This window comes from Streptomyces sp. NBC_01429 (genome assembly GCF_036231945.1).
In the GTDB taxonomy this organism is placed as follows: Bacteria; Actinomycetota; Actinomycetes; order Streptomycetales; family Streptomycetaceae; genus Streptomyces.
The window spans coordinates 343368-401038 of the sequence record NZ_CP109599.1 but is presented as its reverse complement, the minus strand read 5'-3'; the positions used below and the strand labels follow the sequence as shown (position 1 = coordinate 401038).

The window sequence follows — 57671 nt, the reverse complement described above, 5'->3', positions numbered from 1 at the left end:
CCGCTCGACCGTGGCCGCGAAGTCGATCGTGTTCAGCCCCTGCGCGGTGAGCGCCTCGGCGGCCCGCTCGGCCGTCGGCCGGTACGACTGTCCGGTGGCGCCGCTGTAGAACCGTACCCCGGGGACATCGACGGTGGGACGGTGGTGTGCCCTGCGCCACGCCCCTTCCACCTCGATCAACTCCGGTGCGTGTGCCGCCAGTTCATAGTCCAGCTCGATCGCGCGGTCGGCGCCGATCCGGGTTACGACGGCCGCGCACGCACGGGACTCGCCGCCGACGACGCAGACCCCGGGCGCGTTCACCGCCATCAGATGGACCGCGACCTCACCGGCCAGCTCCGCGCGGACCGCCTCCAGGGGCGCGTTGACCAGATAGGTGGCCCAGCGCGAGCCCTGGACGCCCAGCCGCTCCCAGTGGCGCCTCACCGCCCGCAGCTCACCGGTCAGCTCCGTCGTGAAGAGGCCGCTGTCCAGGGTGGCGTCGTACAGTCCCGTGGCGTCCGGCCAGGCACCCAGCGCGACCAGCGCGGCCGACTCGCCCGAGGAGTACCCGACAGCGGCGTCCGGCCGCAGCCCGAGCACCTCCCGGGTGAGCACGGTGTGGAAGACGGCGAGTTCGGCGGCGTCCCAGATCTGGCCGAACACTCCCCGCTCCGTCCGGGACCGCAGCCGTGCGCCGATCGCCCCGTGCCCGGCCCGGACGGCCTCCCCGAGGCACGGCAGCGCGAGCATCAGCTCGTGGCCCATGCCCGGGTACGCGGCCGAGCCGTTGGTGTAGACGAACGCCGTCCGTCCCGCGACCGGCTCGTCCCGGTACAGCACGTCCGCCGGACGGATTCCGCCCTCGGTCAGCCAGCGGCGGGCAGCGGCCCTGCGGTCCGGCAACGCGGCGTCGTCGTCGACCACGAGCGCCAGCCGGGCCGGGCCGGTGGCCGACCGTGTACCGGACTCCAGCGCCGCCAGCACCTCCCGGCGGTCGGCTCCGGAGAAGACGTGCAGGCGCGGAGCCGGGCCCCGCAGCCACGGCCGGGCGTCCCCCGCGCGCAGCCGGACGCTCACGGTGGGTCCCTCCATCGGCGTCACCGAGGCCCTCGCGGTGCGCGCGACGGCCGCGGTGTCCGCGGGCCGGCCGGGACGCGGCACCGCGCGGTGCTGGAGCGAGAGCGCGGCGACCGCGACGGCGACCAGCCCGTACGCGGCGTGGGCGCGGCCGAAGGCCGACGCCGGGTCGAACACCGCGTCGGGTCCGTCCCCGATGACCATGTCGGGCACGTCGGCGGGGTCGGCGGGGGCAGTGGGATCGGTCGGGTCGGCGGGGTCCTCGTCGAGCAGGGCGATGACGGTGTCGCCGTCCCTGCGGGCGGTGTCCAGGGACTTGAGGACCAGGACGACGGCGGCGTCCCCCGGCTCGCTCCCGAGCCCCAGCTCCCGCAGCGCGGCCCGGTGGACCGCCTCGTGGGACAGATCGGTGCCACCGACGAGCGCGGCGTCCGCCTCTCCCGCCCGGATGGCCCGGGCCGCGACGTCCAGCGCCACGAGACCGGACGCCTCCTCCGCCGACACCGCGAAGCTCGCTCCGGCCAGGTCGAGTTGGGTACTGATGCGGTTCGCCACCAGGTTCGGCATGCTGCCCACCACCGCCTCCGCGGTCATGGGCCGCACGAAGGCGTCCCGGGCGAGGGCCGTGGACGCTACCGACCCGGGCGGTCCCGCCTGCTCCAGCCAGTACGGAACCCGCCAGCGGGCACCCGCCCGCGCCACTTCCGGGTCCACCCCCATACCGATGACCACCATGGTCCGCTCGCGGGGCAGGGACACCGTCCCCGCTGCCTCCCGGGCGGCCTCCAGCACCAGGAGCTGATGGCGCACGGTCCGCTCCAGGGCGAGCGGCGGGAAACACAGGTCAGCCAGCTCCACCGCGATCTCCGCGGCGGGGCCGCGCCGTTCGCCGCCCAGCACCGCCCGCCGGAAGTCCTCGGCGCAGGTCCCGTCGCCGACCCGGGCGCCCAGGGCGACGATCGCCACCGGGACCCGGCCGCCCGGCGCCGCCCGCACCGGGGCCGGGGCGGGCGCGGCGGACACCGGGCGGGCCGGGGAGCGTACGGCGGACACCGGGCCGCCGTCGTCCGGGAGCTCCACGATCAGATGGGCGTTGGTCCCGCCGAACCCGAACGCGCTCAGCGCCGCCCTGCGCGGCCCCGGCCACGGTTCCGGCGCGGTCAGCACCCGCAACGGCGTGCCCGCCAGCGCGTCCAGCGGCCGCTCGACGCCGAGCGTCGCCGGGCGGATCCCCGTACGCAGCGCGCCGAGCACCTTCAGCAGCCCCGCCACCCCCGCCGAGGCCAGCAGGTGCCCGACGTTCGACTTCGCCGAACCGATGGGCACATCGTCACAGGCCCCGAAGACCCGGGCCATGGCGCGCGCTTCCACCGCGTCCCCGACCGGTGTGCCCGTCGCGTGGCACTCGACGAGCGACACCGTTTCGGGCGCGATCCCCGCCGCGTCGTACGCCAGGCGCATGGCCCGTACCTGGCCCTCCTCCGCCGGGCTGATCAGCCCGGCGCCGCGCCCGTCGTTGGACAGCCCGGCACCGCGGATCACGCCGAGCACGGGCATCCCGGCGGCGCGCGCCCCGGAGAGCCGCGTCAGGGCGACGAACCCGGCGCCCTCGCCGTGCACCAGCCCGTCCGCGTCCCGGTGGAAGGGCCGGCTGCGCCCCGTACGGCTCGTCGCGGACAGCCCGCAGAACCCCACGTGCAGATAGAGGGGGTCGGCCCGGCTGACCGCTCCGGCCACCATCAGGTCCGCCGTGCCGTCGTGCAGCCGGTCGCACGCCAGCTTGATCGCGTACAGCGAGGAGGCGCAGGCGGCGTCCAGGGACCACGCGCCCGCGCCGAGCCCGAGCGCCCGGGCCGCGAGGCGGGCGGGCAGTCCGGACGAGAAGCGGTTGCGGGCGTCGGGCCGCACCCGGCGCTCTCCCGTCAGCAGGGCGTCACGGACCGGGGGGCGCTGCGCGGACAGCCAGACGTGCTCGGCGAAGGCCGTCCCCGTCGGCGTGGGATAGGACAGGTTCCCCAGCACCAGCCCCGCGCGCGGCAGCGGACCCTCGCGGCCCGCCTCCGTGAGGGCCTGCCGGACGCCGTACATGACCCAGTGGAAGAGCGGGTCGAGCGACAGGACGCGGTCCGGGTCCATCCGGAAGCCGCTCGGGTCGAAGACGGACTCGAACCCCCTTACGTACCCGCCGACATCGCCGTAGGTGCGGTCGAGGTGGTCGTCCACCGAGCCCATGGCCCAGCGGTGCGGCAGCCGCCACCGGCCCTCCGGGACGGCCGACAGGCTGCTGCGGCCCGCGGCGACGTTGTCCCAGAAGGCGTCCGGATCGAGTGCGTCGGGCAGCACACACCCCCGGCCGACGACGGCGATCGGTTCGAATTCCATGCGCGTCTCACTTCAAGGCAGGGGCAGGGCAGGGCAGGGCGGATCGGGCAGCAGGCGGGACTCCGCGTACACGGCCTAGGAGGGACGGCGGACGAGTTCCACGCCGAGCAGTTCCAGCCGGACCGACCCGTCCGCGTCGATCAGCGCCGCGTCGCAGCGCGCTCCCGTGCCGTGCGCCTTGCGCCCCCGCACCACACACCGCACGGTGCCGTCCACCGGACCGAGCCGGTGCACCCTGCATTCCGCGACGGCCATCGGCAGCGTCGCCGCGCCGCCGACGTGCCGCGCCCAGACCAGGGCGAGCTGGAGCGCGCCGTCCACGGCGGCCGGGTCCAGCGGCCAGTGTTGCCCCGGCCAGCCCAGGGCGCGCAGACCCGCGACGGTCGCCTCGGCGCCGTGCTCCGAGACACCGCGCGCGGTACGGACGGCCTGGAACAGGGGGCCGTGGAAGAGAAGTTCTCCGTCGTAGAACTCGTCGCGGTCCAGTCGCTCCAGGCCGTCCGGGCTGCCCCAGTCGGCCGGATCCGGCCGCACGGCCCCGGTGTCCAGCACGGCCCGGAAGTGCGCCACGCCGTCCGCGCCCCGCAGCTCCGCCTCCAGCTCCGCCACCGAACCGGCCGCGCCCCGGCCGCCGTGCACGGTGAGCCGGTGGCCCTCGCCGGTCAGTTCCGGCAGGGCGAACTTCTTGTACACCCGCAGATCGCGCAGGACGAGCGGCCCGGCGTCCGGCCGCCAGGCGCCGGCCGCTCCGGCGAACCAGTTCAGGACCATCGCCACGGGCAGTACGGGAACCCCGCCGATCGCGTGGTCGGCCAGTTGCGGCAGGGTGTCCGCCCGGACCAGCAGCTGTGCCGGGGGCGGATCGCCGGCCGGGGACAGGGCCGCGGGATCGTCCCCGACCGCCAGGACGGTCCGCGCCTCGCCGACCGTTCCGTCCAGCTCGGCGGTGAAGGCGGCGGCGCCCTGCTCCAGGGGGATGAGCGGAACGCCGGACCGGCCGAAGTGCGTGGCCAGGGCGGGCGTGACCATGCCGCCCTGCCACGGGCCCCAGGCGACGCACCGCACCAGGCAGTCGGGGCGGCGGGCCTGTTCGGCCGAGGCCACCTGGCCCAGAACCTCGTTGGCCATGGCGTAGTCGCTCTGCCCGACGTTGCCGTACCCGGCGGCCACCGAGGAGAACAGGCAGATCACGTCCAGCGGATCGTCCGCCGTCGCGGCCAGCAGCGCGCGCAGACCGTCCACCTTGGTGGACATCACCTGCTCGACCTGCGCGTCGCTCTTGTCGGCGATGCGCGCGTCGGCCAGTACCCCCGCACCGTGCACGATGCCGGTGACCGGGCCCCAGGTGTCGCGTACGTCGTGCAGGGCGGCGGCGAGGGCCTCGCCGTCGCGGGCGTCGACCTGGACGTACCGGACGGGGGACCCCGCCGCCTCCAGTGCCGCCAGCGTCGCCCGTACCTCGCGCGCGGCCAGAATCTCCCGGGCCCGCGCCGTGATCCGGGCGGGCGAGGAGTCCGCCGCGCCTCCGGTGGAGCGCTCCGCGAGCAGCCGGACGAGCGCCGGTTCGTCGGCTGCCGATGCCAGCCCGCCGGGCTCGGCGGCCGGTTCCGTCCTGCCGAGCAGCACGATCCGGGGCCGGTGCGTCCTGGCCAGGTCCAGCAGCGCGGCGGCGGTCACCCCGCGCGCTCCTCCCGTGGCCACGAGCACCGACGCGGAGGTGATCCGCCGCGCGGCGGCGCGCGTCACCGGCGCGGGCACCGCCCGGAGGGTGACGCGGGTACCGTCCGCGCGGAGACCCGCCTCAGCGGCGGGGCCGCCTTCGAGCAGTTCCCGCACGATCGCCTCGGCGACCGCCTCGTCGTCCCGGCCGCCGCGCTCGCAGTCGACGGCCTTGACCGAGGCGTCCGGCCACTCCTTCGCCGCGGTCCTGACCAGAGCGGCGACACCGCCCAGCCAGGCGCGGTCGGGCGCGTGGCCGCCGAGCCCGAAGTCGCCCCCGGTGTCCTGCACGGTCACGAACAGCCGTCGCACCCCCGCCACTTGGGCTGCCACCGTACGCGCCGCGCGGAACACCGACCGGTGGACCTCCCGCGCCTCGTCCGGTGTGCCGCTCGCGGTCAGCGCGCCGAGGTGGACGACACCGCGCGCGTCCTCGGGCACCTCGGCGACGGCGGTGGCGTCCACGCCGCGCTCCGCCAGCTTCCGCGCGACGAGGCCGGTGAGCCCGCCGCCGTCGAGGCCCTCGCCCGTCACCACGAGCGGCCCGTCCAGGAGTCCCGCCATCGCCAGGCCCGCCGCCGGTGACTCCACCGCGCGCGGCACCAGCCTGGTCAGCGCGGCCTGCGGGCCGACCCCGGCCTCGGCCTCGGGACCGGCCCCGATACCGGAGTCGGCGGGGCGGGCGGGGGCCTCGGGGACCGGGGCGCTCACCGCGTCGGGAGGCTCAGGGACGGTGGCTGTGGTGAGCGCCCCGACGATCTCGCGCAGGGTACGGAGCTTGCCGAGCCGGCCGGGATCCCCCGCCGCGGCGTCGCCCACCTGCCGGCGCACGGCGGACAGGATCTCGACCCGCTTGATGGAGTCGACCCCCAGATCCGCCTCCAGCTCCATGTCCACGCCCAGCATTTCGACGGGATAGCCGGTGAGCCGGGCCACCACCGAGAGCAGCAGCTCCTCCAGCTCCGGCGCCGACAGCGACGCGCCGGCGACAGCCGGTGCCCGGTCCTCGGCGGTGGCCGGTACGGGTGCGGGGGCGGCTACGGGTGCGGCTACCGGTACTTCGGCCGAGGCCGTGGTCACGGGCGCCGGTGCCCGACGCGGTGCCGGAGGGCGGGGGAGGGGCAGCGGCGCCAGGGGGGCCGGAGCCCCGACCACCCCGGCGGAGCCTCGATCCCCGCCGCCCTGGATCGCTTGCGCTCCTTGACCGCCGTGTCCGCCTTGTGCCCCGAGCATCGCGCTCAGGGTGGTCTCGGTCATCCGCAGGAAAGCGATATGACTGTCCGTCAGCATGCGCTGACAGGCGGCGTGGGCCTCCGCCGTCTGCCGCTGGACGCTCTCGACCGCGGCGTACCAGTCGGCGCCGGGCGCCACGGCGTCCGCGGGCGCCGGTTCGTCCGCCGGTTGCTCCGGGGTGTGGAGGGTGGGGGAGGCGTACGCGGGCATGGGAACCGCCAGGGTGTCAGGAGCGGGTAAGGGAGCGGGAGTCGAAGCGGGATCGGGAGCAAGTGCGGGTACGGGAGCGGGCTGCGGTTGCCGTTCCGGCCGCGCCATCGGCACGGGCGGTGGTGGTTCGGCGGCTCCGGCGCGGGGCGGGTAGAGCTGACCGTAGTTGGCTCCGCTGATCTTCACGGTCATCCGGGGTTCGCGCTCCTTCGCCGGCGTTCCGGGCGAGGCGTACGGCGCCCAGAGGGGGTCGAGATCCAGGGGCACACCGCGTACGGCGAGTTCGCCGAGCGCGGTGTGCAGGGTGCTGATCCCGGACCGGCCCGGCCGGTCCAGGGGGACGGCCGCGTGCTCGCGGTCGCCGAGGATCTGCCCGACCAGGCCGCTCAGCGCGGTGCCCGCGCCCACCTCGACGAAGGTCCGCACCCCCGCCGCGTACATCGCCTCGATCTGGTCCTGGAAGAGCACGGGCGAGGCGAGGTGGTCGGCGATCCTGCGGCGCACCTCGTCGGGCGAGGCAGGGTAGCGGGCCGCGTCCGCGTTGCCGTAGACCTCGATCCGGGGCTCCGTGAGCGGGACCGTGCGCAGGAACGCGGCGAGCGGCTCACCGGCCGGGGCGACCAGCGGGCTGTGGAAGGCGGTCGAGGTGGTCAGCCGACGGGTCTCGACCCGCTCGGCCGCGAACGCCCGCTCGGCCCGCGCGACCGCCTCTCTCGTCCCGGAAAGTACCGTCTGGACGGGGGAGTTGTGGTTGGCGGGCCAGAGGTCGCCGAGTCCGCCACCGGCCAGTACCGCCGCCACGTGCGCGCGATCCGTCGCCACGGCGAGCATCGCGCCCGGCGCGGCGGCCGCGTCCCGCATCAGCTCACCGCGCCTGCGGGCCACGGTGACCAGCGACCCGGCGTCCAGGACACCCGCGCAGTGCAGTGCCACCAGCTCACCGAAGCTGTGGCCCGCCGCGCAGTCGGGCCGCAGGCCCAGGGACCGCACCACTTCCAGCAGCGCCAGCGAGTGCACCGCGAGCGCGGGCTGCGCCCACTCGGTGGCGGCCAGCGACGCCTGCTGGGCGGCGCGCTCCCCGTCGGTGAAGGCGGGCGGCGGGAACACCACCCGGTGCAGCGGCAGTCCGTCGAACCCGGTGCCGCTCAGCCGGTCCCACACGGCCTGGGCGGCCGGTGCCAGCATGGCGAGATCAGCGCCCATCCCGACGTACTGGGACCCCTGCCCCGGGAACAGGAAACCGATACGGCCGGGCGTGGGTGTCCCCGAGGCGTACCGGGCACCGGTCGGGGTCGAGAACGCCGTGCCGGGCCGCTGCCGGATCAGTTCGACCGCCCGCGCGTACGTGTCCCGCAGATCCTCGATGCCGGTGGCGACGACGGCCAGCCGCACCGGGTCGGTGGGCGAGAACGCGCGCTGGCTCTCCCGGGCGAGCGCGGCCAGCGGACGGCCGCCGCCGGTGTCCGGCGCCACCAGGTCGGACGGCGACGCGCCGCTGAACAGGACGAGTTCGCCCGGCGCGCAGCGGTGGCGCGCCGCCACCCGGCCCGGGGCGCCCGAGGGTACGTACTCCTCCAGTGTGACGTGGAAGTTGCTGCCCCCGAAGCCGAAGCTCGACACCGACGCCCGGCGCGGGTGACCGGCGGGCCGCACCCAGGGCCTGGCCTCGGTGTTGACGTAGAACGGGCCGTCCGGGTCGGCTGCCGCCGGGTTCGGCCGGTCGACCTTGATGGTCGGCGGCAGCACCTTGTGGTGCAGGGCCATGACCGCCTTGAGCAGCCCCGCCGCGCCCGCCGCGCACTTGGTGTGCCCGATCTGCGATTTGACCGAGCCGATGGCGCACCACTGCCCGTCCGTACGCCCCGACGCGCCGAACACCGCGTTGAGCGCGTCGAGTTCCGCGGTGTCGCCGGCCTTCGTACCGGTCCCGTGCGCCTCGACCAGCTCCACGGTCTCCGGACCGTAGCCCGCCTCCTCGTAGGCGCGTCGCAGGGCCCGCGCCTGACCGTCGGGCAGCGGCGCGTAGATCGCCGAACTCCTGCCGTCGGACGAGGTGCCGATACCCCGGACGACCGCGTGGACACGGTCGCCGTCCCGCTCGGCGTCGGACAGCCGCTTCAGCGCGTACATGACGACCGCTTCGCCGAGCATCGTGCCGTCCGCCGCGTCCGACAACGGCCGGCAGTCACCACTGCGGGACAGCGCGGGGGTCTTGGAGAAGGACAGGAACATGCCGATCCCGTTGCCGGTGTCCACGCCACCGCTGATCACCAGGTCGGCCCGGCCGAGGGCCAGTTCGCCGACCGCGGTGGACAGCGCCGCCAGGGAGCTGGCGCAGGCGGCGTCGGTGGTGTGGTTGGTGCCGTGCAGATCGAACCGGTTGGCGATCCGGCCCGCGACGACATTGCTGAGCAGCCCGGGGAAGGTCGACTCCCGCCACGGTGTGTAGTGCGCCGAGACGCGGTCGCACACGGCCCGCGCCTCGGCCTCGGTGAGACCGCTCTCCCGCAACGCCTTGAACCACACGGGGCGTTCGGTGCGGCCGTACATGTGCGGAAGCAGTTCCAGGGCGGACACCCCGAGGACGACACCGACCCGGTCCCGGTCCATGCCCGGCAGACCACCGGCGTCGTTCAGCACCTGGTCGGCCACCATCAGGGCGAGCAGTTGCGCGCTGTCCGTCGCCGACAGGCTGGTGGGCGGCACACCGTACGCCATCGGGTCGAAGTCGATGTCCGACAGGAAGGCGCCCCGGCGGGCGTACGTCTTGTCGGGGGCGGCCGGGTCCGGATCGTAATGGTCCTCCACCAGCCAGCGGGAGGCCGGCACCTCCGTCATCAGGTCCCCGCCGCCGGTCACGATCCGCCAGTAGCCGGCCGCGTCCGTCGCGCCGGGCACGAGGGCGCCGGCACCGACCACGGCGACGGGCACCTGGCGGGGGGTGGAGGCGGTCACGGTCTCTCCTCGGGGTCGGACGGCGGGGGTTGACGGATCCGGGGCGCCGGGGCCGCTCATGCCAGCGCGCACGGAGTGTGGCCGAACGCGCCGGACGGCAACGGGACCCCGTAGCTGCGCAGTTGATGGGCGCGGGTGAGCACCGCGGCGCCTTCGAGCAGATTGAGCGCGACCTGCACCACGGACCGGTTCGCCGGTTCGGCCAGGAACGTGCCCGCGGCCCACCGGTTGAACGCGCCCATCGCCGGACCGCACCAGATCTGGTAGTCGGCACGCCGGGCCGTCTCGCCGGTGATCGCCCATCGGCTCGAACTGCCCAGGTACCAGCGGAAGACCAGCGCCATACGGTGCTTCGGGTCGGACTCGGCCCGCGCGATCTCGGCGGGATCGCGCCGCTCCCAGAACGCGACGGTGCGGCGCCAGATCTCGTCGAACGGGGCGCCCAGCACCTCGCGTTCGATCGGGGCGCGCACCGCGGGCGGGATCTCCTCCAGCGCACCGTGTGCCCGGTACGCCGCGTACAGCCGGCCGGCCCGCTGGGCGAACATCGTTCCCCGGGACAGCACTTGCAGCTGGACGCCCAGCTCGAACATGTCCGCGGCCGGTGCCATGGTCACATCGGCGATGTCCGCCTCGCAGAGCATCGCCTTGGCCTCGTCGGACAGCCCCGCCTCGGTGGTCGTCTGGTTCACCGACCCGACGACCACGTAGGACGCGCCGAGGGCGAAGGCGGCGGCCACCGCGTCCGGTGTGCCCAGCCCGCCGGCCGCGCCGATCCCGACCGCCCGGTGGTAGCCGTACCGCCCGCACAGCGTGTCGCGCAGCGAGGCGATCCTCGGCAGCAGGACCGACAACGGCCGGTTGTCGGTGTGCCCTCCGCTGTCGGCCTCCACGGTGATGTCCTCGGCCACCGGCACGAGGGCCGCGAGGCCCGCCTCCTGAGGCGTCAGCTCCCCCTGCCCGACGAGCCGGTCCAGCAGCGCGGCCGGGGCGGGCGAGAGGAACCTTTCGGCCACCTCGGGACGGGAGACCTTGGCGACGATCCGCGTACGCCGGACGATCCGGCCGTCCGCGCCCCGGCGCAGCCCCCGGGCCGAGCACAGCACGACGGCCGGGGTCAGCTCCATGAACGCCGACGCCGAGATCAGCGGCACACCACACCGCAGCAGCAGCTTGGCGACGCGGAACTCCAGCTCGGGCTCGGCCGGTGAGTGGATGAGGTTCACACCCCAGTTCGGGCGGGAGCGCAGCTCGTCGGCGAGCGTGTGCACGGCCCGCTCCACGTCGGCGTAGGCCAGGCCGCCCGCGCCGAAGAACCCGAGCATCTCCGCACGGGCCATGGCGGACACCATCCGGGTGGTCGCGATGCCGTTCGCCATCTCCCCCGCGACATAGGGGAACCGGACGCCGTGCGCCTCGCAGAAGGTGCGCCCGCCGAGCCACTCGGGGTACAGCGGTGGCAGCGTACCGAGTACCGGGGCGCCGGGCACGGGGCCGGTCGCGAGCCCCAGCTCACGGCCGTCGGGACCGCTGATGATGTGGACGGGCTCCCGGACGCGCCGGGCGAGGGCGGCGATCCCCTCGGGGGTGAAGACCGGCGGTAACGCGGCGGGGGAGTCGGGAGCGGCGAGGACGGACACGGGGGCTCCAGCGGGAGAGGCGGTCTCGGGAGGGTCGGTCTGACAGTCACTCAAGAATGTGACGCTCCCTCAGGAGGGCGGAAGGGTGAGGGAGTCGGTCGCGGGAGCGCCCGGCGGCCCGGCGGGGACGCGGTCCCTCACGGCCAGGCCGGAGCACAGATAGTCGAGGTCCACCCGGTCGGAGGCCGCCGACGGCCCGAGCAGGGTCCTGACCCGGGTGTCGTCGAAGCGCCGCCGGTGGGCGAGATAGGCCGTCAGCCCCGGGTAGAACTCCAGCAGGGACTCCAGCGCCGACGGGTCGTCCGGCTCCGTGGCGACCAGCTCGATCGAGACCGGCACCAGCCGTTCCAGCAGGGCCACGACCGTCGGCACGGGCACGTCACGGTCATGGACGACGTGGTACGTGTCGACCCCGCCCGAAGGCGTCCGGTCGGCGAGGCGCACCATGACCTCGGCCGCGTGCTCCACCTGTAGCAGGTTCAGCCGGCCGTGCGGATGTCCCACCAGCCGGACGCGGGGGCGGCCGTCGCGGTCCGGGCCGCCGGTTCCCGCGGTGCGTCGCGCGTCGCACATGATCCGCTCGACGACCTGGAGCGGATGCGAGGGCAGCTCCGGGTGCGGCGGCAGATCCGTGACCAGGATGCTCGGCCGCAGCACCACGACCGGACGGGCGTGCTCCCGGGACCACGCGTGGACCAGCATCTCCGCCTCGTACTTGGAGTGTTCGTAGGCGTTCTCGAAGCCGTACGCGTCGTCCAGCTCGTCCTCGTACGCCACACCCCCGCGCCGCCCTCCGGCGACGAAGGCGGTACTCACGTGGTGGACCACGGGCCGCCCCCGCCCGGCGGCGGCCAACTCCAGTACGCGCCGGGTGCCTTCGACGTTGGTCCGGCGCAGTTCGGGGAGGTCTCCCTCCAGGTTGATACTGCCCGCGCTGTGCCAGATCGCGCCGAGACCGTCGGCCAGTTCCCGGAAGGCGCTCCCGGAGAGACCCAGCCGGGGCCGCTCCAGCTCGGTCTCCACCACCCGCAGCCGGTCGGCGAGCCCGGCGGTGAACGCCCCCGGCGCGCCCGTCAGTTCGAAGAACCGGGTGATGCGGTGCAGCGCGTCGCCCGAGCCCGCGTGGACCAGGACCGTCACCGACCGGTGCGTGGCGAGCAGACGGCGTAACAGGCGCAGGCCGAGGAATCCGGTGGCGCCGGTGAGGGCGACATGCACGACCATGACTCCAAGGGCTTCGAAAGGGACGGGACCGCGACCGCGTACGGTGGCGGGTTGCCGTCGGCGCGGAGCTGCCAGGGCATTTCGGCAACGCGGAAAGCGGGTGTGCCGGTGTGTGACCGCCCTGCCAGAGGTCACCCGAGAGGCTCTCGGCTCTCCCCCCGGGGCCGGTGACCGCTGACGCACCGCACACAGTGTCAGAAGGCGGGCGGTGACGGGGTCCCGATTCCACCCACTCACCTGAACGGAGTAACCGCACCACGGCCCGGGCGCGTCCCGGACGGCCTCGCGGAGCCTCCGTCGCAGGTCAGGGGACCCGGCCGTACGGATGTGACGGAAGCGGCCCCTGTCGTACGGGCCGCCCGTGGCCGTGTACTCCGTTCGGGTGGTTCCACGGGCGCCGGGCTGGAGGTGGTCCCGGGGCGCGCGACGCTGGTCGGCGGGCGGGGCGAGCGCGCGTCAGGGGCACCGGGTGCGTACGGAGGTCCACCGCTGCCGGTATATAAACGGGCGCCCGACACCGGCTTGCCCCACCACGGACCCGCCCCGACCCGCCTCCGCCCAGCCAGCCAGCCCGTCCGCCCGCTCGCTCGCCAGCCCGCTCGCCTGTCCGTCGGCACGAACTGGAGTCCTCCGATGCCCGAGTCCGTTCCGTCAGTCCCGTTCATCCCCTCGCCCCGCCACCCCGCCCACGCGCTCGACCGCGCGTTCCTCAACATGGAGCGCCGCCACCCCGACGTCCGCTGGGACGCCGGGGGCGTCGCGTATCTGAGCGGTCCGCCCCCGAGCCTGGCGGACCTCCGCGCGTACGTGGGCTTCCGCCTGCCCCAACTGCCCCTGCTGAAGAGCCGGGTCGAGGGCGGCTCGCGACGGCCCCGGTGGCGGCCGGACGAGGACTTCGCCGTCGACCGGCACGTCCACGAGGTGGTCGCGGACGGTCCCGAGGGGTGGGACCCGGCCCTGCACACCGCGCTCAACGCGCCGTTCGTGCCCGGCACCTACTGGGGGATCTGGCTGCTCCACGGCCACGCGCCCGACCGGTACGCGGTGTGCTACCGCTTCCACCACGCCTGTCAGGACGGTGCGGCCGCCGCGATGACGTTCCGGGCCATGCTGGGTGAGGGGAAGACCTCGGCCCGCCCGGTGCCCGGGAAGAGGCGCCGGGCCGACCTGCCGCGACGGGTCGGCACGGCCGTCGGGCTGGCCACCAAGTTCGCGTCCGGCTCCCTCGTCGGCCGCGGTTCCCGTCCGGCCCTCCCCTTCGTACCGACGGGCGAGCGGCGGCTGTGGCGCGGCCGGGTACCGGCGGACGCCCTCCGCCGGATCGGCGCGGCGCGCGGCGGATCGGCCCACGACGTCCATCTGGCCGCGCTCGCGGGGGCGTTGGCGGCCTGGTCGGAGCGGTCCGGCGTACCGCTCCCACGGGTGACGGCACTGGTGCCCATCGACGCGCGACGCCCCGACGAGGATCAGACCTGGGGCAATCGCTGTTTCGCCCTGCCGCTGGAGCTGCCCGTACGGACGGGCCCGAAAGGCGCGGACGCTCCCCGGGGCTCGCGGGGCGCACACGGTGGCGAAGGCGGCGATTCGCCCCTGTGGCGAGTGGATCGCGTCATGGCGACGACCCGGAAGCTGCGGGGCGACGCCTGGCGGCAGGCCATTCAGGACATGGTCCGGTTCATGCCGGACCGTCCGACCGAGTGGTATCTGCGACGGGTGCTCTCCCCGCGCGTCACCGACGTCATGGCCACGTCCATGCCTCTCGCCGACCAGGGCAGCCTGGGGGACACCCAGGTGACGGGAACCGCCCTGCTCCCCCTGCTCGTGCCCGGACACCTCTTCGGGGTGGGCCTGTCCTTCTTCGACACCTGGGCCGAGGTGTCCTTCGTGGCCGACCGCGCCCTTCCCCGCGGGGAGTCGCTGCCGGAGCTGTGGGAGCGGGCCGTGGCCGAGCTGGAGGGGACGCCGGCGCCCGGGTGAGCGGCGTGCGGCGCCGTTTCCACCGCGTCGCACGCGCGCCCACGTGCGGCCGGGTCCGCCCGTACCGCTACCCGGCGGGAGAACAGGGGGCGCAGCAGATGGGGGCCCGCTCCACGCAGACGGTGACGGCGTCCGTGTTGTTGTCGGGTGCGGGATCCCGCTCGTTGCCGGTCACGGTGGCGGTGTTGGTGACGGGACCGGACCGGGTGGCTTTGGCCCGCAGGGTGAGGGTCGCGGTGGCGCCCTCGGCGAGGTCGCCCACGGTCCACCGTCCGGCGGCCGGGGCGTAGGCGCCGGAGGAGGTGCCCGCGGACAGGAAGGTGAGGCTGTCGGCAAGCCGGTCGGTGACGACGACTCCGGTGGCTCCGTTCGGGCCCGTGTTGCGGACCGTGACGCGGTGTCCTGCCCCTGGCGGCCCCGGTGGTACAGCCGCCAGTACAGTCTGGCCCCCGGCGTGGTCGGCAGGTCCTGGTGCAGCGTGGCGACCTCGTTCGCGTTGAGCTCGGCGAACTGGGCACCGTCGGCCGACGGCACACCGTTGAAGCCCGACCGCCACAGCTCGATCATGTGGTCGGTGGCAGTGGTGCGCCGGCCCTGTCGACGAGTGCCGTCACACGACGTCACGGATGTGAGCCGCGGCGGCCCCGTGGCCGATGGGAGCCGGTCCCGCCGCATCCGGCTTGCCCGCGAGGGGCGTTGTCCCGGCGGAACCGCCGGGGTGGTGTGGCAGTGTACGAACAGATCGCGGATCGATGTCTCGAAAGATGGAAAAGGTCAGAGGGCACCCTCCGGAGCGGCGGCATCGATCTCTTCCGTGAGCCGCTCGCGCACCGACCGGCGGAGAATCTTGCCCGAGGGATTGCGGGGCAGCGCGTCCACGAAGTGGTAGGCGCCGGGGGTCTTGTAGTCGGCGAGGCGACCGCGCAGTGACAACAGGAGTTCGCGCGGAGTCGCGGTGGCGCCGGGGCGCAGGACGACGCAGGCGTGCACTGCCTCGCCCCAGCGGGGGTGGGGCAGTCCCACGACGGCGGAGTCCGCGACGGCCGGGTGGGCGGCCAGTGCCTTCTCGACCTCGGCCGGATAGATGTTCTGCCCGGCGACGATGATCGTGTCGTTCATCCGGTCGCACAGATGGAGAAGGCCGTCGTCGTCGAAGTATCCGGCGTCGCCCATGTGCAGCCACTCGCCGACCAGGGTCCGGGCGGTGGCCTCCGGCAGGTTCCAGTAGCCGAGCATCCGCGACGGCGCGCGGACACAGACCTCGCCGATGCCTCCCGGAGGCAGTTCGGCACCGTCCGGGCCGATCACCTTCACCTCGTTGCCCGGACAGGGCCTGCCGACCGAGCGCAGCAGGGTGGCGTCGCCGCGCCGGTGGTCCTCCGGGGGCAGGCACACGGCGACACTGCCGGTCTCGGTGCTGGCGTAGATCTGCGCGAACTCGCAGGTGAACATGTCCATGCACTGCTTCAGCAGCGCCTCGGACATCGGGGCGGCGCCGTACGCGATCTTGCGCAGGGAGGTGAACGCCTCGGGTTCCGCCGTCCGCTCGCCCAGCATCGCCTGGAGCATGGCGGGCGCGGCGAAAGTGGTGGTGACCCGGTGGGTGCGGATCAGCCGGACCGCTTCCTGCGGGTCGAACTGCGGCATGACCACGTTGGTGCCACCGGCGTTGAAGGTGTGCATGAACCACCCGATGCCGGCGATACCGAAGCCCGGCAGCGAGATGAGCGCGACATCCTCGGGCAGCCAGTCGATCCAGTCGACCCCGTGCTCGCGCATGGCGTGCGGCAGGGTGAAGAAGCCGCGGTGGGCGAGTACGGCACCCTTCGGCAGACCGGTGGTGCCACTGGTGTAGATCTGCACGGCGGGGTCGTCGGGGCCGGTGCCCGGATCCAGGTCGGTGTCGGGGTGGCCCGCGCCCCAGGCTGCGAGCCCGGCGCCCCGGACCGGCGCGGCGTCGTCACCCCCGTCCACGGGGACGACGGTGCGCGGCCCTGACCGGGCGTCGAGGACCTCGTCGGCGGTCTTCCGGAACCCGGCGCCGACGAAGAGGAGGACCGCCCCTGAGTCCCGGAGAATGTGGTCGACCTCGGACGGGGTGAGCCGCCAGTTGACCGGGACCAGGACGGCCCCGACCTTCACACAGGCGAGGATCACCAGGTAGTAGTACTCCGACTCGTGGCCGAGGTAGGCGACCCGGTCACCGCGCCGCACCCCGGCGGCGCGCAGCGCCCACGCGGCCCGGTTGCTCTCGCGGTGCAGCGTCGCGTAGTCGGTGGTCCGGCCGTCGCAGACGATCGCCGGGTGGTGCGGACGGACACCGGCGTGGGCGCGGGAGGTGTGGTGGAGTGTCCAACTCCCCTTTTCTGTGTCTGGAATGAGTCCTGTCCTTCGTCTGTGAGGGCCGCCGGGGCGGCACGGCAATTCCCCGGAACACGAGCCCTTTTCCCCTGGCCGGTTCGGCGAATGGGAGGCGGTGCGTCGCACTCGGGTCGGCGTGGATTCATCGGTGATGAAAACAGTGCCTGCTGACGCCCCGCTGACGATCCGTGGAGCACCGTGGCCGGTCAGGCGGGTGTCAGGGCCGAGTCAGCTCCGGCTGTCACGATCGGTTCGATTCGAGAAGGATCTCGCCCCTGTACGCGCAATGAAATCGGCCAGGCTTTCCCGCTGCGTGAATTCACAGTGGGCTCCCCGGAGGATTCCACCACGGTTTTCTTCATCGAGTCCGCGGTGGAATCCGCGGGTGCGACCGGTTCGGGGAATCCGCTTCGGTGATTCCGCTCGCGCAACCACCGGACCCGGCCGCCGTGCCCGGATCGCCGAGCTCGGACCACCGAGCCCGGACCGCCGCCGAGGCGGGTACGGGGTGCCGTTCAGGCCGGCCGTGCAGTTCCGCGCGCCCCGACGGGGCGCCGTATCGCTCCATTTCACCGAATCCGCGGGAGCTGATTGACTCATGGACCACGAAACCCCCATCGGGATGCCACGCGGCTTCGCACCGCACCGCGCCGATCAGTGGCGGAGGGACGTGTGATGAGTACCGCAGCCGCGATACGCGCCGTCCGCCGACCGGTACGCCAGGACCCCGCGGAACGCCGGCGGGCCATGTACCACCTGGCGTCCCCGGTGTCGGTGCTGACGGTCGCCACCGAGGAGAGAATGCACGGCACCACGGCGAGCACCGTGACCCTGGTGTCGCGCGAACCCCTGCTGGTGGGGGTGGTGCTGCGGACCGGATCGTCCTTCGCGCAGCTCGCCGCCCGCGAGGGCCGTTACGCGATCAACGTGCTCAGTGCCGAACAGGCCGACGTGGCACGGTGGTTCGCCGACAGCAGCCGCCCCCAGGGCAGCGAGCAGTTCGACGGGCTGCGCTGGCAGGCGGACTCCTACGCGAACGCCCCGCTGCTCACGGGGGGACTCGCCCACTACACCTGCCGCTTCCACTCGCAACACTCCGTCGGGGACGGCGAGTTGCTTCTCGGGTACGTGGTCCGCGCCGGTACCGCCGACGGGCCTCCGCTGCTCAGCTACGCGGGTGATCTCTACGCCGGCCACCTGCGGTCGGCGCAGGAGGAACCGGCGCCCTGAAACGGCCGGGGTACGGGGCGTCGCCCAGCCGACCCCCGTACCCCGTGCCCCGCACCTCGCGCGCAAGCCATCCCCACGCCCGTACGCCGACGGTGTCCGTCGGCGTACCCGCGTTCTCACGCTCACCCCAGGAGACCTCGTGCACGATCCGAACGAGTTGCTCGCCGACGGGCCGGCGGCCGTGGAGCGGCTGGCCCGCCGCCGGTACGTCCTCGATCCGGCCCTGCTGGAGAAGGCGGCGCGGGCCCGCGCCGAGACCCAGGCCGAGGTGACCCGGCTGAGGACCGAACTGAACGCCGCCTCGCGTGCCCGCGGGCGCAAGGGGCCGCCCTCGGAAGCGGAGAAGGAGACCGCCCGCGCGCTGCGGACCGATGTCCGGCAGGCGGAGGCCGCCGCCCGGACGGCGGCGGCGGAGCTGCACGAGATCCTGCTGGGCATTCCCAACATCCCTCTGGACTCGGTCCCCTCGGGTCACAGCGAGGAGGAGGCGGTGGAAGTGCGCCGGGGCGGCCCACCGCCGCGCGAGGCCGGCGCCCGCCACCACGCCGACATCGGCGAGTCCCTGGGCGTGCTGGACCCGCAGGCGGCGGCCGGGCTCTCCGGCGCCCGCTTCAGCGTCGGCCGCGGCGCCGGCGCCCGGCTGGAACGGGCCCTCGCCGACTTCTTCCTCGACCTGCACACGTCCGAGCACGGCTACACCGAGTACTCCGTGCCGTACCTCGTCAGCCGCGACACCATGACGGGGACGGGGCAGCTCCCCAAGTTCGAGCAGGACCTGTTCCGCACCCAGGTCGGTGACCGGGAGATGTTCCTGATACCCACCGCGGAGGTGCCGCTCACCAATCTGCTGGCCGGCCAGCTCCTGGACACCCGTGACCTGCCGTACGCGTTCACCGCTCGTACCCCGTGCTTCCGCGCGGAGGCGGGCGCGTACGGGCGGGACACCCGGGGGATCCTGCGGCTGCACCAGTTCGAGAAGGTGGAACTGGTCCGGGTCTGCGCCCCCGAGGACGCGCAGGAGCAGCTGCACCTCATGGTCGGGCACGCGGAGGAGTGCCTGCGCCGGCTCGAACTCTCCTACCGGGTCGTGCTGCTGCCGGCGGGCGACCTCGGATTCTCGGCCCGGATGACGTACGACATCGAGGTGTGGCTGCCGGGCAGCGGCGCCTTCCGGGAGATCTCCTCGGTCTCCGACTGCGGCACCTTCCAGGGCCGCCGCGCGGACATCCGCCGGAAGGGGGAGGGCGGTCGCAAGACCCCGGTGGCCACCCTCAACGGCTCGGCGCTGCCGATCGGCCGTACCGTCGCCGCCCTGCTGGAGCAGGGAGTGCGGGAGGACGGTTCGGTGCGGATCCCCGAGGCCCTCGTCCCGTACACCGGGTTCCGGTCGATCCTGCCGGGAGGAGCGACGGGGTGACCCCGCGCCCCGGCGACCGGGGGACATGACGACGGAGGGCGGGGTCCGGACGGAATCCGGACCCCGCCCTCCGTCGTGTGTCCCGCGACCCGGGCGCTCAGGGGGTGGTGGCGGCCAGGCGGGCGTCGAGCGCCCGGACGACCTCGTCGCCGGCCCGCGCCACGTCCTCGTCGTCGGGGGCCCCGATGATGGCCATCAGCCTTTCGAGCATGGCGTGCTGGAGGGTCTCGGTCGTGGTGTTCCCGTCACTGTCACTCACTGCTCTCGGCTCCTCGCTCGTCCGTCCGACCGGGTGGATCGCACAGGTGGTCGCTTTATCTGCTGGTACGTCAGAATGCTTTGCACGCGCGGAAGATGTGGGCGAACGAAGCGAGTGACGCGTTCGGGCCGTCGAAGGCGACGTACTCAGGGATCAGCGCGTCCGGCGCCCACTTCTGCTTGTACGAGAGTTGGGTCTGCGCCGGGTAGAGAGCCGCTCCCTCTGCCCACAGGGCGTGCATCATCCACTGGAACGCCGGGCTGTGGCAGTCGAGTTCGTGGCTCGGGTCCAGGCCGGTGAAGGGGGTGAAACCGAAGTGCAGCCACCGCACCCCCTCGGAGCGGAACACCTCGATCGCGTGCGCGTTGATGGCCTCCATCAGGCCGGGTGAGCCCGAGGGGATCCGCCGGCTCAGATCGTGCATCCAGCCGGCCCGCTCGCCGTAGACGGGCGCGTACGAGATGTACGCGACCGGGGCGCCGTCGATGGTACCGGCGAACAGCCTGCGCAGCGGCTGCACCGGGCCGCCGACCTGGCCCACCAGGAACTCCAGTTGACTGGCCCCGTCCTTGCCGCCCAGCCACGCCTCGTCGATCGTCGCGACCTCCTGCCGCCAGTCAGCGGCCACGACCTCCTTGATCTCCAGGCCGTTGCGGTGCGCCCGCGAGATCTTGTTGCGCAGCTGCATGAAGCGGGTGCCGCGCAGGGTGAAGTCCGGCAGGGTCACCGCCCAGGACGCCCCGATCTGGTTGACGGTGAAGCCGTGCCGGGCGTACCGCTCGGCGTCGGCGCGCTGGAGCTGGACGCCGACGAGGCTCAGTTCCTCCTCTTTCACATATCGGCGGAAGGATTCGAGGAGCGGGTCGTACGCCTCGGCAGCGGCGAACGGGCCGCCGAACTGCACCGCGTAGCGACCGGTGCGGCGATAGACGATGACACCGTCCAGGCCGGGCGCGGTGAATGTACTGTTTCCGCTGTTGAGCGCCAGGAAGGCGCTGGGATTCTCACTTCCGGTATGTGCGCGGACGGCCCTGAGAGCCGGGTCGTCCGTCGTGGCTGCGGTCATTCCAGTTCCCCTTTCGGAACTTTCTCTTGTCATGCGAGTAGAACACCGAGGGATCGTCCGGCGGAAGACCGGAAAAGAACTGCCACGAGACGTCAGAGGTGCGTCAGCGCCCTGTCAGACATCTCTGTCATTGTTGTTCTTGTAACCGGCGGACAACACGGAGGCCGGGAACATGGAGAGGTGCCCGGAGTGGCTTATCGGGGACCGGGAGCACGCCTCCCGGTCGGGCTTCACGGCCTGCGCAGGTTCGAATCCTGCCCTCTCCGCCGCAGGGGGGACGACGGCGTCGTGCCGTCGTCCCCGAACGGCCGCCCTGACGACTTCTGATTTACCGTGCCCGCTCCCCGGAACCGAATTCCGGGGAGCGGGCATTTTTGCGCGGGGGCACCGAGCCCGCCGCGCGACCGGGGCCGCAGCACCGGCCCCGGTCGCGCGGCGGGCTCGGTGCCCCCGCGGCCGTACCGGCTCAACCCGCCTGCATGAGCCTGGCCATGCGCAGGACGTCCTCCCCCTCGGGCGCGTCGATCTCCACGTCCACCACCGTGCACACCCGGGCCACCAGGAAGTAGAACCCGACCAGGATCAGGGTCTCCACCAGTTGCTCGTCGTCGTAGTGGCGGCTCGCGCCCGCGTAGACGGAGTCGCTGACCTGCGGATGGTCGGCCGCCGCCGCGGCGAACCGGACGAGCCCGCGCTGCGCGGGGCTGAGGACGGCCGCGTCGTGGTCGCCGCGGCGCAGCGCCGCCCGCTGCTCGTCGGTGACGCCGGCGGCCTGGGACAGCGGGACGTGCTGGGCCCACTCGTACTCGGACTCGTAGCGCATCGCACAGGTGAGGATGACCAGTTCCCGGTCGACCGGGCTGAGCCCGCCCGCCGCCAGGAGCGCCGCGGCGACCCGCGCGATCGGCTCCACCGCGTTCGGGGCGTGGGCGAGGACCTTGAACAGATTGATGATGCGCCCCTCGTCGAGGGAGCGGAGGGATTCGGGAAGTGCCTCGGGACCTAGGCAGGGAATTCGGGGCATCGTGCGGTGCTCCTCAAGATCGAATCCATGGGGTGGTACGGCAAGAAAGTACCTCGCTCCGACCGCGGCGGTAAACGGGTCGAGTTGAGCTTCCGAATGCATGGTTCGGTTGTCAGTGGTGCGTCATCGACGTGTCAGGAACGGTTGCTTAGATGCAGCGGATGAAGTTGTTCCGAAGGTCGGAGGAAATGTGTCACAACTGGTTCCTGTTATGAGCGAATTGACGCTCATGCCTTTGCATGAGCGTCGGGAGATAATCGAGGACCTGGTGGTTCGAGAACTCAAGTCGGCTCTCCTCATGACGGACGAGGAGGAATTGCCACTGGAGGCCGGATTCTTCGACCTGGGTCTCACTTCACTGAAGATGAGTGAGGTGAAGACGATTCTGGAGCAGAAACTCGAATGTGAGATTCCGACGACGGTGCTGTTCCGCCGGCCGACCCCCGAGCAGTTGATCGACCATCTGACCGACTGAGGCGACCGCCCGTACCCGGCTGGAGGAGAACCATGGCACAGACGTCGGAGGAGACCCGGGAAGAGCTGGCCGCCGCGCTGCGTGAACTGCGGCGCAAGGACGAGCAGATCACCGGGCTGCTGCGCGAGAAGTACGAGCCCATCGCCGTCGTGGGGATGGGGCTGCGCTGTCCGGGCGGGAACGACGACGTCGACGCCTTCGCCGAATTCCTGCGGCAGGGCCGGTCGGGTATCGGGCCGTTGCCCGCGGACGAGCGCAGGGAGATGGCCCACGGCGCCGGTACGGGCGACGGCCTGCTGGACGAGCATCCCCGCGGCGGCTTCGTCGAGGGCGTGGACCGGTTCGACGCCGCCTTCTTCTCCGTGTCGCCCAAGGAAGCCCCGTACATCGCCCCCCAGCAGCGTCTGACCCTGGAGACGGCCTGGGAGGCACTGGAGCACGCGGGCATCGACCCGGTGTCCCTGCGCCACGGCGACACCGGCGTCTTCATGGGGGTGACGTCGCTCGACTACATCTTCGAGGCGACCGATCTCGCCCCCGAAGACCTCACCCCCTACCTCGCACCCGGGCTCACCCACAGCGGTGTGTCGGGCCGGCTGTCGTACGTCCTCGGACTGCGCGGCCCCTGCATGTCGATCGACACCACGTGTTCGTCGTCCCTGGTCGCCGCCCACCTCGCCGTGCAGGCGCTGCGCGAGGGGGAGTGCGGGATCGCGCTGTGCGGCGGAGTGAACGTGATGCACAACGCGCGCAGCCAGGCCGTCCTGGCCCTCGGCGGGATGCTCGCACCCGACGGACAGTGCAAGACGTTCGACGAGACCGCGGACGGATACGCCCGCGCCGAGGGATGCGGCGTACTCGTCCTCAAGCGGCTCGGCGACGCCCGGCGGGACGGCGACACCGTGCACGCCGTGATCCGCGGATCCGCCGTCCGGCAGGACGGCGAGAGCGCCGGACTGACGGCCCCGAACGGCGCCGCGCAGGAAGAGGTCATGCGGGCCGCGCTGACGAGGAGCCGGCTGGAGCCCGGGGACATCCAGTACGTGGAGGCGCACGGCACCGGCACCGCGCTGGGCGACCCCACCGAGACCGACGCGATCACCGGAGTCTTCGGCGCCTCGCACAGCGGGGCCGACCCGGTGCTCGTCGGATCCCTGAAGACCAACATCGGCCACATGGAGGGCGCCGCCGGTGTCGGCGGACTCATCAAGACGGTCCTCCAGCTCCGTGAACGGACGGTCTACCCCCACCTCAATCTCGTCACCCCGTCCCCCGTCATCGCCTGGCAGGACGCCCCCTTCGCGGTGCCCACCGAGGTCCGGCCCTGGCCGGGCGACGGAGTCGGACGCGCCCTGGTGAACAGCTTCGGCGTCACCGGCACCATCGCCACGGTCGTCCTGGAGGGACCGCCCACCGAGACCGAGCAGGCACCCACCACCGGCAACGCCACCGGCGCCACCACCACCGCGGACGCCATCGGGGCGCACCCCGTCACCGAAGCGCACCCCGTCACCGAGGCACCCGCCGGCGCCGTCGTCACCCTCTCCGCCAAGAGCCGCACCTCGCTGCGCCGGCTCGTCGAGCGGCATCTGGAGCACCTGGAACGGCACCCCGACGTATCCGTCACCGACCTGTGCCGGACCTCCAACACCGGCCGGGCGCACTTCCGGCACCGGATCGCCGATGTGGTGCGCGACCGCGAGGACCTCGCGCGGACCCTCGGCAAACGCCTCGCGGACCTCGGGGGCGTCGAGCCGGGCGGCCGGCCGGGGAACCCGAAGGTCGCCTACCTGTTCTCCGGGACCGGAACGCAGTACCCCGGCATGGGCAGCGCCCTCTACCACCAGTACGCCGTCTTCCGGGACGCGATCGACGCCTGCGACCGGGTCTTCGCCCCGCTGACCGGCCTGCCGCCCGGCGTGCTGGTACGCGGCGAGGACGACGTGCCGGGACGTATCCACGAGGCGCGCCATCTGCAACCCGCCCTGTTCAGCCTGGAGTACGCCATGGCACGGCTGTGGCTGTCCTGGGGCGTCCGCCCGTCGGTGCTCGTGGGGCACAGCCTCGGCGAGTACGCCGCCGCCGCGACCGCCGGACTGTTCTCCCTGGAGGACGCGGCACGGCTGGTGGCCGCCCGGGGCCGGCTCAGCGGCCGGCTCCAGAGCAAGGGCGGCATGGCGGCGGTGGGCGCACGCGCGGCCGACATCGCACCGCTCCTGGAGCGCTACCCGGACCTCGCCGTCGGCGCGGTCAACGGCCCCGCCCAGTGCCTGCTCACCGGCGGGACCGAGTCGCTGGCCGACGCCGGCGCGCGCCTGACGGAGCAGGGCGTGAAGGTGACACCGCTGCGCGGCGCCGCCCCCTACCACTGCGACCTCATGAGCGAGATCGCCGACGAGTTCCGCGCCGAACTCGCGACAGTGGAGTTCCGGGTGCCCACCATGGCCGTCGTCTCCAACGTCACGGGCCGGGTGGCCAGGTCCGGAGAGATGGGCACCCCCGACTACTGGATACGCCACCTGCTGGAGCCGGTGCAGTTCGAGGCCTGCGTCCAGGCGGTGGAACGGCGCGGGCGCCACGTCTTCGTCGAGATGGGCCCCTCCACCGCCCTCGCCTCACTCGCCCGGACAACCGCCACCGACCCGGAGCACGTCTGGCTGAGCAGCACCTTCCGCGACGACACCACCGGCGACATGATCCGGCGCTCACTGGCCGGGGCCTACGAGGCCGGGGTGCCGGTCTCGTGGACCGGCTACCACCGGGACGCGCCCCGCACCCGGGTCCAGCTGCCCGCCTACCCGTTCGACCGGAAGCCGTACTGGCTGCCCACCCCGCAGCGCCGGGAGGCCGAGGCCGCGTGGGCGGCCGAGCGCGGCCCCCGGCCCGAGCCCGATGCCGCGCTGCCGCTCCTCCACGAACAGCACTGGGTCGCCCGGCCGGCCGGCGAACCGGGCGAGAAGCGTGGCGTCCTCCTGCTCCGGGCCCCCGAGGAGCTGCGCTCCCGGCTGCTGGACCGCGCGCCCGAGGCGGGCGTCGAACCGATCTGTCCGGCGGGCCCCGAGGAACTGGTGGCGGCGCTGCGCGACGGCCCGCCCCGCGACGTGGTCTGGTTCTGGCACCGTGCCCCGGAAGACACCACGGGCGTGGAGCGGCTGCGGGCCGAGTGCGCGCTTAACTACGGCGAACTGCTGCCCCTGTTGGACATCCTGGCACGCGAGGGGTTCGGTGACGGACGACGCCTGTGGCTGGTCACCGAAGGCGCGCACACCCTGCCCGGCGACCCCGGGTCGGATGCCCCGCCCGCGGTGTCGGCGGCGGCCACCCTGTGGGGATTCGCCCGCAGCCTGGCCGTCGAACGCCCCGGATACCGGGTGACACTGGTCGACCTGCAACCCGGCACCGAGGGAACGGGGCCGCTGATCGACGAGTGGTCGTCGCCGCAGGACACCGAGTTCGAGGTGGCCCACCGGGACGGACAGCGCTGGGTACGACGGCTGCGCCCCGCCGGGCCCGCGCCGGAGCCGGGCCGTCCGGTCGAGATCCGGCCCGACCGCACCTACGTGGTGGCGGGCGGACTCGGCACCGTCGGACTGCACATGGCGCGTCGGCTCGTCGCGCTCGGCGCCCGCGACCTGCTGCTGCTGAGCCGCACCGGGGGAGAGGCGCCCGAACTGGGCGACGGCGTCACCGTGACGGTCCGCCGGTGCGACATCGGGTCGGCTCCGGACGTCGACCGGGTCTTCGCGGAACTGGCGGACACCGGACGGCCGGTGGGAGGCGTGGTGCACGCGGCGGCGGACGGCGCGCACCTGCCGGTGGCGGAGCAGACCTGGCAGAACCTGGACACGGTCTTCAGGGCCAAGGTCTACGGGGCCTGGCTGCTGCACGAGGCGACGGCCCGGCTGCCCCGGCCGGACTTCTTCCTGCTCTGCTCCACGGCGGGCGCGACGATCGGCTCCGCCCTCGCGGCCGGACCCGGGGCGGGCGACGCCTTCCTCGCCCACCTGGCGGCCCGGCGCGCTCGCGCGGACCTGCCGGCTCTCGCCGTCGACTGGGGCCCCTGGGTCCCGCGCGACCCGGACTCCGCACCGGTCAGGAGCTGGGAGGCACAGGGCATCCGGCCCCTCGACGAGACGGAGGCGGCGGGCCTGCTCCCCGGCCTGCTGGACGCCGGACGGACCCACGTCGTCGTGGGCCGCTGCGACTGGGGCCGCTTCGTGTCCCGGAGGCCCGGGAACGCGCTCTTCGACGAGCTGGTCACCGACCGGGCCACGACCGGCGGGCCCGTCGACCCGGGCACCCTGCCGGAGACACCCGGTCCGGCCCGGTCCGCGGGAATCAACACGATCGTGCGGAGCAGGCTCGCGGACGTGCTGCGCTTCCGCGACGCCGACGACCTCGAACCGGACGCGGAGCTGGCGGCCCTGGGGATGGACTCGCTCAACGCGGTCGAGATCCGCACCGCCCTGGAGGCGGCGTTCCTGGTCACCCTGCCGACGTCCGTCGTCTACGAACAGCCCCGCGTCGACCTGCTGAGCGCGTACATCGAGAGGCTGCTGCCCGCCAAGGACGCCCCCGTCTCGTGACGCGGTCGGGGCCACCCCGGTGGGCCGGGGCGGCCCCGGCCCACGCGGGGACCGGGGGACGGATTCACCACGTTGGAGAGCCCATGTTCTGGAACGACCACACCCGTCTGTGCGACGAGATCCGTCTGCAATGCCGTCGGCTGTCCGCCGTACTGGCCCAGGTCGACCCGGGGACCCCGGTCCCCGGCTGCCCGGGCTGGACCGCCGCGCACCTCACCGGACATCTGCACGCGGCCTTCACCTGGGCGACGGGCATGCTGAACAGCGGGACCGTCGAGTTCCGGCCGCCGCACACCTTCCTGCCGGACATCCCCGACGGCGCCCTGGACACCGGGGCGCCGTGGCCCGCGTACATCGACGCCCTCACCCACGCCCACCTCAAGACGCCCCTGGGTACCCGGATCGTCGAGGAACACTCCGTCGCGCCGCTCACGGAGTCGGCGGACGCCTTCGTCGACGCGCTCCTGGCCTCTGGCCCGGACCGCCCGGTGTGGGCGTGCCTCGGCGAGCCGCGTGCCCGGTGCTGGGCCACCTGGGGCGCGCTGGAGTCGGGGATCCACCGCATGGACGCCGAGGTGATGCTCGGCGTCACTCCCGAACTCGACCGCGACGTGGCCGAGGAACTGGTCGCCTTCACCCTCGAACTCGCGACCCGGCCCGCCTCCGCCGCCTTCTTCGATCCGCAGCTCGCCCGGCTCCGGCACTCCGGCGAACGGATGCTCCTGAGAGCGGCCGGCTCCACCGGCGGCCCCGGGGAGTGGCTGATCCACCTCGGCCCCTCCGGCCCGGTCCTGCTCGCCCCCGACGCCGGACGGCCGGACGTCATCGTGGACGCCCCGGGCGAACTCCTGCTGCCCCTGCTCAAACGACGCCTCCCGCTCTCCGCCCCGGGCATCCGGGTGACCGGGGACCGCGACGTGGTGCGGGACTGGCTGGACCACGTCTTCAGCTGACACGCGACGCCCGACTCTCCCCTGCCGACCTCCCCGGCGGGTAGGTCGGGTTCAGGCGCGGTCGCCGCCCCGTACGGCCTGCGACTGGATGGTCAGGCCGACCGGACGACCGGTGTCGTCGGTGAGATCCGTCTGGACGACGATGAACGAGGCCCCCGTGTGCAAGGGCCGTGCCACCGCGTTGAGGGTGCCGGAGCGCACGCCGCGGAAGAAGTTCGTCTTCGACTCCACCGTCGAGGTCGTCGCGCCGGCCGACAGGTTCAGGTAGGCGCACACGGCCCCCACGCAGTCCGCCAGGGTCATCACCGCACCTCCGTGCAGGACACCCATGGCCGTGCACAGACCGGGCGCCCACGGCAGGCTGCCGCGGACCAGTGATGCCTTCGCCTCCTCCAGCCGTACCCCGGTGGTCCTGGCGTACGGCATCAGGTCGAGCAGGTCGTCCAGAGGTGCGGCGTGCTGGGTCACTGCGGGCTCCTCGCGGTCGTACGGATGTCTCCACGGCAGAAGAAGAGGAGCCGACTCTACTGCACCTGACACACCTTCAGCTGATCGTCAGCAGCCTGTCAGCCACGGTTGGTTGGATCGTTGCGACCGTTCCGTGATCAGAGAAGGAAGAGGTGTGCGCGATGAGCGTCGTCCGTCAGCCGGTCCGTGCAGGGGTCCTGTTGCCCACCCGAGAGCAGGCGATCCTCGGTGACTACAGCGCCTCACCGCTCATGGACTTCGCTCGGCGGGCCGAGGATCTCGGCTTCGACTCCCTGTGGACGGGGGACTCGCTCACCGCACGCCCGCGGCTGGATCCCCTGGTGGTGCTGTCCGCCGTGGGCGCGGCCACCCGCACCATCACCCTGGGGACCGCCGCACTGACGCCCGCGCTGCGGCACCCGCTGATCGGCGCCAACATGGTCAGCAGCCTCGACCACATCGCCGGCGCCCGGCTCGTCCTCGGCCTGGGATCGGGCTTCCCCCTCCCGGAGACCGAGGACGAGTTCGCCGCCGTGGGCGCCTCGTTCGCCGGCCGGGCGGGGCGGCTCGACGAGATCGCCGCACTGTGGCGCACCTGTTGGGCGAGCGACCGCCCCGGCGCCCCGGAGGCCTTCAACGGCCGCTACTGGCAGGCGGCCGGCCTGGACCGGCTCGTCAGCCCGCCCCGCCCCGACGGACCGCCCCTGTGGCTCGCGGGCAGCGACACCCCCCGGGTACTGGACCGGGTCGCCCGGCTCTACGACGGCTGGCTGCCGTTCCTCCCCGAGGCCGAGGCGTACGGCGCGGCATGGCGACGGATCGAGGAACTGCGCCGGGAGGCGGGCCGGCCCGAGGGCGCCGTCACACCCGGCCTGTACGCGACGATCAGCGTCGACCCGGACGAGCGGCGTGCCCGAGCCGGGCTGGAGGACTACATCGAGCACTACTACGGCCGTTCGCTGGAGCAGATGTCCGCCATCCAGGCCTACGCCTGGGGGTCGAGCGAGGCCTGCGCGGAATGGCTCGCCGGCTATGTGCGGCAGGGCGCCCGGCACATCGTGATCCGGATCGGATCGCTGCGCCCCGAGGCCCAACTGGAGGAGATCGCCGAGGTATTGCTGCCCGCCGTCCGCCAGGCCGTACCGGAGGGCGCGTGACCTCCGCCGGAGGAGCGCCCCGGGCACAGTGGTTCACCGGCTCGGACGCCGATCCCGACGCGCCGTTCACGGCCTTCGTGTTCCCGCACGCCGGCGGCTCGGCGGCGCAGTACCGGTCCTGGTCGGCGACCCTGCCCCCCGGCATCGACGTCCGCGTCCTCCAGCTGCCGGGGCGTCAGGAACGGTTCCACGAGGCGGCCCTGGACGATCTGGACGCGATGGTGGAGGCGCTCCAGGACCCCTTCGAGGGGGAACTCGACGGCAGGCCGTACCTGCTCTTCGGCCACAGCTTCGGCGCGCTGCTCGCCTACCGGCTCGCGGTCACCCTGGTACGCGACGGAGGCACCGCCCCGGCCCTCCTCGGGGTCTCCGGCTGGGCCCCGGGGCCCGCGGCCGGCCCGCCGCGGGAGAGCGTGGCGGGCATGTCGGACGACGAACTGCTGGACCGGGTGGCGGAGCTGGGAATGATGCCGCACGGGGTGTCCCTGGACCCGGCCACGCTGGCGACCGTCCTGCCCGCCCTGCGCGGGGACCTCCTCGCGGCCGGCGGCTTCCTGGACGACCAGGCTCCCGTTCCCTGCCCGGTCGCCGCCTACGGCGGAGCGGACGACCCGCTGCTTCCGTCCGGGGGCATGGACGCCTGGGCGCGGCGAGGCACCGCTTTCCTCGGCACCACCACCTTCACCGGCGGGCACTTCTATCTCTTCGACCACGCGGCCGCCGTCCAGCACAGCCTCGGCCGCCATCTGCGGCGCCTGGTTCCGACGGCGTAACACCCCACAGGGCGGGGCGGCTCCGGCACGGAGCCGCCCCGCCCCGCTGTCTCCTGCCCCGACGGTCCTGCCCGCCTCGCCGCCCCGACGGGGCCGTGCCCGAAGGGGCCGTCTCCGTCGCCGCGGTGGGATGTCACCGGATATGGCGAACCCCCTTCTTGAGATCGGCTGTCGGCTCGGGCCGCTCGGCTTCGGAAGGCCCGGGCGTCTGCCGACCGGAACTCCCACAGACCGTGGACCGAAATCGGGCAGCGGTGAAAAACCTCCGTGGTGCACGCGGCGACCCGAAATGGCTCCGGTCGGAATACCGGACAACGTTCGGGCAGGACGGGCGGCGGGCGGGAGCCTTTCGGCTCAAGGCCACGGGTGTCCACCGGGGATCCGGGCACCGGGCGTGCCCGGGGCGTCCTCCCGTGTGCCGGGAAAGCCTCCGGGGGGCGCGAGGGACATCGAAGTAATGGTGGTCATTACCTCAAACGGGCAAGGGATCGGACACATAGCCACAGGGGAATCGCGTTTACGGGCGCACGGGGAATGCCGTTGGAATCCCCTCTATTGAGCCGATGCGCGCGAGGGTTGTGCTGCCGGAAGGGTTCCTTTGGGTGAAGGGTGAACCAATGGTCCGGTAAATCGCCGGTCGTCAATTACCTGAGAGGTAATTGGAAAGGTATTTCCCGTGAGGCAAACGGAGAGATGTTCGAATCGGCCAATCGCTGTCGCGAGTGCGCCTGCCAACTCCGCCTGATGGGGCAGAATATCCCCCTGGTTTGTGCCCGAATGTTCCTATGTAAGGTCCGCGCGGCCATCTGATCGAAACCGGAAAGACGCTGTCCGGTAAGTGCTGTGAGCGGTCTTCTTGCTCTTGTGGACCCCGAGTTCTGCGGAGTCAATGGAAGCGGCATCTGCCCGGCGTGATCGGAGGAAAGAAAGTGCACAACTTTTTCCGCCTCGATAAGTTGAGCAAAAACATGGACGTATCGTCCGCGGCGCATCCGGAACAGCTCGGCGTCCAAGGCTCCGGTCTGTTCTTCCGCGTCCTGGGGCCGCTGGAAGTACACGCGGGGGACCGGGTGCACACGATGACCGGCAGCCTGCAGCGGACCCTGTTGACGTCCCTGCTGATCAGTCCGGGCCAGCCGCTGGCCGCCGAGCAGCTCTACGGTGAGCTGTGGGGGGAGAATCCGCCGCCCACCTTCGAGAACTCGCTCCAGGCCCACGTCTACCGGTTACGCAGGACCCTTCAGAAGTTGGCAGGACCCAACCGAACCGCCCCGGAACTGCTGACCCGCTCATCGGGGTACGCGCTCGATCTGAGGGCCGGCGCGATCGACGCGGAAACCTTCCGCGGCCTCTCCTCCCGGGCCCGGGAGTGCATGCGCAGGGAGCCCGAACGGGCATACCGGCTGTTCGGCGAGGCGCTGTCCCTGTGGCGCGGTGAACCGCTCCAGGGCGTCGCCCAGGGGCCCATGTGCCAGAGCATGGCCCTGGCGCTGGAGGAGGAGCACCTGGCCGTCGTCGAGGACACCCTCTGGCTGGGAATGCAGCTCGCCGACCCGGTCCACACCATCAGCGAACTCAAACGGATGAGCTCCATCCACCCCTGGCGCGAACGGCTCACCGAGATGCTCATGCTGGCCCTGTACCGGGCCGGCCGGCAGGCGGAGGCGGTGGAGGCGTACAACAGCGCCCGGCTGCGGCTCGTGAACGAACTCGGCCTGGAGCCCTCGGCCAAACTCCGCAGGCTTCTGCAGGACATCCTCAACCAGGACCCCGCCCTGGACTTCGCCGGACTCGTGCCGGGCGCCGCACTGTGACCCCCGGTCCGCCGGGCGCCCGCGGCGGCGTCCGGTCCCGCCTGCCGGCGGGACACGGCGGACCCGCCCCACGGCGCCGACGGCTCCCGGAGAACCACTGAGCCGCCGGCGTGGCGGCACCCCGCACGGATGACCGTGGGGAACCGCCGCGCCGGCGGCACGGTGGAGCGACGGAACCGGCCCTGGCCCGGCCCCGCCCCGGACGCCGGTCCCGGGCGCGGGGGGAGGGGCCGCGTCCGGGACCGGCGAGGGTCAGGCCCGGGCCAGGGCCAGAACGGCGTTCTGGCCCCCGAACCCGAAGGAGTTGCTCAGCGCAAGCCCGTCCGGGCACGCCGTCGGGGCGGTCGCGACCTCGATGTCCAGCTCCGGATCGAGTGTGGAAAGGCCCGCGGTGGGCGGCACCACGCTCTTCTCCAGGGCGAGTACCGTCAACGCGGCCTCGACGGCCCCGGCGGCGCCGAGCATATGGCCGGTGACCCCCTTGGTCGAGGTCACCACCGGGCCGCCGGTGAAGAGCCGGCCCATCATCCGCCCCTCGGCGAGATCGTTGAGCGGGGTGGAGGTGCCGTGCGCGTTGACATGGCCGACATCCCCGGTACCGGCTCCGGCGTCGGCCAGCGCCGCCCGCACCGCGGCCTCGCACCCCGCACCCGTGGGGTGCGGGCTCGTCATGTGGTGCGCGTCCGCGCTGGCCCCGTAGCCGACCACCCGGGCCCGGACCCGGGCGGAGCGGGCCCGCGCGTCCGAGGCCCGCTCCAGCACCAGCACCGAGGCACCCTCCGCCGCGACGAAACCGTCCCGCCCCGCGTCGAACGGGCGGGAGGCGGTGGCCGGATCGTCCTCCCGGCGCGACAGCGCGCCCATCCTGGCGAAGCCGGCCATCACCAGAGGCGTGATCATGGCCTCGGCGCCCCCGGCGAGCACGATGTCGCAACGGTTCAGGAGCAGCAGGTCGCGGGCCACCCCGATGGCCGTCGCCCCCGAGGCGCAGGCGGTCGCCACCACCAGATTGGGGCCGGTGGCCCCCAACTCGATGGCGGTCTGACCCGCCAGCATGTTGGGCAGCTGCATCGGCAGCAGGAGGGGGGAGACCCGGTGCGCCCCCTCGCCGAGCAGCGTACGGTGCTGCGCCTCGACGGTGCCGGGGCCGCCGTCGGCGCACCCCAGCACCACGCCGACCCGCGCCCCGTCCCAGGTGGCCGGGTCGAGCCCCGCGTCCGTCACCGCCTCGCGGGCGGCCACCAGGGCGAACCGGACGAAGGGGTCCAGCCGCAGGGCCCTGCGCGCCCCCAGCAGGGCATCGGCGTCGAAGCCGGGCACCCGGCAGGACAGCCGCACCGGATTTCCCTCCAGCTCGGGATCCAGGGCCGCGGTGGGCCGCCCGTCGAGGACGGTGGCCCAGGTCTCGGCGGCGTCGCACCCGGCCGGTGTCACCAGGCCCAGGCCGGTGACCGCGACGTCGGCACCGGAGGTCATGCCGAGGCGCTCCGCTCGGCCATCAGGTCGGCCATGTCACGGATCGTCGCCGCCTCCAGCAACTCGTCGTCACTGATCTGGAGCCCCAGCTCCTTCTCCAGCAGCAGCGAGAGCTCCACGACGGCGAGCGAGTCGAGTTCGACGTCCTCCCGTGTCGCCTCCGGGGTGATCTGCTCGGGAGCGACCTTGAGCTTGCTGACCAGCATTTCCTTGAGTGTCTCGAACACGGTGTCATCCTTCGCTGTCCGGTCGGCCCGCCGCGCGGCCCGACACTGTTCCGCCCGCCCGGTGCGGCGGGATCGGGTGATTCGGACGCCGGTGCGTCGCTGCGTCCGTCAGTCGTCGAACGTCTTGAGGTCGGGCCACACCAGGGCGGTGGCCCCCCAGGCGAGACCTCCGCCGAAGGCGGTGAGCAGCGTCCGGTGGCCGGCCGCCAGCGTTCCCTCCGCGGTCGCCTCGGCCAACAGGACCGGCAGCGACGCCGCTCCGGTGTTCCCGGTCCGCTCGATGTTGGACAGCCGCCGCTCCGGCGGAATGCCCAGCTCCTCGGCGACGGCCGTGAGGATCCGGGCGTTCGCCTGGTGCGCGGCGAACCGGTCGGCGGCGAGCGGACCGTCCCACCCGGCCGCAGCGAGCGCCGCCCGCGACGACTCCGTCATCCGGCCCACCGCGTGCCGGAACGTCTCACGGCCCCGCATCCGGAAGAACTCCTCGCCCGGCCCGGCGGCGACACCCGAGGACCGCTGCCGCGATCCCCCCGCGGGCACCTCGATCAGCCCGCCGAGCGAACCGTCGCTGCCCAGGACGACCCGGCCGACGGCGCCCGGCTCGTCCGGCCGCCCGGACCGCAGCAGCACCGCCCCCGCCCCGTCCGCGAAGATCACCGCGGTGCCCCGGTCGGCGGGATCGATGATCGTGGTGAAGGCGTCCGCCGCGATCAGCAGAGCGCTCTCCACCGTGCCCGAGGCGATCAGCCCCGCCGCGGTGGCGAGCCCGTACAGGAAGCCGCTGCACACCGAGGAGACGTCGAACGCGGCGACACCGCCCAGCCCGAGGCGGTCGGCGACCAGCGGCGCCGTGGCGGGGCAGGGCTGGTCCGGGGTGGTCGTCGCGAGCACCACGGCCTCCGCGCCGCCACCGCCCGCCGATGCCAGGGCCCGCCGCCCGGCCTCCACCGCCAGGTCCGACGTGGCGGTACCCGGCGCGATCACATGCCGGGAGGCGATACCGGTCCGCGACCGGATCCACTCGTCGGAGGTGTCGAGCCGTCCCGCCAGGTCGTCGTTGGTCACCACGTCCGGCGGAAGATACCTGCCGATGCCCGCGATCACCGCCGCGGGCGCGGCGGCCGGGCCGGTCATGCGGAGCTGCCGCCGGTCAGGACCTCCACCGGCAGCCCCATGTAGGCCATCCGGACCTCGGCCATCTCCTCCGTCCACCGCTCCGCCATGTCGTAGCGCTGCTCCGGCGTGGTGTCCAGCATCCGCACCCCCGGCCAGATCTCGTAGTCGCCGATCAGGTCCGCGTGCTCGGCCATGCCCTGCTGGAACAGCTCCTCCCGGTAGATGACGTACTCCCGGTCGGGCACCTCGTCCCACAGCTTCACCCCGGCCCGGATGATCTCCAGGATGTGATCGCGGGACTCGGGGCTGCGCGCCAGGTGGTCGCGGAGGATCGTGCTGGCCACGGTCAGATGGCGGATCTCGTCGATACCGGTGCCCCGGGATATCTCACCGGTCGCCGGCGACAGCGGGGTCCACTTGCGTTCGCTCAGCTCGGCCGCGGGGGCGAGCACGCCCTCGATCACGATGGCGAAGACGGCGACCCCGCCCATGAAGTCCTGCTTGTCGCGCACCACGTCCAGGGTGAAGTCCTCGACGGGCTGGAGAACGTCACGGCGGTAGTCGGCGGAGAGCGCCTCGATGTCCTTGAGCAACGTGCCGGCCGGCATGCCCAGTTCGACCAGATGGTTGCGGAACACCCGGGCGTGCCGGGCCTCGTCGAGCAGCTGGGTGGCGTAGAACTCCAGCTCGGGTACGCCGGGGGCGATCGGCACGTAGTGGCCGAGCAGCCGGGTGGCGATCTCCTCGGACAGGCCCCGGAAGCCGAACTCCAGGATCAGCGCCTCGCGCAGGGGCCCTGGTTCGGTCAGGAAGCGGGGCACCGTCGCGTCCACGTGGTGGCCGCTCTCGCCCCGGTCGCGCAGCGTTCCCTGCGCGACCGATGTGATCCAGTAGGCGAGGTCGCAGTCGGCCGGGCCCAGGGTGAGGCTCTTGGCGCCGTCGAGGAGACCGGGAGCGTTGTCCCAGTCCGCCTCACGGGCGACCGGCCGCGTCCCGTCGTCGGTCGTGACGCCCATGGCGTCCGCAGTTCGGTCGGTTTCGGTGGTCACAGCGGTGACTTCTCCTTCGGTCGGTCATGGATGTCGTGCGCCGCGGCGCCGGTCGGCGCCGGTGCCCGGACCGGTCAGCGGACCGCCCGCGGCGGGACCTGCGACGGCACATGACCCACCGGAGCCGGATCGGCCGTGTGCCCGGCCTGCTTGGGGTGCGCGAGCCCCAGGTCGTCCAGCAGCCTGAGATATCCCGACTGCTGGACCGGCTCGAAGGGCAGCGCGAAGGACTTCATGAAGTTGCCGAACAGACCCCGGTCGCCGAAGAGGTGGAACGGGATGACGAGCAGCGCCCACTCGGGGCCGATCAGCCAGCACCACAGGGCCACCACCGCGCCCTGGGTGATCAGACTGTGCATGAAGTTGTACAGCACGTAGTACGTCTTGGAGATCGGCCTGCCACCGCTGCGCCGGAACGCGATCGCCCCCGGCAGATAGCCGATGACGTCGATGTACAGGAAGAGGGCCACGGCCGGCAGCCAGCGGATCTCGTCGTAGTGGACGATCATCAGGACGGTCGACGCCGCGAGCCCCACCAGGTACTCGGCGCGGTGCAGCGAGAACGTGCGTGGTGTTTCGAAAGGGTTGGCCTGGTCCATGGCTGACTCCTCTGGGGCCTGTCCGGCGGATCGGTCGGGGGGAAAACGGGGCTGGGCCTTCTGCGTGCGGACGAACGGGGACCGGTACGTGCCCGGGTGAGGAGAGGGAGGGCGCCGGAGCGGTGGGGGTCGCTCCGGACCCGCGCCCCCTGCCTCACGGTCCGGACATGGCCTACACCGGTGCGGTGAGTCCGGCCAGGGAGGTGTCCGGACCCGCGACGTCGCCGAGGATCTCGGTACCGGGGTACATCCCTGCCACCGCCCACGCGATGGTCTCCTTGACGACTCGTTCGGCGATCGGGTCGAGGATGCCTTCGAGGCTGGGGATGCCGAAGTCGAAGTCCGCCTCGAAGCGCACCGAGACGTCGTCGCCCCGCTGGGCGAGCCGCCAGGTGCCGAGGAAGGTGTCGAAGTCGCCCTCGGTCTGCTCGAACCGGATCTCCAGGGAGTCGGGAAGGATCTCGTCCCGCTCGGTCCAGCGCAGCAGACCGCTGCGGAAGTGCAGTTCCCAGCTGGACGAGCAGTCGGGCTCGGGATACGTCGCGTGGACGGTGGTCGACTGCACGTGCGGGGCGAGTTCGGGGTAGCGCTCCCAGCGCAGGACCGCGAGGAGGACGTCCTTGGCGCTCTCGCCGTGGACCAGGGCTTCCAGCAGTACGTGTCGCATGGCGGATCAGCGCCCTTCAGGCATGGTCGTCGAATTACGGATCAGGTCGCGTGTCGCGCGGTCGAAGCCGTCGAGCAGATGACGTATGTCCGCCTCGTCGAGTACGGCGGGCGGCGTGAAGCGCACCACGGAGCTGCCGCCCATCGAGTGGTTGGCCACGACACCGTGGTTGAACAGCTCGATCAGCAGCTCCCCGGCCAGCCCCGCCTCGGCGAGTTCGACACCGATGAGCAGCCCCTTGCCGCGTACCTCCACGAGGAGTTCGCCGAGATTCCGGTGGGCGATCTCGGAGATGGCGGGCAGCAGCCGGGCGCCCAGCTCCATGGCCCGGGTGACCAGCCGTTCCTCCTCGATCGCCCGGATGGCGCCCTGTACCGCGGCCATGAGCAGCGGCTGGCCGGCGAAGGTGCCGGTGTGGATGTACGGGTCGAGGTCGAAGGGGCGGAAGGCCTCCCGGGTGGCCACCACGGCGGACACCGGCGCCACCCCGCCGCCCAGCGCCTTGCCGGCCAGCAGGACGTCGGGGAGTATGCCCTCGATGTCGGCGCCCCACCACTCGCCCAGCCGCCCGAAGCCCGACTGCACCTCGTCGAGGATCAGGAAGCCGTCGTACTCGCGGACCAGCGCCTCGACCTGCCGGAGATAGCCCTTGGGCGGGATGATCACCCCGCCCTCGCCCTGGACGGGCTCCAGGATCACGCACACCTCGCCCGGGTGGGCGGCGAGTTCGGCCCGCAGGGCGTCGGCGTCACCGAACGGCAGGTGGGAGAAGTCCGGCAGCAGCGGCCGGAAGGGCTTCTGGTAGACCTCCTTGGCGGTGGCCGACAGCGCGCCCAGGGTCTTGCCGTGGTAGCCGCCCAGCATGGCGACGGTACGGCGGCGGCCCGCGGCCCGCGCGAGTTTGAGGCCGGCCTCGACCGCCTCGGCGCCGGACAGCGCGAAGTGCACCCGCTCCAGCCCGGTCGGCGCCACGGACAGCAGCGCCTCGGCGGCCCGCGCCACCGTCGGCTCCAGCAGGATGCGGGTCGCGGTCGGATGCGTGTGCAACTGGCGGTTGACCGCCTCGATCACCAGCGGATGCCGGGCGCCCATCAGGAAGACGCCGTAGCCGCCGGCGTTCAGGAAGCGTTCGCCGTCGCTGGTGGTGAGCCAGGCACCGGAGGACTCGACCTCCATATGGCTGCCGAAGAGTTCGGCCACGGTGGCCCGGCCCTTGCTCAGATGGGCCCGGTACAGAGCGAGGATCTGCGCCTCGGTGTCGGGGGCGGATGTCTCGGTGCTCAGAGCGGTCATGACGGTGCTCCAGGGAGGGTGAGGATCAGGAGAGTTCCAGCGGGCCGCCGGTGAACCACGAGAGCAGCGGCTCGGCGGCGGAGGACTGACCCGGCGGGTGGAAGGCCAGCGGACGTACGGACGCGGCCAGGCGGCTGTGGTCCGAGCCGCGGATGAAGTCGATACCGCCGAGCAGGTCCAGGGCCCGGTCCGCGGTCCGCACCAGAACGTGCTGCGCGGCGAACCGCGCGACGAGGACCTCGGCTACCGCCGCCTCGCCGGTCAGCCCGTCGCGTACGGCCCGGGCCGCGCCCTCCAGCTGGGCGAACGCCGACTCGCTGTCGATGGCGAGGGACGCGCGGTCGCCCTCGCTGCCGCGCCCGCGCTCCAGCACGGTGGCGACCAGCGCGCTGGCGGCGCCCGCGTAGCCCGCCGAGATCAGCAGGGTGAAACAGACGAACCCGGCGGTCTGGAGGTCGTCGAGCCGGTGCGGGTCCTCGGAGGAGGTACGGATCACCAGATCGGCGGGGACCGGGGTGTTCTCCAGCGCCACCTCGTCGCTCTCCGCCGCGGCCAGGACGTCATTGCCCCAGAAGGGACTGACGGAGATACCGGGGGCGTCGGCGGGCACCAGGGCCAGGGCGAGTTCGGGCCCGTTCGGGCCGGGGACGGCGATGCTCACCGTCAGCAGGTCCATCGAACGGGCCAGGCTGCACGGCTTCTTGCTGCCGGTCAGCAGGTATCCGTCCTCGGACGGGGTGGCGGTCACGGTGGGGAGGAGAATGTTCTGCTGGGTCTTCCCCTCCGCCCAGCCGGACGCCATGAGCAGCCGCCGTGGCGCGACACCGCCCAGGATCGCCATCTGCGCGTCCGTCAGACGCCCCGCGGTGCCCGCGAGGTCGTACAGCATGGCCGCGGTGAAGTGGTGCATGGCGGTGGCCGCCGCCAGCGACGGCGACAGCGAGCCCAGCGCCCGTTGCACCCGGATCGCGTCCAGGATGTCGGCCCCCAGGCCGCCGTACTCGCGGGGGACGAGCAGCCCCGGGCCCCCGTGCTCCCGGAAGAGATCGATCACCGGGCTGCCCGCGGACTCCCGCTCGGCGTAGGGGATGCTCTCCAGCGCCTTGGTCAGCCCCGGATGGTAGTGCTGGCACAACTCTCGGGCGTGGTCGAGGGAACGCACGGAAACCTCCGGTCGTGGGTGTGGACTCAGCTGCCGAAGACCGCGTCACGGGGGCTGACGCCCCGGGCGACACTGACCCCCTGGAGGTGCGAGGTCTTCAGCATCGGGTAGTTGGCCTCGCCGAACGCGCCGCCGGTCAGCCCGGTGCCGCCGTGGCTGGGCAGGTACGGCAGGAAGCCGATGTGCGAGTCGTTGATCTTCAGGAGGCCGCCGTTGCCGACCCGCTGGACGAACGCGTCGATGACGGTCTCCGACTCCGCCCACAGCGAGTTGCGCAGTCCGTACTCGTTGGTGTTGACGAAGTCGATCAGACGGTCCAGGAGGTCCTCGTCCCCCGCCGGGTCGAGGACGACGATGGGGAGCAGCGGGAAGAAGGTCTCCTGGCGCACCACGTCGTACTTCCTCGCGTCGGCCAGACCGTCGATCCGCAGCACGGTCGGCTGGAGGAAGACCCCGGTGTCGGAGGGGGTGCCGTCCACCTCGGCCCGGCTGCCGCCGGTCACCAGCCGCGCGCCCTGCTCGAAGGCCTGGCGCAGCAGGTCGAAGAACCGCTCGCTGCGGCGCACCGGGGACAGCAGGACGTCGGGGTCCTCCGGGTATCCGGGGCGGATGGCCGCGGCGCACTCGGCGACTTCGGCGATCAGCCGGTCCGCGATCTCGGGGTGCGCCAGCACGTAGTTGGGCACCATGCAGATCTGGCCGGAGCCGTAGAACGCCTCGCAGATCGCCTCGGCGGCCCGGGGGATGTCGGCGTCGCGCCAGACGACGATGCCGTCGTTGCCGGCCAGCTCCAGGATCGGCTTCTTGCCGCGGGCCACGCACTCCTCCTGGAAGCGCAGGCCCTCGGTACTGCCGCCGATGTAGAAGATGTCGTCGATGAGCGGGTCCTCCAGCCAGTGGTTCAGCGTCCGGCCGGGGTTGGCGCAGATGGCGTTCAGGACCCCGGGCGGTGCGCCGATCTCCTCCAGCAGCGGGCCGACCACGTCACGCAGCAGCCACATGGTGCTCAGGGCGATGCTGCGCGGCGCCCGTACGATCACCGCGTTGCCGGCCATCACGGCCAGCACGGCCAGCGCGGCGCTGGGCGCCGGGGCGTTCTGCGGCGGGTGGAAGGCGACGACACCGTCGGGCTGCCGGCGGATGATCAGCCGGCGGTTGCCGTGCGCGATCTCCGTGTGCATCTGCTCCCGGTACCAGCCGAGGCTCTCCTCGCTGTAGATCTGCAGCAGGCAGCTCAGTTCCCAGCGGGCCAGGCTGACCGGATGGCCCTCGGCCACCAGCATGTCCGTGAAGGTCTGCTGCTGCCGGATCAGTTCCTCGCGGAACATCGACCCCAGCCGCATCCGCCGGTCCAGCGGTACCGCGGCCCATCCGGGAGCGGCGGCGGCCGCGGCCTCACTGGCCAGCGCGACGGCGGTGTCGCCGGCGACGGCGCAGCGTCCCGCCACATAGGGGTGCTGAGCCAGCTCCGAGTCCGGATTCCGCTCCAGCTCCCGCTTCAGGCCGACGCTGGTGAAGACGTCCTCCAACAGGGAGCGTGATTCAACGGTATAGACCCATTCCTCGCTGTCGACATCTTTTCCCGCAATGTAGAGCTTGTAGCTCCGCGGTTTGCTGTCCGACACGCTTCTCCTCCAGGGGCCACATTTCTTCCGCAGGTTCTCTTCGTGAATTTTGTCAGTTCGGTCTGACGCCATTCTGACGTGGCCCTGACCGGGTTCTGACACTTATCGTGACCTCTTTTACAGTCAATTCGGGTCTGCTCTAATTCCCTTGTTCGGCCCGTTGGGCGCGGGGTGCGCGAGATGTTCTTACGCGCGCTGCTCGATTCGATTCGCCAAGGTCGCACCCGGAATTCATGCGGAATCTCCGCACGCGGCCCCGTCCTGGGAGAGCCCTCATGTGCGCACAGGCGATCACCCCGTACAGCAGGAGCGCGGCCGAACTCCGGCAGTCGCTGGTGCGGTTCATGGCGGCGACCTTCGGGGTACCGGACGACGAGGAGCCGGCCGGCCCGCCGCCGGTTCACCCGGCGTCGTCCACCGGGCGGCCGGTGGTGCGGTCGGCGAGGAACACGACCGTCGCCGCGAGCAGCGCCATGGCCGCGGCGATCGTCGCGAACAGCATCCCCGGGCCGCCGTGCTCCAGCACCGGAAGCAGTACGAACGGCAGTGCGGCGGCGGTCAGTTTGGACAGCGAGTAGGCCGTCCCCGACGCCTGGGCGCGGATCGCGGTCGGATACTGCTCCGCCAGGAACACGTGCGAGGCGCTGGAGAAGACATTGCTCACCAGCGTGTAGGTGAAGCCGCAGGCGATGACCATCCCGGGCGATCCCGCGAAGGCGAAGCCCAGACCGGCGAGCGCCATCCCGCAGGCCGACAGGGCCACCAGCGACCGCCGTTCGACCCGGTCCATCAGGGGCACCGCGAGCAGGGCCCCCACCGGGTAGCCGATGAAGGCGGTCGCGGTGAAGCCCAGGCCCTGGACGATGTCGTACCCCTTCGCGGTCAGCACCAGCGGGGCGAGGGTGCCGAAACCGTAGTAGCCGACCGTCGAGAGCAGGCAGAAGACCCACGACATCACCGTCCGGCGCCGGTAGCGGGCGGAGAAGAGCAGCCGCAGGAACGGCCCGGTCGGCCGGGCGGACACGGCCGGCGGCCCCTCCACCGGTGCGGCGTCCAGGGGCTCCCGCGTGTCGCGGACCGCGTGCGCCGTCTCCTGATCGGCGGGCTCGGCCGGCAGCTTGCCCAGCTGCCGCGCCTCCGCCTCCAGCCGGGCCGTCAGTATCTCGGCCTCCTCGTGCCGGCCGACCGCAGCGAGCCAGCGCGGCGACTCGAACAGCCCCCGGCGCCAGACCCACACCACCGCGGAGCCGGCCGCGCCGAGGGCGAACAGCCAGCGCCAGCCCGCCACGCCCAGGGGTTCGAGCGGCACCAGCCACATGGCCATCAGACCCACCGCGGGAACTCCGCAGAATCCGATGGTGTAGGCCCAGGCCATCAGCCGGCCGCGGTGGCGTGCGGGCAGGACGTCGGCCAGATAACTGTCACTGAGGGTCTGTTCGGCGCCGATCCCGACGCCCGCGAGGAATCGGCTGGCGATCAGCCAGCCGACGGACGGCGAGAACGCCCCGGCCAGCGAGAAGAACGAGTAGATCCCCAGGTTGATGAGGAATGCCGTGCGCCGCCCGAAGCGGTCGGCGAACCGGCCCATCAGGATCGCCCCGAAGAACTGGCCGAGGAACACGGACGCGAGAACCAGTTTCACGTCGGTCGCGGAAAGGGCGAAGTCCGCGCGGAGCACCTGGGACAGGGTGCCGGAGAGGTTGTTCTCGTACATGTCGAACAGCAGGCCGACGCCGATCACGGTGGTGATCCGGCGGTGCGTGGGCAGGACGGGAAGACGGTCGAGCCGTCTCGCGACCGACGTGGGCTGTCTGACCGCCCCGAGGGTGTCGTCGGACATGGTGATGCGCTGACCTTTCCTGCGGGAGGACTGCGGGAGAACCACGTGGGGACCACGGGGGAGACGCCGGGCGGCGGCACCGGGCGCGGGAGCCGGACGGTGCCGCCCGGAGGGGCGGGCCGACCGGGCACGGCGAAGCCCGGCGCTCGGCATCGATGCGCCCAAGCGCCGGGCCGGCGAGGGGAACCGGGTCAGGCGGCGGCGCGTTCGTCGCGGGCCGGTGCGCTGACCTCGTGCAGGAAGGTGGCGACCTCGCGGTAGGAGGCCCAGAAACCCACCTCGTGGTAGGGCATTCCGCGTTCGGCGCAGTACTCCCGGGTCAGCTCCCTGGCCCTGCGCAGGCTCTTCTGCGGCATCGCGGGGAACAGGTGGTGTTCCACCTGGTAGTTGAGCCCCCCGTAGAGGAAGTCCATCAGCAGGGACGGCCGGATGTTGCGCGAGGTCAGCACCTGGCGCGCCAGCCAGTCCAGCTCCTCCTTGTCGCCGTCCCGCACCTCCATGCCCTTGTGGTTGGGGGCGAAGATCAGCCCGAAATAGACGCCCAGCACGGCCTGTTGCACCAGGATGAACACCACACCGAGCAGCGGCGGCAGCACCACGAACACACAGGTCAGATAGATCGCGGCGCGCAGCACGATGAGGGCCGCCTCCAGCCAGCGGCGGCGCACCTCGTTCTTCGCCAGCGTCTTCACCGCCGTCCGCTGCATCTTGTACGACTCCAGCACCAGCAGGACGAAGAACAGCACCGACTGGTACCGCACGATGAACTGGCCGCGCCGGCTGCGGCTCGGGTACTGCTTCATGTCGAAGATCGCGGTCCGCCGGCCGATGTCCGGGTCCATCTCCAGGTGGTTGGGGTGGCTGTGGTGCCGGTTGTGGTGGTTGACCCACCAGCCGTAACTCACGCCGTTGACGAGGTTGGCGTGGACGTACCCCATCAGCGAGGCCGTCCAGTGGGTGCCGAACATGGACTTGTGACCGGCGTCGTGCCACATGAAGGCACTCTGCGCTCCGCACAACCCCATCCACACCGCCACCAGCAGTTGCAGCCAGCTGTCACCGAGTGCGAAGAACGCGGTGAACCCGATCGCGAGCAGCGCCGTGTTCAGCGCCAGCTTGCCGACGTAATAGCCGCGCGCCGGGTTCAACAGCCCTTCGGCCTTCACCCGTTGCAGCAGCTCCGCGAAGGTCGCCGAGGCGCCCACCGCGCCGGCCGGGGAATCGCCCACCGCGTCGGGTACGGCAGCCAGAGGCTTCTTGGAGTCCGCCCCCGAACGCTCGGCCAAGGCATCGTCGTGAGGTGATTGCATACCTCTTTCTCCTTGCAAGAGACGGTCCGCCAGAAAAGACGGGACGGGGTCTCATGGTCGGGCGGGGCCCTGACGGTGCACTGACCGGTCCCTGACCGGCCTCCCGCCCTGTTGATCCGGTCCGTCAGTGTTCCGTCAGCAGCACGTCAGAGCGGTCCGGCAGAGTGATTCTCGAAACCGGCACCCCGGAGAAATCCGGAGCCGGGATCAGGGAGAGGTGCCCGGAGTGGCTCATCGGGGACCGGCTCTGCCGGTCGGGTGGCTTGCCCGCCTTCGCAGGTTCGAATCCTGCCCTCTCCGCCGGACTGTCCTGCCGTCGCACCGCGTGGGTCCCATGCGGTGCGACGTGCCGCCGAGCCGCACCGCGCGTGATTCCACCGTGTGTGAGGTCGCGGCGTGCGCCCGCACGGTGCGGATGTTCTCGCACCGCTCGCTCTTCGACGGGAGCCTCGTTCTCATGACCACGTTCACCGCGCCGCCGCCCCGGCGTGCCGTCGTCATCGCCAATCCGACCGCGGGGACCATGAGCGACGGCCTCCTCGACGGCCTCCTCGCCCTGTTCGCGAACGCGCGTACCGAGGTGACGCTGCACCGTACGGAAAAGGTCGGCGACGCCACGGCCGCCGCCCGCGCGGTCTTCGAGCGGCGGCAGGACCCGGCTGTGGACCTGGTCGTCGCGGTCGGCGGTGACGGAACCGTGCACGAGGTGATCGAGGGGATGACCGGCGCACGCCCGGACCGGCCGGGCGACGGCCCCGCGCTGGCCATCGTCCCGGCCGGCACCGGCAACTCCGGCTACCGGATGTTCTGGGGCGAACGCCCCTGGCAGGAGAGCCTGCGCGAGATCCTCGCCGGCTCCGCCGGGGGCGCGGGGCTCTGCCGGCTCGATCTGGCACAGGTCACCGAGACCGGTGCGAAGGTCTTCCTCGGCGCCTGCTCCGGCGTCATCGCTGACGCGCTGCGGGTGGCACGCTCCGTACCGCTGAGCGGCCGGGCCCGCTACGCCCGCGCCTTCGCCGAGACGGCCGCGGCCTTCACGCCGTACCCGGGTCGGGTGACCGTCGACGGGACCGTGCTGCACGAGGGCGGCACGGTCCTCGCGAACGTCGGCGGCGGACGATTCCGGGGCGGCCAGTACCAGGTACTGCCACGCTCCGAGTACGACGACGGGCTGCTCGACGTGTGCGTCGTCGACGCGACGATCGCCCCGTCGCTCGTCCCCGAGCTGACCCGGGACGGAAAACACCTCGGCAGCCCCGGGGTGTTCTACGGCCGCGGCCGCCGCGTCGTCGTCGAGCGGCTGGACGGGGTCCCGCTCTGCTTCGAGCACGACGGCGAACTCCAGCCGCCCTCCCTTCGGCGCATCACCCTGGAGGTGCTGCCGGCGGCGCTGCCCGTCTGGAGCGGTTCCGGCGCCGCCGCCGGGCTTTCCACCGTCGAGTTTCCCACTGCCGGGCTCTCCACTGTCGAGACGGCATGACCGCGCTGACCGGCCTGTGCGACTGGGCCGCCGGACTGGAGTACGCGGCGATCCCGGAACGGGTGCGCCGGCTCGCGGCCAGCCAGGTGCTGTCGCAGACCGCCGCCATCCGCGCCGGACTCGCCCACCCCCTGGGACAGCGCCTGGTCAAGGCATTCGGACCGCCTTTCCAGGCCGACGCCCGGCAGAGCGCCTGTGTGCTCGCCGCACTGGGCTCGTGGCTGAACCTCGACGACACCGCCTACGCCGGGCACCTGTCCAACTCCACGGTCGCCGTGCCCCTCGCCTTCGCCCACAGTCTCGGCCTCGACGGCGCCGGCCTGATCACCGCGGTGGTGGCCGCCAACGAGTGCGCGGCGCGGATGACCGCGGCGGCGACCCTGGGCCCGCTGCGCGGGCAGAGCGCCGTGCACACCCATCTCGCCGGCGCCGTCAGCGGCCGGTCGCACTGCGAGGGCGTCGCAGCGGCCCAATGGACCGACGCACTCGGCCTGGCCTTCGCGATGCCCCACCGGCCGCTGATGCGGGCCTTCCTCGCCAGCGACGCCCGGCTCCTGAACGCCTTCACCCCGGTGCGCGCCGGCCTGGACGCCTGCGACGCCGCGGCCGCGGGGCTGCGCGGCGCACCCGACCTGATGGAGCATCCGGACGGCTTCCTGGCCGCCTTCGCCGACGTACCGCTGGCCGGCGCGCTCACCGACGGCCTCGGCAGTCGCTGGTACACGGAGACACTCTCCTTCAAGATGCGTCCCGGCGGTCCTGGGATCGACGCCGCCGTGGACTGCGCCCTCGAACTCCACCAGGAGCTGGGCCGTGTGGACGTCGACTCGGTGACCGAGGTGGTGGTGGAGGCGTCGCTGTACACACTGTTCGCGGGCCGCACGGCCGAGCGCTACGTCACCGGACCCGACGCGCCGCTGGGCGCCCTGGTGCTGCACACTCCCTACCCGGTGGCGACCGCGCTGCTGACCGGCCGGCTCGGGGTGGAGGACTTCGAGGGCCCCCGGCTGGCCGAGCCGGACCGCTGGCGGCTCGCCGACCGGGTCCGGGTGGTGCACGCCCCGGACCTCACCCGCGCCCTGTTCGAGTCGCAGGCCCCGTTCGGTGAGGCGGTACGTACGGCGGGGGACGCGGCGGGTCCCTGGCTCAGGGCCTTCGGCGGGCCCGAGACCGAACTGATCGCGCGGGAGGCGAACGAGGGACTGGGGCCGTCCGACTTCTCCCGGGCGACCAAGACGACCGGGGCCAGGGTGAGTGTGCGCCTGAAGGACGGCCGATGCCTGACGCGGGAGCGTCTCATCCCGCTCGGCGCCGCCGGGCCGCACACACGGGACCATCACGCGGAGCTGGTGCGCCAGAAGTTCACCGGTCTGGGAGGCGGAGCCGGCCCGGCGCGGGCAGCGGCGGGACTGGCCACCATGAACGCTACTGAGCTGCGCCAATGGTCGACGAAAGCGGTCGCCGCATGAGCACGCTTGGAGGGGATTTGGCATATTTCAATGGCACGGGGAGTGCACTAAAGTTAACGCATGCGTTACAACGAATGGCACGCGGTACGTAGCCAGAGCGTGGGAACCCTGTTGCGCGAGTGGCGGAACAGGCGCAGGATGAGCCAGCTCGAACTCGCCTCCAGAGCAGAGAGTTCAGCCCGACACATCAGCTTCATCGAGACAGGTCGGGCCAGCCCGAGCCGTAGCATGCTGTTACGTTTCGCGGACCAGATGGACATTCCCATTCGCGAACGCAACGTCCTGCTGGTCGCGGCCGGATTCGCCCCGTTCTTCCCGGAGAGCTCCTTCAGGGACGCCGATGATCTGAGCGTCGTGCGCGGCGAACTGCGCCGGCTGCTCGTCGCCTACGAGCCCAACCCTGTCTTCATCCATGACGCGCAGTACCGCGTCATCGACGCCAACCGTGCCTTCCACACCTTGGTGTCCGGCGTGGCGGAGCATCTCCTGCGACCCTCGCTGAACGTCATGAGGCTGACCCTGCACCCCGAGGGGCTCGCGCCCCTGATCCACAACTACCACCCCTGGCGGGCCCACTTGCTGGGCCGGCTGCGCCATCGGCTGACCATAAGCGGTTCGACGCCGCTGAGGGCCCTCTACGACGAGGTCAGCAGCTATCCGGTCCCCCCGGGCCGGCGCGATGAGGACGGCGGCGCGGATCCGGACGGCGACTTCCGGTTCCCCTTCGCGCTGCCGCTGCGGCTGGAACACGAAGGACGGGTGCTGTCGTTCGTGTCCGCCCTGATGACACTGAGCGCCCCCATCGACGTCACCGTCTCCGAGCTGGAGGTCGAAACCCTCCTGCCCGCCAACTCGGAGACATCGCAGGCGCTTCAGGCGATGCGGACGCGGATCACGCGGACGGAACCCGGTCGAGGAATCCGCTCACCGAGCTGATCCGCCCGTCCTCGGCCAGGGTGATCACATCGGAGCCCCCCGCCGGCGACGAGCCGTCGGCCGTCGACACCAGATCCCACGAGAACCGCGCGATGTGGTGGTTGCCGTCGACCTCGCCCTTGAGCCGGAACTCGAAGCCGGGGAACTGCGTGTGCGCACCCTCGATGGCAGCCTGGACGCCTTCGTGTCCCCGGACGTCCACCAGCGGGTCGGTGTACGTGCCGTCCTCGGTCCATGCCTCGGCCACGGCCTTGGCGATGGCCTCGGAGTCGGCGGCGTTCCAGGCGGCCAGGTACCGGTTGACAGCGGTGTTGTACTGGGTCACGGAGTGCGTCCCTTCGGAAATGACGGAGTGGACCGTCGTCGTGCGACGACGGCTGCCCCCAACTCTCCTATCGCACCGGTCGATCAGTCGATTACTCCCGAGGTAATGAGGAATCCGTGAGTCCGGGGAACAGGCCGTCCCCGGACTCACGGGCCGCCCGCGAGCAAGGCGGCATTGCTCCTCGCCGTCCGCGATCACTGCCGCCGTCCGCTGGCCGGTGGGCAACTCCGGCAGTTGAATACGAGAGCCCGCCAGGAGGCCGGCGGGCCGGGTGAAGAGGATGTCGGTGCCGGCGTCGCCGGCTCAGGCCCGCCGCCATACCGTGCCGCGCCTCTCGTACTCCAGCACCGTCTCCACCCGCTGGGCGAGCTGCGCGCCCACGAACCGCTCCACCAGCCAGAGCGCCACCTCCAACCCGGAGGTGATGCCGCCGCCGGTGACGAGGTCGCCGTCGTCGACCACACGCGCGTCGATCACCGTCGCGCCCTGTGCGGCCAGATCCGCCTTCGCACCCGCGTGGGTGGTGGCGTTGCGCCCCTTGGTCAGTCCGGCGGCCGACAGCACCATGACACCGGTGCAGATCCCCACCGGCAGCGCTGCCGAGGCGGCCAGCCGGCGCAACCATTCCTGATCGGCGATGAGCCGGTTCACGCCCGGCCCGTCCTTGTCCCTGTACCCGCCTCCGGGAACCACGAGCACGTCCGCCTCATGAGGCGACCATCCCCTGTCCACCCGTACCTTCGTGCCGTAGACACAGGTGACAGTGGCCGGCTGACCGGTCGTCACCATCGACGTCGTCAGCGCCCCGCCGCTCATCCGCCCGGCGAGCCCCAACACCTCCACCGGGGCGACGAAGTCCTGCTCCTCCACACCGTCGAACATCAGCACCTGCACACGCAGCGGATGCTCCGCAGACACCGCCGACGCCTCCTCGCCCATGGCCCCCACACCCGCTGCCGTGCCGAGGGACAGAGCCGAAGCGCGCAAGAACGTACGTCGTTCCATGACAGACCTCCCTGGATTCGTCTTCTGCATCAGATGTCGGCAGATCCGCGCGTCCAGTTCCCGGGCACGGCCAACTGGCGGCTGCCGAGGCCCTGTCATTCGCCGGGAGGTGTTCGGGGGCGGGATCAGCGCGCCGGGAACGGGACGGCCCAGGATTCGTCGTCCAGCAGGAGCCCGTTGGCCAGGTAGCTGATGGTCCGGTACCAGCCGGCCGGCACGAGGAACTCCAGTAGCCGGTCTTCTTCGTAGTGGTCGCGCAGGGCATTCCACGCGGTGGCCGAGAGGTGCGCGGTGTCGTGCGGTTCGTCGACAGCGTCGAGCAGTGCGGCATGCCGCGGCGGCCAGGTGGCGCCGGCCGTGGGGTCGGTGTCGGCAGTCGCTCGAAGGTGCTCCGGGCTGAGCCCCACCTGCTGGGAGTAGACGGAGGCGTGCACGCCCCATTCGTAGGAGCAACCGGCGCGGGCGGTCACCCGGGCGATGACGATCTCCCGGTCCATGTGGGGGAGGAGCCCATGGCCCAGCAGCCCGGCGCCCACGGCGAACATCCGGGAGGCCAGCTCGGGGTTGCGGTGCAGCACCCGGAACAGGGCGAGAGGCCGCACTCGACCTGCTGGGACGGCGCTGGACGTTGCGCATCCTGTGGGAGCTGAGCCATGCCCCGGCAGGCTTCCGTGAACTGCGGCGCCGATGCGAGCGCATGTCCTCCAGCGTCCTCAGCACCCGGCTCGGCGAGCTGGCCGATGCCCGCGTCCTCGCTCTGCGCGCCGACGGCTGTCACCTCACCCGACTCGGCAGGGACCTCGTCGACGCGCTCGGCCCGCTCGACGCCTTCCGCTCGGCGGGCTGCAGGGGACCGAGCACGAGGCCGGGATCGGCGACGACAAGGAGATCCCGCACCTGTCGGCCGCGCTGATCGCCAAGTACCCCAGCGATCTGCGTCGGCTCAACCTGCTCTAGAGACGGCGGGTGCCGGGCCCGCTCCACCGAGTGGGGAAATGCGCGGCGGCCGGGCTGCCGATAGTTGAGGAACAATCGTTCTTGACTGATCGTTCCTCAACGGAATACTGTCATGTCATGGGTAGGCCAAGGGCGTTCGACGAGGACAAGGTAGTGCGCGCCGCCGTGGATCTCTTCGGCGGCCGTGCGTACGACGGGGTGTCCGTCGACGATCTCGTCAGCCACCTCGGCGTACACCGCAACAGCTTGTACAAGACGTTCGGCAGCAAACGCGGCCTCTATCTGGTTGCCCTGCGCCGCCACCTCGCCGACGACGTCCGTCCCTTGGTCGACGCGCTCGCAGCGGCATCGGATGCCGCGACCGCGCTGCGGCTCGTCACGTCGGCCGGTCTCGGTCTGCTGCTGCTCGCGGCGGCCGAACGGGCACCGGTCGACGAGGAGGTCGCCGCCGAGGTGACGGCAGCGTTGGGCGCCGTCGACCAGGCGATCGCCGACGCGCTCGGCATTCCCGCCGACCTGGCCGCCGCTCTCACGGCCTCCGCACTGGGCATCCTCCTGCGCGGGAATCCCGACAATGTCGGCGCCGCGCTGTCCCAACGCCTCGATCCTCTCGCCTGACAAGCCTGACAAGGAAGAACGACATGGCACTGGTTCGTATCGACGGTGACGACCTCGTCGTCGTGATCGAGGGTCTCGACAAGATCTGGGCCCTGAAGAGCAGTCTGACCATCCCGCTGGCCAACGTCCGTGGCGCGACCGCCGACCCCGGCATCGCCGCCGATCCCAAGGGGATCCGCGCGCCTGGCGCCCGCGTGCCCGGTCTCATCACGGCGGGCACGTTCCATCGCGATGGCGAGAAGGTCTTCTGGGACGTCAAGAATCCGTCGAAGACCGTCGTGGTCGAACTCGCCGACGAGCACTACGCCCGTCTGGTCCTACAGGTCGACGACCCCCGCGCGACCGTCGCGCTGGTCGAGAACGCCCTGAACTGAAAGAGGTAGGCAGATGTTCCTCCACTTCGCGGCGGCCGTGATGGCATTTGCCGTCGTGACCACCGCCCCGGTCGAGGCGGTTCCCGCCCTCGTGCCCGCCGCCGACCGCGAGGTCGTCTTCACTGTCGACGGAACGGCGACGTACGGCACCCTGCATATTCCCGCGCATCGTGCCGGGCAACGGCTCCGCGCCGCGATGCTGCTGCCCGGCAGCGGACCCACCGACCGTGACGGCAACCAACCGCCCGCGCTCACCCCGAACACCCTGGCGCAGTTGGCTGACGAGTTCGGCGGCGACCGAGTCGCCACGCTGCGGTTCGACAAGTACGGCACCGGCCGCACCGGGCTCGGCGCCTACCACGACCACCCGGAAGAACTCGACTACCCGGCGTACGTCCGCCAGGCCAGGGCCGCCTACGCATTGTTGCGCGACCAGCCGGAGACCGACCCGCACGCGATGCTGGTCGTCGGGCACAGCGAGGGCGCGATGACCGCGCTGCTGCTCGGTGGCACCGTCCGCCCGCGCCCGGCCGGCCTGGCGCTGCTGCAACCGCAGGCGATCCGCCTGCTGGACCTGGTCGCGCTGCAACTGAAGGCCCAGATCGCCGAGGCGACGCGGCAGGGCCAGCTCACCCCGGAACAGCAGACAGCCATCGAAGCGGCGGTCGACGCCGCCGTCACCGCCGTGCGTGAACACCGACCGGTCGACACCACCGATCTGCCGCCCTCGATCGCCCAGCTCTTCGAAGCCTTCCAAGGGGTGAGCGGTCGGTTCGTGAACAGCGACGACGCCGTCTATCCGCCGGACACCGCTGCGGCACTCCGGCCGGGGACCAGGGTGCTGCTGACATGCGGTACGCACGACCCCCAGGTGCCTTGCGCCACGACGGACGCCCTGACCGCCGCCCTGCGCCGCGCACACGTCGGTGGACCGGGCCGGGTGACGCTGCCCGGAGTGGACCACCTGCTGCACGACACCGACCACCCGGACGCCTTCGCCCCGGCCGTGCTCGACGCCTTGGACCGGTTCGTGGAACGCTGAGGCAGTCCGGCGGCGCTCATGGGGCACACGCCAGAAGGCGCGCCCTGCGGCGGTCGGCGCGGCGGCCGTAGGACGGTGTACGTGTAGGGGGCGTATCAGGTGCGGTCGTGGAGAGTGACCTGGTAGCCGTCGGGGTCGGCGAAGGTGAAGGTCCGGCCGAAGGGCCCGTCGATCGGTGCGGAGACGATGGTGTGACCGTCGGCGACGAGAGCGTCGTGGATGGCCTGGACGTCTGTGGCGTGGAGCCAGATCGCCGCACCGATGCCGGGCTGGGCGACGGATGCGAGATCGGTGCCGGGAAGGACGTCGCGGAGTGCGAACGCGATCGGCTTCGTCTCGAAGACGACGGCGTGCGGAGGTCCGGCCTGCGAGCGGACGAGGCCGAGGTACTGCTCGTAGAACGCCTGCGAAGCGTCCAGGTCGCGCGCCTGGAGCGAGATGAAGTCGGGGCCGGTTGCGGGCATGATGATGCTCCTTCTCTTCATGTCAGATTCCTGACACAGGCCAACGTATGTCAGAATCCTGACATGAGTCAAAACGATGCCGGTGTCGACCTGGACAAATCACTGGGCTACCTGCTGAAAGAGGCTTCGAGCGCCCTGCGCGCAGCCATGGAGGAGGTGCTACGACCACTCGGGATGAGCGTGACGCACTACTCCTGCCTCGAACTGCTGGCCCAGCGGCCGGGCTTGTCGAACTCCGAGCTCGCGCGTGGCGCGTTCGTGACACGGCAGTCGATGAACGTGCTGCTCCAGGCCCTGGAACGAGACGGCTACGTGACCAGGCCCGCGGAGGCCCCCGTCGGGAAGGTTCTTCCCGCGCGGCTCACGCCCCGCGGCCGACGGAGCCTGGAGAAGGCGACCGTGGCGGTCAGGTCCGTCGAGGTCAGAATGCTGGCCGGCATGACCGAGGTCGAGCAGTCGGGCGCGTTCCGGATCCTTCAGGGCATGATTCATTCCCTGCGCGAGTGAGTGGAGCAGGGGACCGAAGCGTTGGAGGGCGTCGAGGCGTGCGCCGGGCAGATCGATTCGGTGGCGTGCCTGGGGTTGTCGGCGCCGGTTGGCGGCGGCTACCGCTCGGCCGGGTCTGTCCGACGGCGGCCTCGGTGTCGGACTGGCATGCGGTGTATCGCCTCCGTAGTCAACGCGGCCAACACCACAGAAGGTCGGACGCGGCCGCCGACCGCGTGTGTCTTCCGGGTGAAGTGCGCCTCGTCGGCCACCGGAGGACTCTGTTTCGCTTCCCGGGGTCACCCTTGACGCGCACCCTGACGCATGGCGGGTTGTGCTCAGTGCTCAGTGCTCAGTGCTCAGTGCTCAGGCAGACGGCGACGTCCGCCGTGCCGGACAAATCTCGGTCGCTCGTGCCGAGAGCCTGCGCAAGTGCGTCGAGGGTCACGTCGACGATGGCGCGCAGCTGCTCGGTGCTCGTTCCGGCTCTGCTCATGACGGCGAGGGACTGGTTCACGGCCGCAAGGTGGGTCGCGAAGGACTCGGCCGCCTCGTCGTGCAGTCGGCCGGCCTTCAGCGCGGCGCGCAGCCGGATGTGCTGGAAGCCGATCGCCTCCCGTGCGCGCGCCGCGACGCTCGCGCTCAGCACGGGGATCGCCATGACGGTTTGGGCCACCAGGCATCCGTCGGGGAGACGAGGGTCCGCGATGCGCTCCAGGGTGATGTCGAAGAACGCCCGTGCGGCTGCCAGGGGCCGGTCTGCGGCGCAGGACAAGGCGTCGTCGTACTTGTCTCCGTAACGCGTGGCGTAGCGCTCCAGGCAGCGCATGAAGAGCACGTCCTTGTCGCCGAGGGAGGAGTAGATGGAGCTGCGGTTGAGTCCGGTCGCCCGGGACAGGTCGTCCACCGATGTGTCCGCGTAGCCGGCCCGCCAGAACTGGATCATCGCGGCATCGAGCGCCGTGGCGATGTCGAACTGCTTCTTTCCCGCCATGCCGCGCCTCCCTCCTGCTCTGCCTTCTTGGTGGAGACCATCATCTCATCCTGAACCAATCAGTTCAAGATGAGGTTAGAGTGAAGGCATGGCCATGGCCGGATACCCCCGCGGACCTCACAGCGGACGGAGCGACACGCGCACCGCGGATCCTGCTGATCTCGTGTGTGCTGAGCGGCGTGGCGACCGGGCTCGTGGGCCTCGCCGTCGGCCGACGCACCGAATCAACCAGCACACCCGACACCTTCGGCAGACCGTCAACACACCTCACAGCAGTGGAGGAGAATCATGATTGAGCCCGCAGGCGCCCTCCGCGTCTCCGGCAACCCGGTCCGCGACCTGGCGCTTTCCGACCTGGCCGGTTTCACTCACCGTTGGGTCGACGCGGGCGGCGTCCGGCTTCACGCGGTCGAGGGCGGGCAGCCGGACGGTCCAGCCGTCGTGCTGCTCGCCGGGTTCCCGCAGACCTGGTGGGCATGGCGCAAGGTGATGCCGAACCTGGCCGACCGATTCCACGTCATCGCGATCGACCTGCCGGGCCAGGGCCACTCCGAACGCCCGGACATCAGCTACGACACGCACACGGTCGCCGCGCACGTCCACGCCGCGGTCCAGGCGCTCGGAGTCTCGGCATACTGGCTGGTCGCCCACGACATCGGCGCGTGGGTCGCCTTTTCCCTCACCCTGAAGTTCCAGAGCCAGTTGCGTGGCCTGGCACTGCTCGACGCCGGCATCCCGGGCATCACACTCCCCGACGCCATCCCGACCGACCCCGAGCAGGCGTGGAAGACCTGGCACTTCGCCTTCCACCTCGTGCCCGACCTGCCCGAGACACTGCTCGCCGGCCGCGAACGGGAGTACGTCGGCTGGTTCCTGAAGGTCAAGACGCTCTCCTCGGACACCTTCGACGACGCCGAAATCGAGCAATACGCCGCGTCCGTGGCCGCCGACGGTGGTCTCCGTGCGTCCCTGGCCTACTACCGGGACGCCGCCGAGTCGGCGCGGAAGAACCACGAGGTGCTGGAACAACAGCGCCTGACGGTCCCGGTTCTCGGGATCTCCAGCAGCCACGGCTCCATCCCCGACATGGCGGCTTCCCTCAGGCCGTGGGCCGACCACGCCACCGGGATCGTCGTGCCGGACGCAGGACACTTCATCCCCGATGAACAGCCCGATGCCGTCGCTGCCGCGCTGACCGACTTCATCACCGAAGACGATTGAGGCTGGGCGGAAGCAAGTGTGAGGACCGGTACCGCGGCTCGACCTGGTCCGCTCCACGGGTGACAAGCGTCGCCGAACTCCTCGCGCAAGGCGCTCCGACCCACACGTTCCGGTGACGCCGGATACGACATCACGTCACCTACCGCTCTCCGGGAGCGAGACAGGGCCGGGTCACGCGGCGGCGCGCCGGGAGGTGCTCCGGTCGAGGGCGGACAGGAACTCGTCCAGTGTCCGTCCCAGTCCTTCGGCCGCTGCCGGGTCGAGTACGACCGAGGCGTCCGGGCCGGTGGCGATGTGGCGGTCGAGGACGAACCAGCCCGGTGTGATGTGCGCGGCGCCCAGGGACGAGAGGACCGGGCGAAGCGCGTAGTCGATGGCCAGTACGTGGGCGGTGGAGCCGCCGGTGGCGAGCGGCAGGACCGTCCGGCCGGCCAGGGCACGCCGCGGGAGCAGATCGAGCAGCGACTTCAGCAGCCCCGAGTAGGCGGCCTTGTAGATCGGGCTGCCGATCACGACCGCGTCGGCCCGCTCGAACAGGTCCACCGCCCTGCTGATGCCGGGGTGTCCGGTGTCGGCCCGGAGCAGTGCCTCGGCGGGCAGTGTACGGGCGTCCAGGATCGTCACCGCGTGGCCCCTGGTGGCAATGGCGGGGTCGAGATGACGGAGCAGGCGGGTCGTGCGGGACGTCGGGGACGGGCTTCCGGAGACGGAAAGGACGGTGGCCATGGAGCACCTGGGGATCGTGCGGTGGAGGTACGGGAAGAGGAACCGCGTACCGGGGCGGCTTCCGCCGGACAGTCCGGGACTGCCGCCCCTGGTACGTCAGTTGGGGCGGCTGGCGGCCGTTGAGGTGTCCGTCCGGACGGACACCTCAACGTTGCCGCCGCGGCGCGGTGTGTTGTAGATGGGGCAGCTGCAGGTGAGCAGCCCGACGAGGGTGTCGGCCTCGTCGGGTTCGACGCCGCTCAGCCGCAGGTCCAGCCGCAGGTAGGCGTACCGAGTGCGGTCCTCCGGGGCTCGCTGGTAGCTGATGACCGCGTGGGCGCCGGTGAGACCGGAGCCGCGCTCGCGGGCGTGGATCTGGATGATGCCGAGGGCGCGGGAGGCCAGTGAGGAGAGCAGCAGCTCGTCGGCCTGGACGGCTTCGGCCGGGCCGGTGCGGGCGTCGGAGACGAAGTGGTTCGTTCTGGCGGTGACCAGGAAGCGGCCCTCGGTGTCGGTGATGCTGACGGCATCGGCCGGTATCTGCGTTGTCGTCGTCATCGTCCCTGTCCCGGTCGTGCCTGTGCGCCGTGCGGGGCGCATCGTCCGTGCGGCGCGATCAGGCACCCTTCCCGTGCCGCCGCGCGTGCCACGCCCCGGACTCGGGCGCTCCAGGCCGTCGGCGACCTCGGAGGCGGTGCCGATGAAAGAGCCCTCGGTCCGGCCGCCGTACCGCTTGCCCAGTTCGCGCAGAGTGAGGCCCTCGCGTTCGGTGATCTCCACGACCTCGCGGTAGTGGCCACTGATCCAGGCGTCCACCTTGCCGTTGGCGAACGCGGACTCGGCGTCCGCCGCCGCCAGGTTGACGTAGGACACGTCGTCCACGCGCAGCCCGGCGGTCTCCAGGTACTTGATGAGGCTGTAGGTGCCGGTGGTGCCCTGCTGGTCCGCGATCCGCTTGCCCTTGAGGTCGGCGGCCCCGTAGATGACGGCGGTAGCGAAGGAGAAGTCCACGCTGCCGGACTTGAACGCTTGCATCACCGGCAGGGAGGCGGTGAACCCGGAGGGCCAGCTCACGGCGGAGCCGCCGAGCGACTTGCTCAGGTCGGCGCCGCCGAGCCTGTAGCGCGGGGCCGCCGGAACTCCCGTCCTCCCGCTGCCGATCACCGCGTAGCGCCGATCAGACGGCTTCCCGGCCGGGACCTCAACACGACCCAGCGGACGGTCAACCGGGCCCTGTCAGTGGCGCGGG

46 protein-coding genes, 2 tRNA genes and 1 pseudogene (2 of these 49 cut by a window edge) are annotated in these 57671 nt (G+C 72.0%); 21 read left to right on the top strand and 28 right to left on the bottom strand.

Annotated features, from left to right (window positions below):
* From OG627_RS01825 to OG627_RS01810, 4 genes are all read right to left on the bottom strand, one after another.
* On the bottom strand, window positions 1–3441 hold the 5' portion of the coding sequence (locus OG627_RS01825) for a polyketide synthase (protein ID WP_329060704.1). 3162 nt of this gene lie to the left of the window's left edge; 3441 of the gene's 6603 nt are visible here — the first part of the coding sequence; its start codon is at window positions 3439–3441; the stop codon falls past the left edge of the window.
* A gap of 75 nt (window positions 3442–3516) precedes the next feature.
* A complete protein-coding gene (locus tag OG627_RS01820) occupies window positions 3517–9558 on the bottom strand; it encodes an SDR family NAD(P)-dependent oxidoreductase (RefSeq protein ID WP_329060702.1) in 6042 nt (2013 codons plus the stop codon).
* 56 nt (window positions 9559–9614) lie between these two features.
* Window positions 9615–11198: a PfaD family polyunsaturated fatty acid/polyketide biosynthesis protein gene (locus OG627_RS01815; RefSeq protein WP_329060700.1), complete on the bottom strand. Its 1584-nt coding sequence runs from the start codon at window positions 11196–11198 to the stop codon at window positions 9615–9617.
* Between the two features lie 69 nt (window positions 11199–11267).
* On the bottom strand, window positions 11268–12422 hold the full coding sequence (locus OG627_RS01810) for an NAD-dependent epimerase/dehydratase family protein (protein ID WP_329060698.1): 1155 nt from the start codon (window positions 12420–12422) through the stop codon (window positions 11268–11270).
* Between the two features lie 633 nt (window positions 12423–13055).
* On the opposite strand from OG627_RS01810, the gene OG627_RS01805 reads away from it, so the two are divergent.
* Window positions 13056–14399 carry a wax ester/triacylglycerol synthase domain-containing protein gene (locus OG627_RS01805; protein ID WP_329060696.1) on the top strand — a complete coding sequence of 448 codons (1344 nt, stop codon included), beginning with the start codon at window positions 13056–13058 and terminating at the stop codon, window positions 14397–14399.
* 67 nt (window positions 14400–14466) lie between these two features.
* Here OG627_RS01805 and OG627_RS01800 read toward each other — a convergent pair whose 3' ends face one another.
* Both OG627_RS01800 and OG627_RS01795 read right to left on the bottom strand, forming a co-directional pair.
* A complete protein-coding gene (locus OG627_RS01800; protein ID WP_443073406.1) occupies window positions 14467–14955 on the bottom strand; it encodes a DUF11 domain-containing protein in 489 nt (162 codons plus the stop codon).
* A gap of 218 nt (window positions 14956–15173) precedes the next feature.
* Window positions 15174–16778 carry a fatty acid--CoA ligase gene (locus OG627_RS01795; RefSeq protein ID WP_329072278.1) on the bottom strand — a complete coding sequence of 535 codons (1605 nt, stop codon included), beginning with the start codon at window positions 16776–16778 and terminating at the stop codon, window positions 15174–15176.
* A 657-nt stretch (window positions 16779–17435) separates the two neighbouring features.
* On the opposite strand from OG627_RS01795, the gene OG627_RS01790 reads away from it, so the two are divergent.
* Together OG627_RS01790 and serS are read left to right on the top strand one after the other, a co-directional pair.
* Window positions 17436–17990, top strand: coding sequence for a flavin reductase family protein (locus tag OG627_RS01790; protein ID WP_329060694.1), 555 nt, complete (start codon window positions 17436–17438; stop codon window positions 17988–17990).
* Between the two features lie 139 nt (window positions 17991–18129).
* Complete coding sequence (serS, locus tag OG627_RS01785) at window positions 18130–19407, top strand: serine--tRNA ligase (RefSeq protein WP_329060692.1); 1278 nt, start codon at window positions 18130–18132, stop codon at window positions 19405–19407.
* 97 nt (window positions 19408–19504) lie between these two features.
* On the opposite strand, the gene OG627_RS01780 is transcribed toward serS, so the two are convergent.
* Window positions 19505–19666 carry a hypothetical protein gene (locus OG627_RS01780; RefSeq protein WP_329060690.1) on the bottom strand — a complete coding sequence of 54 codons (162 nt, stop codon included), beginning with the start codon at window positions 19664–19666 and terminating at the stop codon, window positions 19505–19507.
* A 70-nt stretch (window positions 19667–19736) separates the two neighbouring features.
* Complete coding sequence (locus OG627_RS01775; RefSeq protein WP_329060688.1) at window positions 19737–20732, bottom strand: DUF2156 domain-containing protein; 996 nt, start codon at window positions 20730–20732, stop codon at window positions 19737–19739.
* A 174-nt stretch (window positions 20733–20906) separates the two neighbouring features.
* Here OG627_RS01775 and OG627_RS01770 point away from each other — a divergent pair.
* Window positions 20907–20998, top strand: a tRNA-OTHER gene (locus OG627_RS01770).
* A gap of 200 nt (window positions 20999–21198) precedes the next feature.
* Here OG627_RS01770 and OG627_RS01765 read toward each other — a convergent pair.
* Window positions 21199–21756 (bottom strand): carboxymuconolactone decarboxylase family protein, encoded by a 558-nt coding sequence (locus OG627_RS01765; RefSeq protein ID WP_329060686.1) that lies wholly within the window; start codon window positions 21754–21756, stop codon window positions 21199–21201.
* 211 nt (window positions 21757–21967) lie between these two features.
* Here OG627_RS01765 and OG627_RS01760 point away from each other — a divergent pair, with 211 nt between their 5' ends.
* From OG627_RS01760 to OG627_RS01750, 3 genes are all read left to right on the top strand, one after another.
* Window positions 21968–22231, top strand: coding sequence for an acyl carrier protein (locus tag OG627_RS01760; protein WP_329060684.1), 264 nt, complete (start codon window positions 21968–21970; stop codon window positions 22229–22231).
* 32 nt (window positions 22232–22263) lie between these two features.
* The gene (locus tag OG627_RS01755; RefSeq protein ID WP_329060682.1) at window positions 22264–26817 is read left to right on the top strand and encodes a type I polyketide synthase; all 4554 of its coding nucleotides are present in this window, start codon (window positions 22264–22266) and stop codon (window positions 26815–26817) included.
* Window positions 26818–26900: 83 nt separating this feature from the next.
* Window positions 26901–27770: a maleylpyruvate isomerase N-terminal domain-containing protein gene (locus tag OG627_RS01750; protein WP_329060681.1), complete on the top strand. Its 870-nt coding sequence runs from the start codon at window positions 26901–26903 to the stop codon at window positions 27768–27770.
* 51 nt (window positions 27771–27821) lie between these two features.
* On the opposite strand, the gene OG627_RS01745 is transcribed toward OG627_RS01750, so the two are convergent.
* Window positions 27822–28196 (bottom strand): PaaI family thioesterase, encoded by a 375-nt coding sequence (locus OG627_RS01745; RefSeq protein WP_329072277.1) that lies wholly within the window; start codon window positions 28194–28196, stop codon window positions 27822–27824.
* 203 nt (window positions 28197–28399) lie between these two features.
* Between OG627_RS01745 and OG627_RS01740 the strand changes: the two genes are divergently transcribed.
* The 3 genes from OG627_RS01740 (at window position 28400) to OG627_RS01730 (ending at window position 31982) form a co-directional block, all read left to right on the top strand.
* Window positions 28400–29395, top strand: coding sequence for an LLM class flavin-dependent oxidoreductase (locus OG627_RS01740; RefSeq protein WP_329060679.1), 996 nt, complete (start codon window positions 28400–28402; stop codon window positions 29393–29395).
* Complete coding sequence (locus OG627_RS01735; protein WP_329060677.1) at window positions 29392–30168, top strand: thioesterase II family protein; 777 nt, start codon at window positions 29392–29394, stop codon at window positions 30166–30168. The genes OG627_RS01740 and OG627_RS01735 overlap by 4 nt, the downstream gene beginning before the upstream one ends.
* Before the next feature lie 968 nt (window positions 30169–31136).
* Complete coding sequence (locus OG627_RS01730; RefSeq protein ID WP_329060675.1) at window positions 31137–31982, top strand: AfsR/SARP family transcriptional regulator; 846 nt, start codon at window positions 31137–31139, stop codon at window positions 31980–31982.
* A gap of 252 nt (window positions 31983–32234) precedes the next feature.
* Here the strand turns inward: OG627_RS01730 and OG627_RS01725 are convergent, their stop codons facing one another.
* The 11 genes from OG627_RS01725 to OG627_RS01675 form a co-directional block, all read right to left on the bottom strand.
* Window positions 32235–33458 (bottom strand): beta-ketoacyl-[acyl-carrier-protein] synthase family protein, encoded by a 1224-nt coding sequence (locus tag OG627_RS01725; protein ID WP_329060673.1) that lies wholly within the window; start codon window positions 33456–33458, stop codon window positions 32235–32237.
* Window positions 33455–33685 carry an acyl carrier protein gene (locus OG627_RS01720; protein WP_329060671.1) on the bottom strand — a complete coding sequence of 77 codons (231 nt, stop codon included), beginning with the start codon at window positions 33683–33685 and terminating at the stop codon, window positions 33455–33457. Before OG627_RS01720 ends, OG627_RS01725 begins: the two co-directional genes overlap by 4 nt.
* Window positions 33686–33793: 108 nt before the next feature.
* The gene (locus OG627_RS01715) at window positions 33794–34819 is read right to left on the bottom strand and encodes a beta-ketoacyl-ACP synthase III (RefSeq protein WP_329060669.1); all 1026 of its coding nucleotides are present in this window, start codon (window positions 34817–34819) and stop codon (window positions 33794–33796) included.
* Complete coding sequence (locus OG627_RS01710) at window positions 34816–35817, bottom strand: VlmB-like protein (RefSeq protein WP_329072275.1); 1002 nt, start codon at window positions 35815–35817, stop codon at window positions 34816–34818. Before OG627_RS01710 ends, OG627_RS01715 begins: the two co-directional genes overlap by 4 nt.
* Before the next feature lie 107 nt (window positions 35818–35924).
* Window positions 35925–36449: a hypothetical protein gene (locus tag OG627_RS01705; RefSeq protein ID WP_329060667.1), complete on the bottom strand. Its 525-nt coding sequence runs from the start codon at window positions 36447–36449 to the stop codon at window positions 35925–35927.
* 172 nt (window positions 36450–36621) lie between these two features.
* Window positions 36622–37116, bottom strand: a complete 495-nt coding sequence (locus OG627_RS01700) for a type II toxin-antitoxin system RatA family toxin (RefSeq protein ID WP_329060664.1) — start codon at window positions 37114–37116, stop codon at window positions 36622–36624.
* A 6-nt stretch (window positions 37117–37122) separates the two neighbouring features.
* Window positions 37123–38409: an aspartate aminotransferase family protein gene (locus OG627_RS01695; protein ID WP_329060662.1), complete on the bottom strand. Its 1287-nt coding sequence runs from the start codon at window positions 38407–38409 to the stop codon at window positions 37123–37125.
* Between the two features lie 25 nt (window positions 38410–38434).
* Window positions 38435–39571 carry an acyl-CoA dehydrogenase family protein gene (locus tag OG627_RS01690; RefSeq protein WP_329060660.1) on the bottom strand — a complete coding sequence of 379 codons (1137 nt, stop codon included), beginning with the start codon at window positions 39569–39571 and terminating at the stop codon, window positions 38435–38437.
* A 26-nt stretch (window positions 39572–39597) separates the two neighbouring features.
* Window positions 39598–41196 carry an aldehyde dehydrogenase family protein gene (locus tag OG627_RS01685; protein WP_329060658.1) on the bottom strand — a complete coding sequence of 533 codons (1599 nt, stop codon included), beginning with the start codon at window positions 41194–41196 and terminating at the stop codon, window positions 39598–39600.
* Between the two features lie 400 nt (window positions 41197–41596).
* Window positions 41597–43036: an MFS transporter gene (locus tag OG627_RS01680; RefSeq protein ID WP_329060656.1), complete on the bottom strand. Its 1440-nt coding sequence runs from the start codon at window positions 43034–43036 to the stop codon at window positions 41597–41599.
* Between the two features lie 191 nt (window positions 43037–43227).
* Window positions 43228–44346: a fatty acid desaturase family protein gene (locus OG627_RS01675; protein WP_329060654.1), complete on the bottom strand. Its 1119-nt coding sequence runs from the start codon at window positions 44344–44346 to the stop codon at window positions 43228–43230.
* 211 nt (window positions 44347–44557) lie between these two features.
* Here OG627_RS01675 and OG627_RS01670 point away from each other — a divergent pair.
* From OG627_RS01670 to OG627_RS01655, 4 genes are all read left to right on the top strand, one after another.
* Window positions 44558–44646, top strand: a tRNA-Arg gene (locus OG627_RS01670).
* A gap of 157 nt (window positions 44647–44803) precedes the next feature.
* Window positions 44804–45826: a diacylglycerol/lipid kinase family protein gene (locus OG627_RS01665; RefSeq protein ID WP_329060652.1), complete on the top strand. Its 1023-nt coding sequence runs from the start codon at window positions 44804–44806 to the stop codon at window positions 45824–45826.
* Window positions 45823–47295: an MmgE/PrpD family protein gene (locus OG627_RS01660; RefSeq protein WP_329060650.1), complete on the top strand. Its 1473-nt coding sequence runs from the start codon at window positions 45823–45825 to the stop codon at window positions 47293–47295. Before OG627_RS01665 ends, OG627_RS01660 begins: the two co-directional genes overlap by 4 nt.
* Window positions 47296–47355: 60 nt before the next feature.
* Window positions 47356–48231: a helix-turn-helix domain-containing protein gene (locus tag OG627_RS01655; RefSeq protein WP_329060648.1), complete on the top strand. Its 876-nt coding sequence runs from the start codon at window positions 47356–47358 to the stop codon at window positions 48229–48231.
* On the opposite strand, the gene OG627_RS01650 is transcribed toward OG627_RS01655, so the two are convergent.
* The 3 genes from OG627_RS01650 to OG627_RS01640 form a co-directional block, all read right to left on the bottom strand.
* Window positions 48188–48556, bottom strand: coding sequence for a nuclear transport factor 2 family protein (locus OG627_RS01650; RefSeq protein WP_329060646.1), 369 nt, complete (start codon window positions 48554–48556; stop codon window positions 48188–48190). The two genes, OG627_RS01655 and OG627_RS01650, sit on opposite strands and share 44 nt — an antisense overlap.
* Window positions 48557–48859: 303 nt before the next feature.
* The gene (locus OG627_RS01645; RefSeq protein WP_329060644.1) at window positions 48860–49561 is read right to left on the bottom strand and encodes a DJ-1/PfpI family protein; all 702 of its coding nucleotides are present in this window, start codon (window positions 49559–49561) and stop codon (window positions 48860–48862) included.
* A 125-nt stretch (window positions 49562–49686) separates the two neighbouring features.
* Entirely contained in the window at window positions 49687–50106 is a 420-nt protein-coding gene (locus OG627_RS01640; protein ID WP_443073600.1) for a carboxymuconolactone decarboxylase family protein, read from the bottom strand.
* A 62-nt stretch (window positions 50107–50168) separates the two neighbouring features.
* On the opposite strand from OG627_RS01640, the gene OG627_RS01635 reads away from it, so the two are divergent.
* The 4 genes from OG627_RS01635 (at window position 50169) to OG627_RS01620 (ending at window position 52552) form a co-directional block, all read left to right on the top strand.
* Window positions 50169–50474, top strand: coding sequence for a winged helix-turn-helix transcriptional regulator (locus tag OG627_RS01635; protein WP_329072273.1), 306 nt, complete (start codon window positions 50169–50171; stop codon window positions 50472–50474).
* Between the two features lie 161 nt (window positions 50475–50635).
* A complete protein-coding gene (locus tag OG627_RS01630) occupies window positions 50636–51136 on the top strand; it encodes a TetR/AcrR family transcriptional regulator (RefSeq protein ID WP_329060641.1) in 501 nt (166 codons plus the stop codon).
* Window positions 51137–51159: 23 nt separating this feature from the next.
* Window positions 51160–51510 carry a hypothetical protein gene (locus OG627_RS01625; protein ID WP_329060639.1) on the top strand — a complete coding sequence of 117 codons (351 nt, stop codon included), beginning with the start codon at window positions 51160–51162 and terminating at the stop codon, window positions 51508–51510.
* A gap of 13 nt (window positions 51511–51523) precedes the next feature.
* Window positions 51524–52552 (top strand): alpha/beta hydrolase, encoded by a 1029-nt coding sequence (locus OG627_RS01620; RefSeq protein ID WP_329060636.1) that lies wholly within the window; start codon window positions 51524–51526, stop codon window positions 52550–52552.
* Window positions 52553–52647: 95 nt separating this feature from the next.
* Here the strand turns inward: OG627_RS01620 and OG627_RS01615 are convergent, their stop codons facing one another.
* Window positions 52648–53016 (bottom strand): VOC family protein, encoded by a 369-nt coding sequence (locus OG627_RS01615; RefSeq protein WP_329060634.1) that lies wholly within the window; start codon window positions 53014–53016, stop codon window positions 52648–52650.
* A 63-nt stretch (window positions 53017–53079) separates the two neighbouring features.
* Here OG627_RS01615 and OG627_RS01610 point away from each other — a divergent pair, with 63 nt between their 5' ends.
* On the top strand, window positions 53080–53523 hold the full coding sequence (locus OG627_RS01610; RefSeq protein WP_329060632.1) for a MarR family winged helix-turn-helix transcriptional regulator: 444 nt from the start codon (window positions 53080–53082) through the stop codon (window positions 53521–53523).
* Window positions 53524–53854: 331 nt separating this feature from the next.
* On the opposite strand, the gene OG627_RS01605 is transcribed toward OG627_RS01610, so the two are convergent.
* Entirely contained in the window at window positions 53855–54496 is a 642-nt protein-coding gene (locus OG627_RS01605; protein WP_329060630.1) for a TetR/AcrR family transcriptional regulator, read from the bottom strand.
* 288 nt (window positions 54497–54784) lie between these two features.
* Here OG627_RS01605 and OG627_RS01600 point away from each other — a divergent pair, with 288 nt between their 5' ends.
* On the top strand, window positions 54785–55717 hold the full coding sequence (locus OG627_RS01600; protein ID WP_329060627.1) for an alpha/beta fold hydrolase: 933 nt from the start codon (window positions 54785–54787) through the stop codon (window positions 55715–55717).
* Window positions 55718–55888: 171 nt separating this feature from the next.
* Here OG627_RS01600 and ssuE read toward each other — a convergent pair whose 3' ends face one another.
* Complete coding sequence (ssuE, locus tag OG627_RS01595) at window positions 55889–56443, bottom strand: NADPH-dependent FMN reductase (RefSeq protein ID WP_329060625.1); 555 nt, start codon at window positions 56441–56443, stop codon at window positions 55889–55891.
* Window positions 56444–56539: 96 nt separating this feature from the next.
* Complete coding sequence (locus OG627_RS01590; RefSeq protein WP_329060624.1) at window positions 56540–57586, bottom strand: ABC transporter substrate-binding protein; 1047 nt, start codon at window positions 57584–57586, stop codon at window positions 56540–56542.
* 15 nt (window positions 57587–57601) lie between these two features.
* On the opposite strand from OG627_RS01590, the pseudogene OG627_RS01585 reads away from it, so the two are divergent.
* Window positions 57602–57671, top strand: a pseudogene (locus OG627_RS01585) (transposase family protein); its annotated part runs 122 nt beyond the window's last position; the annotation flags it as partial.

What these genes read in the sequence shown, in the direction of transcription:
- OG627_RS01810 (WP_329060698.1), bottom strand. Translation starts at nt 12,422, where the DNA reads ATGGTCGTGCATGTCGCCCTCACCGGCGCCACCGGATTCCTCGGCCTG.
- OG627_RS01805 (WP_329060696.1), top strand. Translation starts at nt 13,056, where the DNA reads ATGCCCGAGTCCGTTCCGTCAGTCCCGTTCATCCCCTCGCCCCGCCAC.
- OG627_RS01790 (WP_329060694.1), top strand. Translation starts at nt 17,436, where the DNA reads ATGAGTACCGCAGCCGCGATACGCGCCGTCCGCCGACCGGTACGCCAG.
- OG627_RS01775 (WP_329060688.1), bottom strand. Translation starts at nt 20,732, where the DNA reads ATGACCGCAGCCACGACGGACGACCCGGCTCTCAGGGCCGTCCGCGCA.
- OG627_RS01765 (WP_329060686.1), bottom strand. Translation starts at nt 21,756, where the DNA reads ATGCCCCGAATTCCCTGCCTAGGTCCCGAGGCACTTCCCGAATCCCTC.
- OG627_RS01760 (WP_329060684.1), top strand. Translation starts at nt 21,968, where the DNA reads ATGAGCGAATTGACGCTCATGCCTTTGCATGAGCGTCGGGAGATAATC.
- OG627_RS01755 (WP_329060682.1), top strand. Translation starts at nt 22,264, where the DNA reads ATGGCACAGACGTCGGAGGAGACCCGGGAAGAGCTGGCCGCCGCGCTG.
- OG627_RS01750 (WP_329060681.1), top strand. Translation starts at nt 26,901, where the DNA reads ATGTTCTGGAACGACCACACCCGTCTGTGCGACGAGATCCGTCTGCAA.
- OG627_RS01745 (WP_329072277.1), bottom strand. Translation starts at nt 28,196, where the DNA reads ATGCCGTACGCCAGGACCACCGGGGTACGGCTGGAGGAGGCGAAGGCA.
- OG627_RS01740 (WP_329060679.1), top strand. Translation starts at nt 28,400, where the DNA reads ATGAGCGTCGTCCGTCAGCCGGTCCGTGCAGGGGTCCTGTTGCCCACC.
- OG627_RS01730 (WP_329060675.1), top strand. Translation starts at nt 31,137, where the DNA reads ATGGACGTATCGTCCGCGGCGCATCCGGAACAGCTCGGCGTCCAAGGC.
- OG627_RS01725 (WP_329060673.1), bottom strand. Translation starts at nt 33,458, where the DNA reads ATGACCTCCGGTGCCGACGTCGCGGTCACCGGCCTGGGCCTGGTGACA.
- OG627_RS01715 (WP_329060669.1), bottom strand. Translation starts at nt 34,819, where the DNA reads ATGACCGGCCCGGCCGCCGCGCCCGCGGCGGTGATCGCGGGCATCGGC.
- OG627_RS01710 (WP_329072275.1), bottom strand. Translation starts at nt 35,817, where the DNA reads ATGGGCGTCACGACCGACGACGGGACGCGGCCGGTCGCCCGTGAGGCG.
- OG627_RS01705 (WP_329060667.1), bottom strand. Translation starts at nt 36,449, where the DNA reads ATGGACCAGGCCAACCCTTTCGAAACACCACGCACGTTCTCGCTGCAC.
- OG627_RS01700 (WP_329060664.1), bottom strand. Translation starts at nt 37,116, where the DNA reads ATGCGACACGTACTGCTGGAAGCCCTGGTCCACGGCGAGAGCGCCAAG.
- OG627_RS01695 (WP_329060662.1), bottom strand. Translation starts at nt 38,409, where the DNA reads ATGACCGCTCTGAGCACCGAGACATCCGCCCCCGACACCGAGGCGCAG.
- OG627_RS01680 (WP_329060656.1), bottom strand. Translation starts at nt 43,036, where the DNA reads ATGTCCGACGACACCCTCGGGGCGGTCAGACAGCCCACGTCGGTCGCG.
- OG627_RS01675 (WP_329060654.1), bottom strand. Translation starts at nt 44,346, where the DNA reads ATGCAATCACCTCACGACGATGCCTTGGCCGAGCGTTCGGGGGCGGAC.
- OG627_RS01665 (WP_329060652.1), top strand. Translation starts at nt 44,804, where the DNA reads ATGACCACGTTCACCGCGCCGCCGCCCCGGCGTGCCGTCGTCATCGCC.
- OG627_RS01660 (WP_329060650.1), top strand. Translation starts at nt 45,823, where the DNA reads ATGACCGCGCTGACCGGCCTGTGCGACTGGGCCGCCGGACTGGAGTAC.
- OG627_RS01655 (WP_329060648.1), top strand. Translation starts at nt 47,356, where the DNA reads ATGCGTTACAACGAATGGCACGCGGTACGTAGCCAGAGCGTGGGAACC.
- OG627_RS01645 (WP_329060644.1), bottom strand. Translation starts at nt 49,561, where the DNA reads ATGGAACGACGTACGTTCTTGCGCGCTTCGGCTCTGTCCCTCGGCACG.
- OG627_RS01640 (WP_443073600.1), bottom strand. Translation starts at nt 50,106, where the DNA reads ATGTTCGCCGTGGGCGCCGGGCTGCTGGGCCATGGGCTCCTCCCCCAC.
- OG627_RS01630 (WP_329060641.1), top strand. Translation starts at nt 50,636, where the DNA reads ATGGGTAGGCCAAGGGCGTTCGACGAGGACAAGGTAGTGCGCGCCGCC.
- OG627_RS01625 (WP_329060639.1), top strand. Translation starts at nt 51,160, where the DNA reads ATGGCACTGGTTCGTATCGACGGTGACGACCTCGTCGTCGTGATCGAG.
- OG627_RS01620 (WP_329060636.1), top strand. Translation starts at nt 51,524, where the DNA reads ATGTTCCTCCACTTCGCGGCGGCCGTGATGGCATTTGCCGTCGTGACC.
- OG627_RS01615 (WP_329060634.1), bottom strand. Translation starts at nt 53,016, where the DNA reads ATGCCCGCAACCGGCCCCGACTTCATCTCGCTCCAGGCGCGCGACCTG.
- OG627_RS01610 (WP_329060632.1), top strand. Translation starts at nt 53,080, where the DNA reads ATGAGTCAAAACGATGCCGGTGTCGACCTGGACAAATCACTGGGCTAC.
- OG627_RS01605 (WP_329060630.1), bottom strand. Translation starts at nt 54,496, where the DNA reads ATGGCGGGAAAGAAGCAGTTCGACATCGCCACGGCGCTCGATGCCGCG.
- OG627_RS01600 (WP_329060627.1), top strand. Translation starts at nt 54,785, where the DNA reads ATGATTGAGCCCGCAGGCGCCCTCCGCGTCTCCGGCAACCCGGTCCGC.
- ssuE (WP_329060625.1), bottom strand. Translation starts at nt 56,443, where the DNA reads ATGGCCACCGTCCTTTCCGTCTCCGGAAGCCCGTCCCCGACGTCCCGC.